Consider the following 52,251-nt stretch of genomic DNA (forward strand, 5'->3'; position numbering starts at 1 on the left):
ACCTGGCCGACAGCGACCGGCTCGGCCTGTTCGTGGTGGCCACGCTGGCCCGGCGGCACGGGATCAACGTGCTGCTGCGCCGCTCGCCGTTCGGCGGCACCGTCGCCATCGTGCTGGTGCCGCGCTCGTCGGTGACCGAGCAGTCCGCGCTGGAGGCCGCCGGGGGTGACGGCCGGGCCGCGCTGCCCAGCCGCACCAGGCGCAAGGCGCTCGCGGTCGTGAGCTCCGGCAGCCACGCCGGGCTGCCCAGGAGGGTACGCCAGGCCAACCTGGTGCCACAGCTCAAGGAGGCGCCGCCGGAGACCGGGCCGGAGCAGCCGGCGGAACGCTCTCCCGACGAGGTACGCGACCTGTTCTCCGCCTTCCAGCGGGGGACCCAACGCGCCAGAGAAGAAGCCTCTGAGGAGGGGCCAGTGAATGAGGGGGATGCATGAGTGCGCCGACCACCAACGCCGGTGAGCTGAACTGGCTGCTGGACGATCTGACCGCGCGGGTCGCCGCCGTGCGGCAGGCGGTCATCCTGTCGACCGACGGCCTGGCCGTGGGTCACTCCAAGGGGCTGACCCGCGAGGACGCCGAGCACCTGTCGGCCGTGGCGGCCGGGTTCCAGAGCCTGGCCCGCGGTACCGGGCGGCATTTCGGCGGCGGCGACGTGCGCCAGACCATCGTGGAGATGGAGTCGGCGTTCCTGTTCGTGACCGCGGCCGGCCAGGGCACCTGCCTGGCCGTGATCGCCGACGCGAACGTGGACGTCGGCCAGATCGCCTACGAGATGGCGATGCTGGTCAAGCGGGTGGGCCAGCACATCACCACCAACCCGCGCGCTGGAGCGTCATGAGCGATAGCCCGCAGTGGTTCGATGAGGAGGCGGGACCGGTCGTCCGGCCTTATGCTCTCATTCGCGGTCGCACACGCTCCTCGGGAGACGCGTTCGACCTCGTGGCCACCGTGCGCGCCATCGGCGATCCCTCCGGCGCGCTCGGGCCCGAACAGCAGCTCATCCTGCGGGCAGCCCGTGAACCGATCTCGGTGGCCGACCTGGCCGTCGAGCTCGACCTGCCCGTCGGCGTCATCCGGGTCCTACTCGGTGACATGCGTGACCACGGCCTCATCTCGGTGACGTCGCCCTCCGCCGGAGGGTCGCGGTCGAATGAGCGCATTCTCAAGGAAGTGATCAATGGACTCCGTGCTCTCTGAGGACCCCGTCGCGCTCAAGATCCTGATCGCGGGTGGGTTCGGCGTCGGCAAGACCACCTTGGTCGGGTCGATCAGCGAGATCAAGCCACTGCGCACGGAGGAGGTGCTGTCCGACCGCGGGATCGGCGTCGACGACCTCGACGGGGTGGAGGCCAAGACGACCACCACCGTGGCGATGGACTTCGGCCGCATCACGATCCGCGAAGGGCTGGTCGTCTACCTGTTCGGCACCCCCGGGCAGGAGCGGTTCTGGTTCATGTGGGACGAGCTGTCCTACGGCGCGCTGGGCGCGGTCGTGATCGCCGACACCCGGCGGCTGACCGACTGCTTCCCGTCGGTCGACTACTTCGAGCAGCGCGGCACGCCCTTCGTGGTGGCCGTCAACTGCTTCGACGGCGCGGAGCAGCACAGCGTGGACGACGTGCGCATCGCGCTCGACCTGGACGACGACGTCCCGGTCATGCTCTGCGACGTGCGGCGCCGGACCTCGGCCAAGGAGGTCATGATCACCCTGGTCGAGCACAGCCTCAGAACGCTCGCCTCGGCGAACTGAGGCGCAGAGGTCAGAGGGCGCGCAGGCCGTTGATCACCTCGCGGAGCAGGCTCTCCGACGGGGTGGCGGCCCGGTCCCTGGGCGGGCGCACCGTCACCAGGCCGTGCTCCAGCAGGTCCCCCAGGAGCACCCGCACGACGCCGACGGGCAGGCCGAGATCCGAGGCGACCTCGGCGACCGGCCGTTGCCGCGCCGCCACGCAGGCGAGCAGCCGCCGGTGCTGGGCGCCCAGCTCGGCCTTCGAGGGGGCGGGCAGCCCCGTCGAGACGACGATCGCCAGCAGGTCGACCTCCGAGGAGGCGGACCTGGTGCGACCGCGCGCCACCGCGTACGGCCGCACGACGGGTCCGGCCTCCTCGTCAACCCACTCGTGCTCGCGGCTCACGATTGAGATCCCCCATCCTGGTCGCTTTCCTGCCGTCCGCGTTGCCAGCCGGACTGGAGCGAGGAGAGCAGGGCCCTGGCCTCCTCGGGCGAGCGCTCCTCGGGTGAGCGCTCCTCGGCCGGCGGTGCGGGGGGTGGCGCCTGCTTCAGCCGCTGCGGCAGACCCGTCTGCCGTTCCCGTTGCGGCAGGCCGGCGCCGCGTTCGCGCTGCGTGCCCTGCTCGTGCTGAACCCCGTGCTCGTGCTGAACCCCGTGCTCGTGCTGAACCCTGTGCTCGTACTCGTGCCCGGGCTGCGTGCCCTGCTCGTTCAGCAGGGCGTGCTCGTGCTGCGGGTAGCGCTCGCGCGGCCCGGTGCGCTCGCGGCGGGGCAGGCCCGTGCTGCGCTCGCGGCGCGGCAGGTGCCGCGCCGGCTCGCCGTCCTGCGGCGGCGCCTGATGCAGCGCCGACGTCCCGTTACGGCCGGTCGCGCCGCCGCCGGCGCTCCCGTTCGCGCTGCCGTTCGCGCTCCCGTTCGCGCTGCCGTTCGCGCTCCCGTTCGCGCTGCCGTTCGCGCTCCCGTTCGTGCTGCCGTTCGCGGCGCGTCTGCTGGTACGGATCCGCCGCGGCAGCTGCCCCGGCCCCGTGGCCTCCGAGGTGTCCGGCCGGATGACCGACACGGACACGGACTCGAGCTCCACCGGCGGCGCGATGGGCTCCACCAGCGTGGCGGGCACCAGCACGATGGCCGTGGTGCCGCCGTACGGGGAGGGCTTGAGCGTCACCTTGACGCCGTGCCTGGCCGCGAGCATGCCGACCACCGCGAAGCCCAGCCGCTCGGTCTGCGAGGGGTCGAACTCCGGCGGGCTGCTCAGGCGCTCGTTGATGGCCCTGCGCGTGGCCTCGTCCAGGCCCAGGCCGCGGTCCTCGATCTCGACCGCGAAGCCCCTGCCGACCATCTCGCCGTGCACCGCGACCTCGTTGCTGGGCGAGGAGAAGGCGGTGGCGTTCTCGATCAGCTCGGCGAACAGGTGCATGAGGTCGGCCACCGCCGCGCCGGACACGCCCGCCTCGGGCATCGGGTAGACGCGTACCCGGGTGTACTCCTCCACCTGGGCGGCGGCGCCGCTGAGCACGTCCTCCATCGGGATGACGCCGCGCCACCTGCGGCCCGCCGAGCCGCCCGAGAGCAGCACGAGGCCCTCGGCGTGGCGGCGCATGCGGGTGGTCAGGTGGTCGAGCTTGAACAGCCGCTCCAGCGCCTCGGGCTCCTCGGTCTGGTGCTGCATCTCGTCCAGCAGCCTGAGCTGGCGCTGGAGCAGCGACTGGCTGCGCCTGGCCAGGTTGCGCAGCGCCTCGGAGACGCCCTCGCGCAGCCTGGCCTGCTCGACGGCCGCGTCCACGGCCGTGCTCTGCACGCTGTCGAACGCCGCCGCCAGGTCGCTGACCTCGCTGGTCGACTTGGCGCTCACCGTGATGGGCGGCGCCTCGGAGGCGATGTCCACCGGCTCGCCCTTGCGCAGCTTGGCCACGACGTCGGGCAGCCTGATCTCCGCCAGGTCCAGCGCGGTGCGCCGCAGCGCCCCCAGCTCCCGGGTGAGCCGGCGGCCGATCCTGATCGAGATGACGATCGAGACGACGACGGCGAGCAGGCCGAGCGCGCCGGCCACCGCGGCCCGCACCACGATGGCCACGCCCGCGGGCTCCATCCTGGCCAGCAGCTTGTCGCCGGTGCGCCAGATCGCCTCGCGGTACTCCTTCTGCACCTGGTCGGCGATGCCCCGCCAGAGGTCCAGGTCCAGCGGCCGGCCGCTGATGGTGGCCTCCAGGAGGTTCTCCATCGTCATGTAGCGGGGCGAGTAGTACAGCTTCTCGAACGGGGCCCGCAGCTCGGTGTCGAGGTTGGCCAGCGCCTTGGGGAACAGGTGCGTACGGGTGCCGTCTATGCCGGCCAGCAGGTGCACGTCGTGCATGCTCGCCCGGCCGTTGGAGGCGATGATCAGGGCGTGCTCGCGGGCCAGCAGCTCGCGCACCTCGTCGGCCGCGATCAGGCCCTGGGCCTGCAGCGCCAGCTCCAGGTCGGTGCTCATGGTCAGCCGGGAGTACAGCAGGTGGATCTCGTCGGAGATCTTCGCGTACTCGGTGACGAGGCCGCCGGGCGTGAGCTGGCGGTTGTCCACCTTGCGCCGGATGTCGGGAAGCCGGTCGATCGTCTCGAAGACCGTCTGGAGCTGGGCCTTCATGTCCTCGGTGAGCGCGGACTGGGTGTCCTCGGACATCGCCTGCCTGCGCAGGCCGGCGTTGTTGGCGTCCACCTTGGCGCGCGCCTTGGCCAGCGCGTCGGCGTCGCCGCCCGTGCCCGCCAGGCGTTCGGCCGAGGCCAGGCGTTCGGTCTGCAGGTTGCCGACCAGGCCGTCGGCGTTGTTGATGACGTTCGTCCAGATGGTCTCGACCTTGAGCAGGCTGAGGGCCTCCCCCGACGTGGTGCTCGCGGCGAAGCCCCAGAGCGCGATCAGGGAGATCAAGGGGATGACGAGCAGCGTCGAGATCTTGAATCTGATGGATCTGCCCGATGCCATGACACCTGCTCCCGGATAGAAGATCGCGGGAGAGAATAGCACCGAAACCTATGGTTTTAAGATCGACTAGCGATAAATCTGTGATATGTCGGGAAATTTGCGGCCTTGTGCGGTGCGGGTACGGCGCTCGCGGCGTTCCGGCGCCACGCCACCCGTACCAGCCAGGCGGCCAGCACCGCCAGCAGCGCCACCTCCGCGCCCAGCAGCAACCGCTCGACGAGCCCGATCATCACCCGCTCGCCCGGCAGCGCCACGTAGGTGATGGCCAGCACGCCGAAACCGCCCGCCAGGGTCACCCACTCCACCACCCGCGCCACCGGCTTCCAGGAGGCGTCCGCGGCCAGCCGGGGCACCATCAGCGCGCCGGCGGCCGGCAGGCTCACGAAGGCGGCGATGGAGACGTACCGGTGGATCTGGGCCGCCAGGTCGAGGTCCTGGCCGATGGGCGTGGTCGGGACCACGGCGGCCACCACCAGCGCTCCCGACCACGCCATCAGCAACCACTGGGGGGCGCCCTTGATCGGGGCCCCCACGGACCGCAGGCCCGCCAGCAGCGCCAGCGACCCGATCCCGAGCACCGCCATCGCCACCTCCGTGACGCCCCCGCGGTCGGACACGGCGTACTCGCTGATGGTGACGTTCAGGGGGTCGAGGTAGGGGTCGGGGCCGAACTGGCCGGCCACGACGGCGACCACCGAGAACAGGATCGAGGCGCAGGCGATCCAGGGGTAGAGCCTCTTGGCTGCGGTCATGGGTCCACTCTCGCGGCCGGGGCCCGGGCCTCGCATCCGGATCCTTCCCTGGCCCGACCCTGACCCCACCCCTGACCCCGGGGACGGGAACCCGGAGCGGGCAGGGCCGCCCCGCGGGGGTGCCGGGCGGGGCGGCGGGAGCGGTCAGTCGAGGATGTGGCCCGTGGCGCGGGCGTAGCGCTCGCGGATCCGCGGGATCGCCTCCCCCTCGTACGTGGCCGTGTCGCCCGAGCGCCAGTCGGGCGAGGTCAGCAGCGTGGCCGCCTGGTGGGCGGCGCCGTCGGCGACGTACTCGGCGGGCGGCGGCACCGTGATCGGGACGCCGAAGATGGTCGGCGCGATCCGGCGTACCGCCTCCGAGCGGGCCGCGCCGCCGATCAGCAGCACCCGCTCCGGCCGCATCGCCAGCGCGTCGAGCGCGTCGGCCAGGCCGCACAGCATGCCCTCGATGGCCGCGCGGGCCAGGTGGGCGGGGGTCGAGGTGGCGAGGGTGAGCCCGTGGACGGAGCCGGTGGCGGTGGGCCGGTTGGGGGTGCGCTCACCCTCCAGGTACGGCACCAGCACGAGCCCGTCGGCCCCCGGAGGCGCCTGGAGCGCGAGCGCGCTGAGCTCGTCGAGCGAGACGCCGCCGATGCGGGCGGCGGCGTCCATGACGCGGGCGGCGTTGAGCGTGGCCACCAGCGGCAGGAAGCGCCCGGTCGCGTCGGCGAAGCCGGCGACCGCGCCGGTCGGGTCGGCGCTGGGCGTCTCCGTGACCGCGAACACCGTGCCGGACGTGCCCAGCGACACCACGACGTCGCCCGGCCGGGCGCCCACGCCGAGCGCGGCGGCCATGTTGTCGCCGGTGCCCGGCGCGATCAGCACCGGGCCGGCCCCGCCCGCGACGGCCGCGCCTACCTCGTCGGCCGGCCCCAGCACCCTGGGCAGCAGCGGGACGGCGCCGAAGGCGGCCTTGAGCAGGTCGGTACGGTAGGCGCCGGTCGCGGGCGACCAGTATCCGGTGCCCGAGGCGTCACCCCGGTCGGTGGCCAGGTGGGACAGCGGCGGCAGCGGCGCGTCGGCCCAGCCCGCCACGGAGAACGGCACGCCGGAGGCCAGCGCCCCCGACAGCCGCCAGGTGAGCCAGTCGTGCGGCAGGCAGACGGCGGCCGTGCGGCGGGCGTTGTCCGGCTCGTTCTCGGCCAGCCAGCGCAGCTTGGTCACCGTGAACGAGGCGACCGGCACCAGGCCCACGGCCTCGGCCCACGCCCGCGGCCCGCCCAGCTCGGCGATCAGGTCGGTGGCGGCCTGAGCGGAGCGGGTGTCGTTCCACAGCAGGGCGTCGCGCACGACGTTTCCGGACTCGTCGAGACAGACCATGCCGTGCTGCTGCCCGCCGACGCTGATGGCGGCCACGCCGTCCAGCCCGCCGGCCTCCTCGATGGCCCGCAGTAACGCGGTCCACCAGTGGGAGGGGTGCACCTCGGTGCCCGCCGGATGCGCGGCGCGGCCCTGGCGTACCAGCTCTCCCGTCTCAGCGTCTCGAATGACGACCTTGCAACTCTGCGTGGAGGAATCGACCCCAGCGACCAGCGTCACCCACGAACTCCTAACAAGTGCTCCAGCGCAAGCTGGTTCAGATGGGAGAAATGGTATCCGCGCCGCGCAGCCGGCTCAGGATCGCGCGCCTGCGGCCGGCCGGCCACCGATCGACGGTGAATCGATCGTCAGGGGTGGGCTCGGACATGACTCGATGCTCCCCTGGCGATCAGCTCTTCACAAGCGGTCGTTCACAGGCCCGAAGGATCGCGTCCCACGCTGATCTCCTCGGCGATCTTCCTGATCTCCGCCACCTCGAGGCCGGGAGCCTTGGGCAGGTGGCGCAGCAAAGCGTCCATCACCACGGGCACGGGCTGTCCGGCGAACCGGCCCGCGATCCCGTGAACAGCCCTGAACAGCGCCTCTTCGGTGTCGTGCATCGGCCTCTCCTCAGTCGGGTACCCGCAGGACACTACGGCCTGCGCACGACTCTTCGCGCGCTCCCGCTCCAGCGTGTTCCCGCCGGACCGGACGGGTCCCCGCCCGCCCTCCCGATGTAGTTGAACGCTCATATACTTCCTGCGGGACTCCTGCGGAAAGGGGCAGTCATGCCGGTGCAGCGGCTCAACCACGCGGTCCTCTACGTCCGGGACGTCGAGCGCAGCGTCGCCTTCTACCGGGAGGCCCTCGGCTTCGAGGTCGTCATGGGCATGCGGGGCGCCGCCTTCCTCCAGGCGCCCGGCTCCTCCAACGACCACGACCTCGGGCTGTTCCAGATCGGCGAGGACGCGGCCCCCTCCGGGGCCGGGCGCACCTCCGTCGGCCTCTACCACCTGGCGTGGGAGGTGGACACGCTGGCGGAGCTGGAGCGCATCCAGGCCACGCTGACCGAGCTGGGCGCGCTGGTCGGCGCCTCCGACCACAGCACCACCAAGGCGCTGTACGCGCGCGACCCCGACGGGCTGGAGTTCGAGGTGTCGTGGCTGGTGCCCGCCGCGCTGCTGACCGACGAGCTGCTCGCCGGGCGGAGCAGCATCCGCCCCCTCGACCTGGCCGCCGACAAGCAGCGGTACGGCGCCACGACCCGGGGCGGCGTGGGCGTCTCCATCCCCGCCTGACACGCGCCGGGCCCGTCCGCAGGACGGCGACCCCGCCCGCGCGTCTCCATCCCCGCCCGGCGCCCCCGCCCGGCGCCCCCGCCCGACGCCCCCGCCCGACGCCCCCGCCCGACGCGCCTGCCCGGCGCCCCCGCCCGGCGCGCCGCGGGCCCGTCCGAAATACCGCGACCCCGCCCGGAGTGCCGCGGGCTCATCTGAAGTACCGTGGGTGTGTCGGCCCTTCCTCCACGCCCGCACGGAGAACGGTCATGCCGAGTGATCCTGATCATGTCCTCGACGCCATCGACGGCGTCGTCGACGAGTGGGAGACGCTGAGCGCCGACGCGATGCGCTGGTCGCCTCCCGAGCACAAGAGTCCCGACATCGTGTCCGAGGTGAGCGAGATCTTCGGTCCGCTCGTCAACGCGTTCTCGCAGGCGCTGCGCCCGATCGGCGACGCCTTCGAGCGCGTGCTGCGCACCCTGGAGGAGGACGACGACGGCCCGCGCCCCACGTGACGAGGGCCCGTCCGGCTAGCCGGTGCGCCGGCGGCGGGTCCTGCGCGGGTAGGCCTTGGCCGTCTCGGCCAGCCGCACGGCGTGCTCGGCCTGCTTGCGCCAGTGCCCGTAGGCGTCGCCGCGCTGGGCCAGCCGGTCGAGCTCGCTCATGGTCGCCAGCGGGATGAACGCCGGCTCGGCGTCGCGCCACGGCGTGCCGGGCAGCGGCATGAACGTGTGGGTGTGGATGCGGGCCCCGAGGTCGGCCAGGTCGGCGGCGAGCCGGAGCGACTGCGCCTGGTCCTCCTCCGACTCCCCCGGCATGCCGAAGATGAAGTCGACGTTGGGCCGGAAGCCGTGCTCGACCGCGATCCTGACGGCGTCGCGCACGGGCGAGGTGTCGTGGCCGCGCCCGGAGGCGGCCAGCACCCGGTCGCTGCCGGACTGGGCGCCGATGATCAGGTTGTCGTTGGCGACGTAGCGCTTGAGCAGCCGCATCGCCTCGGGCGTGACGTGCTCGGGGCGCACCTCGGAGGGGAAGCTGCCGAAGAAGACCCGGCCGTGCGGCGGCAGCTCCTCCTTGACCCCGGCCAGCAGCTCCTCCACCGCGCCGAGGTCGGGGTCGGGCCCCGGCGAGCCGTACGAGAGCGAGGTCGGCGTGATGAAGCGCACGTCGCGCAGGCCCCTGGCGACCATGCCCCGCACGTGCTCGCGCACGCTCGCCACCGAGCGGTGCCGGAACTGCCCGCCGAACATGAACGGCGTCTGGCAGAAGCGGCACGTGTAGCGGCAGCCCCGGGTGATCTCGATCGGGCCGCTCCTGCCGACGAACGAGGGGAAGGCGTCGAGCGGGAGCTGCGGCGCCGGCCTGGTGCGCAGCGCGACGCCATCGGCGTCTTTGATCGCCAGTCCGGGCACGGTGGTGAGCGGCTCGTCCGCCCGCAGCGCGCGTACGAGGGCGATGATCGTGGACTCGCCCTCGCCGATGCCCGCCAGGTCCCAGCCCGCGTCGATGACCTGCTGCGGCTCGGCCGTGGCGTGCACGCCGCCCGCGATGTGCAGCCCGCGCCCGCCGCTCAGCTCTTTGACCACGGCCAGCTCGGCCGCCATCGCCTCGGCGTCGGGGGAGTAGAACGACCACAGGACCAGCACGCGGCCGGCCTCGGTGCCGAGGATGTGCGCGGCGGTCTCCTCCGGGGTGGTGCCCAGGCGCAGCTCGTGCTCGACCTGCGCGGTCTCCAGGGCGGCGAGCAGCGCGTGCACGCCGTACGTCACCGCCTTGCGATAGCGGACCACCACACACACTGCCTGCGCCACGTCCGGCAGCGTAGCTCAGGCCTCCGCCATGCGCACCGCGGCAGCTCAGGCCCCCGCCATGCGCATCGCGCGCAGCGGGCGGGTGAGCTTGGCCAGCTCGGCGAGCATGGCGTCGGCGCCGGCCGCCATCACGTCGCTGGGGCGCAGCGTGCCGTCCTCGCCCACGTGCTGCGGCACGAAGGGGATGATCACGCCTTCCAGCACCGGGACCATCTTCAGCGTGCTGACCACCTGGCGCAGCCGTTGAGTGCCGGCCACCTCGCCGGTGCGGGTCGAATACCACCTGACGGAGATGGGCCAGGAACTGCGGCCGGTGCTGGACGAGCTGGTGGCCTGGTCGCACAAGTGGATCCCGCTGCCGGAGAGCGAGACCGAAAGCGCTGTTACATTGAACCGGTGATCGGACTGGGCACCCTGATGCGGCACGTGCACGAGTTGATGGACGGCGCCGTCGCCGAGGTCTACGCCGAGCACGGCCTGCCCGACTACCGCCCCCGCTACTCGCCCGTCGTGCGCGCGCTGGTGGCGCGCGGGCCGCTGGCCATCCGCGACCTGGCCGGGGCGATCGGCGTGACCCACTCGGCGGCCAGCCAGACCGTGGTCCAGATGCGCCGCGACGGCTTCGTCTCGCTGGAGAAGGGCTCCGACGCCCGCCACCGGATCGTCCACCTCACCGACCGGGCCCGCGCCGCGCTCCCCCTGATCGAGGCCGAATGGGCGGCCTCGGAGCGAGCCCTGCGCGAGCTGGACGCGGAGCTGCCCGTGCCGCTGGAGCAGGTCATGACCGCCACGCTGGAGGCGCTGGAGCGCCGCTCCTTCCGCGCGCGCATGGGGGACGTCTCCGCGTAGAATCGCCGGCATGACCTGGCGACATTGATGCATAACCAGGGGCCGGCGCGGGGCGCGCGGGCCTCCGAGGCGACGAGCACTCGGAGTCCCCGTTCGTCCCCCCTGGAAGGTCCCATGCTTGTCATTTCGCTGTACGCCTACGCGTTCCTGGGCGAATTCATCCTGATCTATCCGGTGTACGCGCTGCTGTTCACCGACACCGGTCTCTCCGTCGCCGAGGTCTCCACCCTGTTCGTCATCTGGTCGGTGACGGGCATGGTGCTGGAGATCCCCTCGGGGGCCTGGGCCGACGCCGTCTCCCGGCGGCTGCTGCTCTGCCTCGGGCCGCTGCTGAGCGGCGCCGGCTTCGCCCTGTGGGTGCTGTTCCCCTCCCCCTGGGTGTTCGCGGCCGGCTTCGTGTTGTGGGGGGCGGGCGAGGCGCTGGTGTCCGGCGCGTACGAGGCGCTGGCGTACGAAGAGCTGGCGCGGCGCGGCCAGGCCCACCGCTACGCCGGCGTCATGGGCCGGGCCACCGCCCTCGGCCTGGCCGGCGCCGCCACGGCCGCCGGCCTGGCCTCTCCCGTCGTCGCGACCGGCGGCTACCTCCTCACGGGCCTGGCCAGCGTGGCGGCCTGCGTCGTGACCGCGGCCGTCGCGCTGACCCTGCCGGAGCACCGGCAGCGCGCCGCCGCCGGGGGCCGGGGCTACCTGGCGACGCTCGGGCAGGGCTTCGGGCTGGTCCGCGCGGACCGGGGCGTGCTGCGCGCGGTCCTGCTGGTCGCCTTCGTGACCGCGATCTGGGGCGCGCTGGAGGAGTACGCCCCCTACCTGGCGGCCGAGACCGGCGTGACCAGGGCCGCCGTCCCGCTGCTGATCCTCCTGGTCTGGGCCGGCGTCACGGCGGGCGGCCTGCTGGCGGAGCCGGCCGAGCGGCGCCTGCCGCCCCGCGCGTACGCGCTGCTGCTCGCGTCGGCCGTCCCGGTCATGGCCGCGGGAGCGCTCAGCGGCCATCCGGCCGGGTTCGTGCTGATCGCGCTGGCCCTGGGAGCGTTCCAGCTCGCCCAGGTGCTGGCCGACGCGCGGCTGCAGGACCGGATCACCGGCCCGGCCAGGGCCACCGTGACCTCGGTCGCGGGCCTGGGCACGAACGTCGTGACGCTGGGCGTCTACGGCGCGTACGGGGCGGCGTCGGCGCACATGTCGCACGGGGCGACCTTCGCGCTCCTGACGCTGCCGTACGCGCTGATCGCCCTGCTGATCGCCCTGCCGGCGGGCCGCGCGGCTCGGCGCACCACGGGACGCGTCCGGTAGCGGACGCGGCCCGGCACCCGGCGGGACGCGCCCGGTCACGGACGCACCCTGGCACCCGATGGAACGCGCCCGGTGACGGACGCGGCCCCGGCGGAGCGCACCCGTCAGTAGCGGGACGGGATGCGCTTGGGCAGCGGCGGCGGCTCGGGGACCGCCGGCGCCTCCTCCTCGGCCGGCTCCTCCCGCGCGGCGGCGGCGCGCCAGCGGGAGGGGAAGGCCGAGGCGGCCAGCAGCACGCACGCGGCCGGCAGCGCCCAGGTGCCGACCAGCCCGTCGTACGCCCGCGCGTACCCGGCCGGAACCAGCCCCGTCACCGCCGCCCACGGCGCGTACGCCAGCGCCGCCGCCGCCGCGAGGGCCAGCCCGGGCACCAGCGAGGCCAGCGGCGAGATCCGCGACCCCGCCAGGACGCCGGCCACGGCCATGGTGGCCGCGAGCACGGCCACCGCCAGCCACGCGGAGGCCGCCAGGCCGCTCGCGTAGTAGAGAAGACCCGCCGCGATCAGCGGGGTGGCCAGCAATCCTGTGCCGGCGCCGAGCAGATGACGAACACCATTGCGCACAGAGAACACCTCCAGCCACGGCACCCTAGCCGCCCCTCAGCCCCTTCGCCTTAAAGGCGGCGAATCCCGCACGCGGCACCAGGACCGGAAAGCCTCCATAACACCGAAATACTTTCAACTTGGTATCTAACAGGAGGCAAAGCAACCGTTAGCTTGACAGCACCCCCACCCGAGGAGTGCACATGTTGAGTAAACGCTGTGCGCTGGTAGGCGGCGCCATCCTCGCCGTCTGCCTGGCCACCCCGCTCAGCCCAGCAGCCGCCGAACCGGCGCCTCAAGCTGCGCCCCCCGCACCCCCCTCCATGATCGACGCGCTCGAGCGCGACCTCGGCCTCACCGAGGCCCAGGTCGTGACCCGGCTGGCCAACGAAGAGCGCGCCGCCGCCACCGAGTCGAGCCTCACCACCGCACTGGGCGGCTCGTTCGGCGGAGCCTGGCTGAACGACGACGCCTCCAAGCTCATGGTCGCCACCACCGACGCGGCGGCCACCAAGGCCATCGAGGCGCAGGGCGCCCAGCCCGTCGTGGTCCCGCGTTCGCTGGACCAGCTCAACGGCGTCATGCGGGCGCTCGACCAGGCACCCAGGAAGGTCACGGCCGGAGCCGCGCTCTGGTTCGTCGACGTGAAGACCAACACCGTCTCCGTGCAGGCCCCGACCGTCGAGGCCGCCGAGGCCCTCGTCGCCGCGGCGGGCGTGGACAGGAGCGCGGTGACCGTGGCGGCGACGGCCGAGCGGCCGACGCCGTTCATCAACATCATCGGCGGTACGGCCTACTACATCGGCTCCAGCCGGTGCAGCGTCGGCTTCTCCGTCACCAGGGGCAGCACTCCCGGCTTCGTCACCGCCGGGCACTGCGGCCGGGTCGGCGCCAGGACCACCAACCCGACGGGCACCTTCCAGGGCTCGTCGTTCCCGGGCAACGACTACGCCTGGGTCGCCGCCCCCGGCAACACCCCCACCCCGTACGTGCGCGGCTCCGGCGGCGCGAACGTGACCGTACGCGGCTCCACGCAGGCCTCCGTCGGCGCGTCCATCTGCCGCTCCGGCTCGACCACCGGCTGGCGCTGCGGCACCATCCAGCAGCACAACGCCACCGTCAGGTACGCCCAGGGCACCGTCACCGGCCTGACCCGCACCAGCGCGTGCGCCCAGCCCGGCGACTCCGGCGGCTCGTTCATCTCGGGCAGCCAGGCCCAGGGCATGACCTCCGGCGGCTCGGGCAACTGCTCGACCGGCGGCACGACGTACCACCAGCCGGTCAACGAGGCGCTGAGCGCCTACGGACTCACCCTCACCACAGGCTGACCCAGGCACCACCCGGCCGGGCCCGCACCACTCGGGACCGGCCGGCGCACCACCGGCCGGTCCATTAGCCCGGACCAGCCCTCGTACCACCGGCCGATCCCCTAGCCCGGACCGGCCCCCGCACCACCGGCCGATCCCCTAGCCCGGACCGGCCCGCGCTTCACCAGCTTTCCCCGGCGGCCGGCGATGAGTTTTCGCCGGCCGCCGGGTCTGTCGTGGGAAGGCACCTTCCAGCACCGACGACAGAGGAGCTCGCGATGAAGCGACCCGTTCTGGGCAGCCTGCTGCTGTCCAGCACCAACCCCGACCGGCTGCGCACCTGGTACGCCGCCGCGCTCGACCCCCAGGAGAACACCGACGTCAACGGGTACCGCGTGCTGAAGTTCGGGGAGTTCCACCTGTTCATCGACACGCGGGCGGACGTGGCGGACAAGAATCCGGAGCCCGGCAGGGTGATACTGAACTTCGACGTCGAGGACGCCCGCGCCGTGGCCGCCCGGATGGAGCGGGCCGGCGTGCGGTGGCTGGCCGAGCTGGAGGACCGCGACGGCAGCCTCTTCGCCACGGCGATCGACCCCGACGGCAACTACGTGCAGATCATCCAGCTCAGCGATGAGCACCGGGAGGGGATGTAGGGATGCTCGGCGGGACGAAGGCGTACAGCGGCTTCTCGGTGCACGACGTCGCGGCCGCGCGCGAGTTCTACGGCGAGACGCTGGGCCTGCGGGTCTCCGAGTCCGGCGGCATGCTCACGCTGCACCTCGGCGGCGGCGCCGACGTGCTGGTCTACCCGAAGGGCGAGGCCCACGTGCCGGCCACGTTCACGATCCTCAACTTCCCGGTCGCGGACATCGACCGGACGGTGGACGACCTGGCGGCGCGCGGGGTGCGCTTCGAGCACTACGAGGGCATGGGCCAGGACGACCGCGGCATCGCCCGCGACACCGGCGGCCCGCCCATCGCCTGGTTCACCGACCCCTCGGGCAACATCCTGTCGGTCCTGGAGGAGTAGCGGGGGCCGGCAGGCCGACGCGATCCGGCACGAGCGCGGCGACACTCAGCCGCGTGCCCAGGGCGGACAGCGGGCCGACCAGCGCTCCCATGGGCGCTGTTCGGCCTCCTCGCCGGGCCGTCGTCGCTCGGGTCGACCGCCGCCGCCAGACGGTGGCCGTCGACGCTGCGAGCATCGTGCTGGCGTACGTGGTGGCGTTCGCCCGCGCCTTCGCCCTGCTGAGCTGAACCGTCAGGACGGGGCTTCCCGACCTCGTGCCCGGCGGGCCGGCGCCGTGACCAGCCATCGGACGCCCCGGAAGAGGAGACGGGCCAGGATGAAGAGGATCCCCACCGCGAACAGGATCTGGCACATGACCAGGACCTCGCTCAGCACCGCGCTGTCGATGAGGGCGGCCAGGCCCTCCCGCACGTACGGCACGAGCAGCAGCCCCACCACGTAGCCGAGCAACGTCCATAACTCGCCGAGCCGGTCACCCATGCGCCAATCATAGGGCGCTCAGCCCTTGCCGCCGCTCCAGAAGCGGTAGCCGTGCTCCTCGACGAAGCCGGCGCGGCGCCACGTCCCGGAGGTCAGCGACGGCGGCCGTCCCGGTTCCAGCGCGCGGTCACGGCCCGCCCGCCGTATCAGCACGAACCCGGCGGCCAGCCCGGCGCAGAAGCTTGCGAACGCCACCCCGGACCCGACCGCGTGCGCCGTCCGCCCGAGACCGAGCGCCAGCCCGAGCAGGACGACGTTCCCGGTCATGTTCGCGGTGAACACCTGCCCGAGCGCCAGGTAGCTCAGCGCGTCGACGGCCCCCGCCGCGAGCGCCAGACCGAACACCGAGAGCCCCGCCATACGCATACCGTCGCCACTCTGCGCGACGATGACCCACCGCCACCCGCGAACACCCCGGAAGCCGCGGGTCCTACCTGCGGCGACGCGCCGCCGTGATCGCCATCACCACGAAGGCCAGCAGAAAGACGACCCCCAGGAAGAAGAGACCGAACCCGACCAGCAGGTTGAAGTTCCCCAGCTCACTGAGGACCGGCAGCGCCGGATTCACGTAGTACAGGACGATCCACAGAAACCCGATGACCCACGAGGCCACCATCGCGACGAGCGGCCACCACGCCGGCCGCGCCGCGACACGAGACGCTCCTTGACGACCCTGAAACTCCGGCACCGGCCTCGCCCCTCAGATAGCGTCCAGTGATCCCCGTATGCCCCGCATCCTCCCAGAACCTCAGGGAACGATCCAGCAAGAGATCACCTGACCTTCGCGCCGCGCAAGCCCACGCAACCCCCGGAGCACCTCCAGCAGATGCCCATCGGCCTCACGCGGCGCACGCAGAGTTCGTGTCCCGTCGCACATGAGCATCACAGCCGCTCGTGATACGACTGCGAAGAGGACACCGGAGGCGCACCCGGATGAGCGCCCGTGTCCGCCCCCGTGGAGGTGCACGTCATGAGCAGGGTTCCGGCCTGGGCCGGCCGGCTACGCGTGGAGCGGACCAGACGAAAGTGGTCGCAGCGGGACCTCGCCCTGCGGCTGGCTGCCGTGGCTGACCGGCCCATGCCCGAGCCCGAGAGCATGGTCCGCCGCATTCGCGATCACGAGAGCGGCAGGCACAAGCCCGACGACGAGTACGCCGAGCTGTACTGCCTCGTGTACGGGGAATCGCGCCCCAGAGATCCCCCATAAGAGCATCTTCCCGCGCTATCCCCGGTCGGGGTCGTCTGTCCATTCGCTGTCGAGGATGCTGAACAAGATGGAGTCTCGCCAGCCGTCGCGCAACTTGGTGGTGTGGCGGAGGTGGCCTTCCTTTGTCATCCCGAGTTTCTTCAGGATGGCTGCGGAGGCGACGTTTCGCGGATCGCAGGTGGCGTAGATGCGGTGCATTCCGAGTTGGTGAAAACCGACCCGCAGCAGCCGCCGACCGATGGCGGTACCCAGGCCGCGTCCCCAGAGGCGGGGGTGGGTGAGGTACTGGATCTCTCCTTGGGCGTGGTTGAGGCTGCGGATGTGGAACTCTCCCATTCCTACGAGCTCATCGTCATGGAGGGCTGCGTAAGCGAAACGTGTTTGTGGCTCTTCCCGCCATGCGGCCACGGCTTGTGCCACGAAGTTGCGCGTCTGGGCGAGAGAGTTGGGCCCCCATGCCTGATACCGGCAGACCTCGGGGAGGCTGGCCCAGGAGTGGACCGCGTCGACATCGGTGGGCTGGAGCTGCCGGAGTCGGACTTCGGGATGGCTCATGATCTGAATAATGCCGCGTGGTTGAGATGGCTAGGGTCCGTGGTGTCTCATCCTCGTCGCGGCCCGCAGCACGGGCGCGCGCGAGAACGGCCCCCTGGCCGCACGCGCAGCGTGCGGCCGAGCGCAGGGCCGCCCTTGACCACTATGAGAACAACTCGGCAAAGCAAGGGATACCGCTCTGGTCGGCTGGGCGCTCGCCAACCGGGCTTCCACCGCCCGCCTGGCCGGCCGGCGACCACGGGCCTCGGCCGATCACATCAAATGCCGCAGGAACGGACGCCGCCTCCCCGTACCCACCGAGACTCCTGACCTTCTGGACGCGCCCGCAAGACGCCTCAGCCGCCGGACGGCTCAAGGCTGGGGATGAGTGGGCCGGTCACAGTCTGATCCTCACAGCGCAGCCCTGCAGCGCGCCGATCCACAACCCACCCACAACGAAAGAGGCCCTCTCCCCGAGTTCGGCGAGAGGGCCTCCTGCCTGCGGAGGATCGGGGATTTGAACCCCGGATGGGCGGTAAACCCAAACCGCATTAGCAGTGCGGCGCCATAGACCTGACTAGGCGAATCCTCCTGGAGCCAGCGCGGCTCAGCACAGCGTACCGGCCTTCTGGCGAGGCGGCAAAGCGATTGCGTCCTCAGCCTTCGCCAAGTGTTATCAACAGCCTGTGGGTAACTGCCTGTGGATGAAGCCCGCCCAGAGTTCGGGCGGGCTTCGAGGCTGTGGATAACCCTGCGGGACAGGCCCCGCGGAAGGGTTCTGGGGAAGGATCCGCGGGGACGCCGAGTGGCCGGCGCAAGGGTCAGGCGGCCGGGTTGGCCTCGCCCTCGATCTCGATCTTGACCTTCTTGCCCACCAGCACGCCGCCCGTCTCCAGGGCCTGGTTCCAGGTGAGGCCGAACTCCTCGCGGTCGAACTCGGTGCTGATCGAGAAGCCCCAGACGGCCTGGCCCCACGGGTTGGTGCCGGCGCCGCCGTACTCGACCTTGAGCTCGACCTCCTTGGTGACGTCGCGGATGGTGAGGTCGCCGACGACGGTGAACTCGTCGCCCGAGTGGCCCACCACGCGGGTGCTCCTGAAGGTGATCTGCGGGTACTTGTCGGCGGCCAGGAAGTCGTCGCTGCGCAGGTGGCCGTCGCGGTCGGGGGCGCCGGTGTTGATCGTGTCGGCCTGGATCGAGACCTCGGCGCTCGACTCCAGCGGGTTCTCGGCGATGGTGACCGAGCCGCTGAAGGTGTCGAAGTGGCCGCGGACCTTGCTCACCATCATGTGCTTGACGACGAAGCCGATGCGGGTGTGGGCCGCGTCGAGGTTGTACGTGCCGGCGGCCGGGATGGTCAGGGACTCCCAGGTGCGAGTGCTCATCGGGTTCTCCTTGGAGGTTGGGTCGGTCAGATGCGTGCGGCAACAAATATCTACACGAGGAATATTCCGCGCGTCAACTATCGTCCGTTAGGGTATGAGCGTGATGAACTTTGACGATCCCCGCCTGACGGCCGTCGGCCTGCTGACCGAGGTTCACTCCGGGTTGATGAGCAGGTTGCAGCCGGCACTGAGCGGGTCGGGGTTGTCCGAGGTCGACTTCGAGACGGTCATCCGATTGGCACGTTCCCCCCGGCAGCGGTTGCGGATGAGCGACCTGGCCGCGCAGACCCAGTTGTCCACCAGCGGGGTGACCAGGGTCGTCGATCGCCTCGAACGCGAGGGGCTGGTGCGCCGCGAGGCGTGTGCCAGCGACCGCCGGGCCTCTTACGCGGTGCTCACCGACGCCGGGCGCGAGCGGCTGGCCTCGGTGCTGCCGCAGCACCTGAGCGACATCGAGGAGTGGTTCACGGGGCTGCTGTCCCCCGACGAGCTGGCGGCGTTCCTGGCCAGCCTGCGCAAGATCAGGGAGCTGGTACGCCCCTGCGCCACCGCCGGCGCCAGCGAGGAGCCCGCGGCCACCACGTCCCCATGATCCCCGCGAAGCACGTCACGAGATCGCCGCAAAGCACGTCACGAGACCCCCGCGAAGCATGTCACGAGACCCCCGTGAAGCACGTCACGAGGCGCTCAGGGCCGTCCGGAGCTTGGCCATCGCCCGTGACACCGTGCTCTTGACCGTCCCCACGCTGATCCCCAGCGTCCTGGCGATCTCCGGCTCCGTCATGTCCTCGTAGTACCGCAGCACGACCGCCGCCCGCATGCGCTCGGGCAGCTCCCGCAGCGCCTGTTCGAGGGCCTCGTGCACCTCGGAGGCCACCGGCTCGCAGGAGACCGGCTCCGGCAGCTCGTCCGACGGGTACTCCTCCAGCTTGCGCCGCCGCCACTGCGAGATGTTGATGTTCACCATGGCCCGCCGCACGTACCCGTCCAGCGCGCCCCGGTCCTCGATGCGCTCCCAGGCGAGGTACGTCTTGGCCAGCGCGCTCTGCAACAGGTCCTCCGCGTCCAGCGGATGCCCGGTGAGCTGGTGGGCCGCACGCAGCAGCGCGGGACCGCGCGCCCTGACGTACTCGCGGAACTCGTCTTCCCAGCCGGTGGTCTGCATCGTGGCCAGAATCGCAGGCTGATGCCCTTTTGTGCCTGAACCGCAATTCAGGTTTCGGCCCGCCGACGATAAAGGTCAGTCCAGGTCGGTGGTGGTTTGTACGCCGCCGTAGGTGAAGCCACTTCCCCAGGGATGCGTATTTTGCTCCGTTCTGGCCCAGTACGGTGTGAGCCGCCCTCAAGTCATGTGACCCTAGTACCCGAGTGAGGGAGGGGCGGATGGGACATCCGAGCGTTGAGCGCCGCCGGGTGCTCTCCGCGGCCGCGCTCGGCCGCGAGAAGGGCGTCCCCGGCCCCGACCCGGGCGGCGGCGAGCCCTTACGCGCGGTCGCCGGCGAGGTGCTGGACGTGAGTCCGCACCTGATCACCATCGAGACGCCCGGAGGCGCCGAGGAACGGCTGGTGATCGCGCCGTGGGCGACCGCCTGGCACGGCGCCGAGGTGGCCCCGGCCGACCTGCCCGCGGGCTCCATGGTGCTCATGCGCGCCCTGCGCGACGGCCGGGTCGTCGAGCGCATCTGGGCCGACACCACCCGCATCACCGGCACGATCCTGTCCATCGAGGGCCGCAAGGACCTGACGGTCGAGCTCGACTGCGGGCCGCACCGGGGCCACCGGACGATCGTCATCCCCTACCGCTCCTCGGGGCGCCTCCAGGTGCGCCATCCCAAGTTCGAGCCCGGCTACCTCTTCGACGCCATCGGCGTCCGGCGCGACGGCGCGAGCCTGGCCCTGCTGCCCGCGACCTCGCAGCCGCCCTACCCGGCGCGGTCGGTGCCGCCCCCGCCGCCGGCGTACGCGGGCCTGCAGTCCCGCATCGCGGGCACCGCCACCTGGTCGGACGCCTTCGACGAGGACGAGCGCGGCGCGGGCTACCCCATGCTGGAACGTTCTGACACCGGCTGCGCGCAGACGGGCGTGTCGTGCGCGGGTCTGCCGTACCTGGCGCTGGGGTCGTTGCTGCAGATCAGGAACGTGTGCACGGACCGCACCGCCAACGTGCCCGTGGTGGCCTGCGGATGCGTGGCGGGCCGGTTCTGCGACCGCTGCGTGGAGTGCGACACCTCGCCGCGCGGGCGGGTCGCGGAGCTGTCGCCGTCCTCCTACGTGGAGCTGGGCGGCGAGCTGGTCAAGGGATGCTTCAACGCGCAGCTCGGATTGGGGTGACGCTCGTGCTCGAATCGCAGCTCCCGCTCCTGATCGTCATGTTGGTCCTCGGCACGGCCGCGAAGGTGGCCACCGTGACCTCCGGCGGCGAGCCCGGATCGCTGTCCAGGCTGGGGCCCGCGGTGCTGGTGCCGGAGCGCTGGCAGGCCCCGGCGCTGCTGGTCTGCGCGGCCGGTGAGCTGGTGCTGGCCGCGGGGCTGCTGCTGACGACGCATCCGCTGTTCCGGTGGGGCACGGTCGGGTTCTTCGCGCTGTCCACGTACGTGCTGCTGGAGCTGCGCAGGCGGCGGCCCGACGCGGGCTGCGGCTGCTTCGGCGAGGTGAGCGCGGCGCCGGTCGGGCTGCGCTCGATCGGCAGGGCGGTGGCGCTGGCCGGGATGGCCGCGATGTCGGTGTGGGCGACCGTGCCCGGCTGGCAGGCGGCGGCCGCGCCCTCGTGGTGGACGGCGGCGGGGGTGGCGCTGCTGGCGATGCTGTCGCCGGAGATCGAGGAGCTGATCGACCGCGTACGTTACCGCGCCCCCTGCGAGCAGCGCCCCGGCCCCGCCGAGTCGGTCACCCTGTCGCGGCTCAGGTCGAGCGGCGCCTGGCGGGCCCACCGGGGCGCGCTGACCTCGCCCGAGCCGTATGACACCTGGCGCGAGCTGTGCTGGCGCTTCTTCGCCTTCCGCAACCACGACGATGACGACGTGGTCTTCGCCGTCTATCTGAGCGGCCGGCGCCCGGCGGTGCGGGTGGCCGTGGTCAGCTCGGAGGACAGCGACTCTCTGCCGGTCTATACGCCGGTATCGGCCTGACGCTATAGAGCCGTAGAGAGCGCTCGATAAAACTCTATTGGGCTGTCTAGCTTCCCCACTAGACAGCCCAATAGAGGTCTAGGGGCCCGGCTCACACGGGCTGAGCGCGCAGGAACTTCCCGAAGTGCGGCACCGTGAACGCGATCAGGCCGCGCTCGGCGCTGTAGATGAGCCCTTTCTTGATCAGACTGTCGCGGGCGGGCGAGAGGCTGGACGGCTTGCGCCCGAGGGCGTCGGCCACCTCAGCGGTCGGCACCGGCTCGTCGCCGATCTGCGCCATGGCGTGCATGTAGTCGCGCTCGGCCGGGGTGGCCCGCTCGTAGCGGCTGCCGAAGAACCCGACCGCCAGCTCCTCCTCGGCCTCCGGCGCGGAGACCTTGACGTCGTCGAGGGTGATCGGGCTGCGCGGCGCCAGGTCCCAGGCGACCTTGCCGTAGGCCTGCACGAAGTAGGGGTAGCCGTCGGCGGCCTCGTAGAGGGCGTCGAGCGCCTCCTGCGTGAACTCCACCTCCTCCTCGCGGGCCGGCAGGATCAGCGCGAGGTCGGCCGCCTCCCGGTCGAGCTTGTCGATGCGCGCGTAGCGGAAGAGCCGCTCGGAATAGCTCTTGCTGGCCGACAGCACGCTCGGCAGGTGCGGCAGCCCCGCCCCCACGACGATCAGCGGGCCGCCGGTCTGGGACAGCTCGTGACAGGCCGCGCAGAGCGCCGAGACGTCGGCGGCCTGCACGTCCTGCATCTCGTCGATGAACAGGGCGATGCCCACCGCCAGGTCGGTGGCCACGCTCGCCGCGTCGACGAACAGCTCGGTGAGGTCGATCTCCAGGTCGCCCGAGTCGGCGCGCCCGCGGCTGGCGGGCACCTCGATCCCGGGCGACCAGTGGGAGGTGCCCTTGGCCGCGGCCGGGTCGCGCATCGCGAACGCCTTGAGCACGCCGAGGAACTCCTCGATGCGCTCGGGCGCGCGGTGGCGCGGGGCCAGCTCGCGCACGGCCATGTGGAGGGCGGCGGCCACGGGCCGCCTGATCGACTGGTCGGGCCGGGCCTCGATCTTGCCCGTGCCCCACAGCCGCTGCATGGCCATGGACTTGAACGTGTTGAGCAGGACGGTCTTGCCCACTCCCCGCAGGCCGGTCACCACCATGCTGCGCTCGGGACGGCCGCGGGCCACCCGCTCCAGCACGACTTCGAACTGCTGCAGCTCGCGGTCGCGCCCGGCGAGCTCCGGCGGGCGCTGCCCGGCGCCGGGAGCGTAGGGGTTTCGCACAGGGTCCACGCTCTCGGACTTTATTGCCGGATATAGCGGCCGTCTTAGATTGGGGAAGAAAGTGCTACGGCGTGTCCGAGCAGGGGCGGGCGCGAGCACCGTCATCGGACACACCCCCTCTCACCAGGCCGAACCCCTGTTCGATTGCGGCACCTAAGACTGTAGCGCGGACTCGAACATCCATGCGATGGTTTCGAGTAAAGATCTTTGCAACAGGCCAGAGCCTCCGCCGCGTCGAGGAGATGTGGAGTTCGACGATTTCGTACGGGCGCGGGGCCCGGCCCTGCTCCGGTACGGCTACGTGCTCACCGGCAACGCCGACGACGCCGCCGATCTGGTCCAGGAGGCGCTGCTCAAGCTGAGCGACTCCTGGAAGCGGGTCCGCAACAAGGACAACCCGGAGGCGTACGTCCGCACGACCATGGCCAGGCAGCACATCAGCTGGTGGCGCAGGCGGCGCAGGGAGCACCTGACGAACGAGCTGCCCGAGGGCTCGTACACGGACGTGCACGCGTTCGGCGAGCTGTGGAAGGAGCTGGCCACGCTGCCGCGGCTGCCCGCGGTGGGCCCCGACGGCACGCACCGACTCCCGCTCACCGGCATGTCTGGCGTCTTCCCCTGGCCGGCGGCACGCCCGGCCGGATCGCCGCCACGGACGGCCTGCACCTGCTGCGGTGGCCGTGGGCGAGCGACGCGCTGGCCGGTCCCGACGTCGGCGACCGCAACCAGACGGTGCTGGTGGACCTCACCGTCATCACCTCCCAGGAGGTCGACAGCCGGCCTGGAGCGAAGGGCGTGCGCTGCGGCCCGCACTGGTGCCTTGGCCGCACCGCCAAGGGCAGTTTCCTGCAGCGGATCGACGGAAACGACCTGCGCGAGATCGACGGCGTCTTCGGCCATCCGAAGCCGCTGTCGATGGCGCCGCTGCTCAACCGCTTCGTACCGCTGAAGAACGGCGTCCACGACGTCGAGACCGGTTCGACGGCCACGATCGCCGCCCGGACACTGGCACTCGGCGCGGCGGGCGAGCCCAGCACGGTCCTGTACTGGCGCAAGGACGCAGGCACCTGGGAGGTGCTGAACTTGGCAGCCGTCCCGTCCGCCCAATAGCGTTCGGGGCCATGCGGACCTTCGCGAATGTTCAGGAGCTCAAGGCGGCCGTCGGCGAGAAGTTCGGCCCGACCGAGTGGCGCACCGTCACCCAGGACCAGGTCAACCTCTTCGCCGACGCCACCGACGACCACCAGTGGATCCACGTGGACGTGGAGCGGGCCAAGGAAGGGCCGTTCGGCGGCACGATCGCGCACGGCTACCTGACCCTGTCGCTGCTGCCGTCGTTCATGTTCGCCCTGGTCAAGGTCGAGGGCATCGCGATGGGCGTCAACTTCGGCCTGAACAAGGTGCGCTTCCCCAGGCCGGTCCCCGTCGGCTCGCGCGTGCGCGCCGTCGGCGAGCTCACCGACGTCAAGGGCACCCCCGCCGGCTACCTGTCCACGCTGAAGATGACGATCGAGATCGAGGGCGAGAGGCGCCCGGCCTGCGTCGCCGAGACCCTCAGCCTGTACGTGCCCGCCGAATAGGCGTGCAACAGCTGCTCCCGTAACGCGCTCCCTGGGTTCGTGGAGGATTTCGACGAGCTTCGGTGATGCTGCGCCCCCACGGCGCGCGCTGGCTGCTCGGCGACCGGTACGCGCTCTTCGGCGTCCACTCCGCGGGGCCCTCGCCGGTGTCGGTCGTGTACGACCTGGCCACCGGGACGGCGGCCGGCATCCATGAGAAACCGCCGGCGTGCGCGGCGGCGCCGTGGCGATGGGCGCCTCCTCATCCGCGCCGCCCACCACGGTCTACTGGGACGCCGGGCAGCGCTACTCCGAGAAGTGCGGGAAGGGCTCGTGCCGGACCGTGACGCGCGGGGGCGGCAAGGAGCTCACCATCCTGAACCTGACGGCCGTCACAGAATGGCCGTCACAGAATGATCGCCGCCAGGGCGGCCAGGGCGATGAGGCCGAGGTAGGCCAGCACGAGCCGGGTGTCCCGGAGGAAACACTTGCTCCGGGACAGCCCGGCCCGCCGCGCCTTCCAGTAGCCCGCGAAGCCGAGCGCCGCGAACCCCAGCACCGCCCACGGGCCGAGCAGCCAGGCCAGCAGCGCGACGGTCGCGTACACGCACAACCGGAGCGGATCGTACGGCTCCTTCGCGCCCCGGCCGTCCTGCGTCGGGGTGCCCGGCGTCGGCGGGTTCCCTGGGGTCGGCGGGGTGTCTTGGGTCACCTGGCCACCGCCGAGAGGCGCTGGCGGGAGAGCTGCGGCCAGGCCTGCACCGCGCAGAACGGGGCGCACTGGTCCTGCTCGGCCCGCGTGCCGACGTGCACGCAGCACTGGGTGAGCCGCTCCTCGATCATGGTCGAGAGGTCCATGAACGGTTTGACCGTGATGCGCACCACCCGCTCTCCGAGCATCCTGCGCAGCTTCCTGCGCCGGCCCGGCAGAGCGGAGGAGGCGAGGGTGAGCAGGGTGGAGACGCCGAGGTCGCAGTTCTCGCAGATGGTCCGCCACAGGTCGCCGACCTGCGGATGCGACAGCGACGACTGCTCCGACAGCAGGCCGAGCAGCGACTCCTGGACGGCCAGCCGCAGCTCGCGCGGGATCTCGCTGTCGGCGATGCGGTTGGAGACCAGGCCCAGGTGCTCCTTGAGCCGGTCGTGCCCGATCAGCCGGGTGAGGGAGCGCCACTGGCGGGCGTCGTCGCGGATGAGGTAGCCGACCGAGCAGCAGTGGGGGTGCGAGCAGGGCAGAGCGGTCAGGTCGCGCCAGGTGACCAGGCCGCCGGTCTGCGGGCCGAGGCGCTTGAGCACGCCGGTGTGGGTGAGGCGGTCCTGCGGGTCGATGGCGCCCGACCTGCCGGAGCCGAACTGGGGTTGCAGGGAGACGCCTCCGACGTACGGGGTGTCGAGCGCGAGGCGTACGACGTCGCCGATCTCGCCGTCGTTCACCCCGAGCGCGGCGGTCATGACGAGGGTGGTGAAGATCTCCCGCTCCGACAGCCGCGCGACGGCCTGCGCCTTGACCCGGGTCAGGTCGCCGCCCCGGTGGTGCCGGGAGGCCGCGGCCGAGACGCCGTCGTGCTGGAGATAGACCTCGACCCGCTCCCTGTGCTCGGTGAGCAGGTCGAGCAGGGCGTCGTCCCTGGCGATGAGCACGCCGTTGGTGTTGATCAGGATGCGGGTGATCGGGCGGGCGCTCAGCTCGGCGAGGAGGGTCTTCAGCTCGGGGTGGAGCGTGGGCTCGCCGCCGCTCAGCATGAGGACGTCCAGCCGGCCGTTCTCCCTGCGCAGGCGCTGGTCGACGTTGGCCAGCACGTCGGGGACCGGGACGAGGCCGGTCAGGTCGGGCGAGCTGTCGGCGAAGCAGGTGGGGCAGCGCAGGTTGCACGCTTCGGCGATGTCCTCGAGCAGGATGCAGGTGTGCTGGGTCTGGAGCTCCGGGAGGCCGCGCAGGTAGGCGGCGGGGATCGGGTCGAAGTTGCCGGGGGTGTCGGGCAGGTGCCGCTTGGTGGGAGCGGTCCACTCCTCCAGATAGCTCAGGATCTCCGGGTCCTCGTCGTACAGCGTGCGGATGAAGCCATGCTCGCGGCATCCGCGCTCCAGCCACACCCGGCCGTCGCGCTCGGCCAGGTAACCGCTCAGCCGCTCGACCCGGTCCAGGTCGCGGCCGTGGCAGTGCGGGCAGAACGCGTTGACGTACCTGAGGATGCGGTCGCCCCGCAGGCCCATCCCTGCACTCATGTCATGACCTTCCGTTCGAAAAGAGGTCGATAGTAGCCGCGGCGCCGGCCGTACTCGAGCCTGAGGGCGAGCAGCAGCAGCCCCGGCGCCAGGAACCACTGCGGCCTGGTCAGGTCGAGCCAGACCGTCTCGTTGGCCCTGGTGAACTCGACGAGGAAACGGAAGGCGGCATAGGCGGCGAGGTAGAGCGTGAACAGCTCGCCCGGCTGGGTGAGCCGCCGGCGCGCCCACATCATCGCGGCGAAGGCGGCGAGCTGGAAGATGATCTCGTAGACGTACGACGGGTGCATGGCCTGCCCGGTGAGGCAGCCGGGGCACTCCGGGGTCGTCGGCGGGGCGTGCACGCCCCACGGCAGGTCCGTGGGCCTGCCGGGCGCCTCCGTCAGATGGCAGCCGATCCGGCCCACCGCCATGCCGAGCGCCACGGCCGGGGCGAACAGGTCGCCCGTGCGCTCCTTGTAGCCGATGACCTTCTTGGCGACCAGGACGCCCGCGTACGCGCCGGTCAGGCCGCCGAGGATGCTGCGCGAGCCGTACAGCCACAGGTTCTCGGCGTCGAACGTCTCCAGCCAGCCCGCCAGCCGCATCCCGATCGCGCCGCCGACCAGGGCTCCGGCCACGGCCGTCAGCGACTGCTCGTTGAACGCGCCGCGCCTGCGCGCCTCCCGTACGAAGACGACGGCCGCCACCAGCACGCCGAGGCCGACGAAGATCTCGTGGTAGGGCGGCATGTCAGGTGTACAGGCTCGGGTTGATGCCGGTGCAGATGCCCGCCGACAGGATCGACCACAGCGCCCATCCGATCATCAGCCCCAGCCCGAGCCCTCTGGTCCAGGACCGGCGCACGAAGAACAACCAGATGCCGGCGCCGAGGCCGGCCAGCGCCAGCAGCACGGCACCGGTGATCAGGTAGGGGGTGGGGTCGCCCCGGCCGTCCATGGCGATGACGAAGGTGACGAAGCCGATCACGACGTTGATGACGCTGTAGATGGACATGCCGGCGAAGATCATCCCAATGAACACGCCGGTGGAGCCGGTGGAGCCGGCGGGTGGTGGGGGCGGCGGCGGCGGTGGCGCGCCGTACCCGCCCTGGCCATGCGGCGGCCCCCCACCATACGGACCCCCAGGCCCGTGAGGAGCCTGCCCGTACGGAGGTTGCCCGTACGGGGGCTGCCCCGGGGAAGGCCCCCCGTGCGGAGGCTGCCCGTGCGAGGGCTGCCCCTGGGGCGGTTGCCCGTACGGGGGCTGGCCCTGGGGAGGCTGCCCGTGCGGGGGCTGCCCGGATTCTTTGCCGGGCTCCCCGGGAGGCGGCGATGACGGTGGTGTTGTACTCATTGGCTTGGTCTACCCCCTAGTCGTGATCAGACTAGGCACCGTCGATCGGCATCCGATCAACACCCTCACCACCGCGACCGCCCACCCGCGCCGACCACGTGGCGCGCGCAGGGGAACGCCGGCGGCGCCGTACGCATCGGGCCCGTTCACGAGGCACAGCGCCGGAAAGTGGTGACGGCCATCGCGCGCTCCTCCGAATGGTGTGCAATCCAGGGTCGAAGGAGAACAGGCGATGGCCGCAGACAGAAGTCTGCCCCCTGAACCTTGACCATCGCAGCAGAACCCGACCAGGAACCCCTACTTGTCAGCTCCCCATCCACCTCACATCCGAGCACCCCTCAACTCTCCCGCCTTCAGCACCGCCCGCACCATCCACGCACAGCCCACACCCGGCCGATCCCCCGCACGGCACAGCCGAGGGACGGCACAGTGTGCGGACCGCCCACGCTCCCTCCCGCAGCGCCCCGACCCGACCGAAGCACCTCGGGAGTCCTACACGCCCTCGGAGTGGTAGTCCGAGTAATAGATCGCAGCCTGCACCCGGCTCTTCAACCCCAGCTTGCTCAGCACCCGGCTGACATGCGTCTTGGTCGTGGCCTCCGCCATGTCCAGCTCTCTGGCGATCTCGGCGTTGGAGAGCCCCCGCCCGATGCAGGCCAGCACCTCTCGCTCCCGAGGCGTCAGGCTCGCCGGATCGGCCCCCGCCTCCCGCCGTACGGGCAGCTGCTCGGCGAAGGCCGAGATGAGTTTCCGCGTGACCCCGGGCGAGATGAGCCCGTCGCCCCGGGCCACCACCCGGACCGCCTCGACCAGCGCCTCGGCGTCGGTGTTCTTCAGCAGGAACCCGGCCGCCCCGGCGCGCAGGGCGCCGAACACGTACTCGTCGATGTCGAACGTCGTCAGAATCAGCACATCGCAGACGCCCGCCAGTTGCCGGGTGGCGGAGATGCCGTCGAGCCGGGGCATGCGTACGTCCATCAACACCACATCGGGCCGCAACTCCCTGGCCATGGTCACGGCCTCCTCACCGTCACCGGCCTCGCCCACGACCTCGATGTCGTCCGCCCCGTCCAGAATCAGCACGATCCCGGCCCGGACCGCCGCGTGATCGTCAGCCACCAGCACCCTGATGGTCATCTTCCACCTCCACCAACTCGGTCACGGCCCCCACGAGCCCGCGACCGTCGTCCACCGACCGCCCAACGCCGCCGGCCAAACCTCACAGCCCCCTCCCCACCTCTCCCGCTCCCAGCCCCTGCCACTCCCCGGCTCTCCCGCTCCCAGCCCCTCCCAGCCCCTCCCGCTCCCAGCCCTTGCCCCTCCCCGGCCCTCCCGGTCGCCCACCCTCCCGGGACCGGCCAAGCCGGCCCTGAGCCGTATCCGCCTTCACAGCCCTCTCCCACCCGCTCAGCCTTGGGCGCCCCGCCCGCCCCGACCCTCGCCCTCGGCCGCGGGCAGAACCGCCAGCACCCGCCAGCACCCACGCTCGTCACCGCCGTTGGCCGCCTCCCCGCCCCACACCTCGCCGGCCTCGAAGAACCCGTCGACCAGCGAAGCCCGTTCGCGCATGCCCACCAGTCCCGCCCCGGCCCCGGGCAACCCGTCCCGCCGCCGCCCGCCGAGCGCGTTCTCGACGCTCAGCCGGACCTGCTCGCCCTCGTAGGCGACGGCCACGGAAACCGGCGATGCCCCGTGTTTGAGCGCGTTGGTCAGGGCCTCCTGCACGATGCGATATCCGGCGAGGTCGATGGGCGCGGGCAACTCGCGGGCCTCGCCGTCGACCCGCAGCTCGACAGTCATCCCGGCCCGCCTCGTCCGCTCGACCAGGGCCTCCACGTCGGCCAGCCGGGGCCGGGTGGCCTCGCCCTCGCCCTCGTCGCCTTCCTGCCGCAACAGCCCGATCATGGTCCGCATCTCGGCCATGCCCTTGACGCTGTTCTCCCGGACCGTCTCCATGATCTTCCGCACGGTCTCCGGGTCGAGGTCCTTCCTGGAGAGCGCCGCGGTGGACTGGATCGCGATGGCGCTGAAGTGGTTGGCGATCATGTCGTGCAGCTCGCGCGCCATGCGCGTACGTTCGGCGATGACGGACGCCTGCCGGTCGAGCTCGGCGAGATGGGCCACCTGCTCGGCCCGCGCCTTCTCGGCCGCGGCCCGATCCCGCTGCTCGCGCAGGACCAGCGCGGTGGTGACCGGGGTGATGAGCACCAGCCCGGCCTGGACCCCCATGACGGCCAGCATCCACCAGTTCTCGGCGAGGAAGCCGCCCAGGGCCCCCGCCACGACCGCCAGGACAGCCGTGACGCCCAGCAGTATCCGGGCGAACCGGACCGGCCCGTAGAGCGCCGCGGCGTACAGATTGTCGGTGAAGACCAGGACCGTGCCCAGCGAGGGGCCGACGAACCCGTCGATCGTGACCCCGACCACCCCCAACGCCAGGGAGACCAGCGGAGCCCGCTGCCGCACCAGCACCCCCGCGCAGGTGAAGGCCAGCGGCACGAGCAGCAGCCACTCGGAGTGGCCGCGATCGAGGTAGGACTTGCCCGCGATCAGCACCACGCCCATCGCGAAGGCCAGCCCGGCCCCCAGCACCACCCGCTTCATGCCCCCATCCCATCACCTCCCGCACCCCGCCACCTCCTGCGGAAGTCCGCCTGTGGATACACCCTTCGATGTATCCACAGCCCCCGCCGGGCCCTCTCCGACCGCATTCCGCCCATAGCGCCCCTCACCATGGCCTTCCGAGGAGAGAACCACCCTCAGCGGCGATACCCCTTACACCTCGCGGTAGATGAATCTCCACCCACCCCGCCAACCAGCGGCTTTGACAGCCGCACACCGGTTGCGACCATGTCCTCACAGAACGTGGGCCCGAGCCCGGATCCCACGCAACCGCGCGAAGGCAGGTAGGGGTACGTGGACATAGAGGCGGAGATTCGCAAGCTGAAGCTCCGTGTGGACGCCCTGGAAGCACGCAAACGCTCCGGCCGCACAGCAGTCACAGGCACAAGCACAGACACAGCCGCCAGCACTGGGACCAGCCCCGGCACCGGAATCGACCTCGGCACCGGCACCCGGATCGAGACTCGGACCGGAACCAGCACCGCCACCCAGACCGGAACCCGAACCGGGACCAGCACCGGAACGCGGGCGGCGGGAACCGGGACCCGGGCCGGAGCCGCGAGCGGAATCCGGATGAGGGCCCGCCGCCGGCGCATGCGCGTCCCGGCACAGAACTGCGCGGCCCTGGAGGACGTACAGGCCGAGATCACCACCACGGCGATGAACGTCACCGAGATGGCATCCCGGCTCAAGTCCCTGCACGTCGAGCTGACCCAGGACCTCTCGGCCCTGAACGACGAACTCGGTGGCTTCCGGACACACACGAACGACCACTTCACCAAGCTGCGCCGGCAGACCCAGGACCAGCACAACGCCCTCTACCGCAGGCTCACCGACCTGACCCTCCTCCTGGAGCACCTGCTCCAGAAGCCCACCCCATGAGACCGAGGGGAGCCCCACCCCCCAGGCTCCCCTCACCCCTCCCCTTTCCCCAGCTCAACCCACGACCCCCACCGCCCCCACCCCGCAACCGCCGCCCTCCGCCGGACCCGATCTCCCCGAGATCGCCGTTTCTGGTTCGAGGCACTCCTCAGAACCCGGTATGCTTGCTTACGCAGCGAGCGGCCGTAGCTCAATGGATAGAGCATCTGACTACGGATCAGAAGGTTAGGGGTTCGAGTCCTCTCGGCCGCGCTCCAAGCGAAGGGCCCGTCACCAGCGGAAACGGTGGGACGGGCCTTCGTCGTTTGCGGAGATCGTCCGATTTCTTCCGCGCCTTCGGGAACCACCTTGGGAGCCGCCGGACGAAGTCTCCCGAGGAGAGCGTCGCGTGGTGGGGATCCTGCGTGGACCCGAGCGCCCGATACAGCACGATCCGGTCGAGGTCGTCGATCGACAAGCAGGATGCAAGCCGAGGCGCGCGCAAGGTCGGCCGAGGAACGGCGCACCGTGCTCGTCGCATGTCCAGAACGATAGATCCACGCGGCCAGGTTGCGGACCTCGGATGGGAACCACCAGTACGGACGATTTCGAGTCAGCAAGAACCGACGCGAACAGGCAGGGCGGCGCTGACCGGTGCGGCCGTTGGGCCCTGACCGGCCGTCCGGGAGCTGGGCTATGCTCCCGCCACGTGGAAGAGAGGTTTCCGGCGCGGCCGGTGCGCGGTGTGGCGGTGCGGTGCTGGACGGCGGGCAACTGCGCTCCCGACTTCGCCTCTTTCACCCTGGACTTCGAGCCCCTTCCCGGCCCGCGTACCGGGTACGAGTTCGTCGCCGATCGGGACTACGGGCTGGACGAGTACGAGCTGGAGCTGCACGAGATGCTCGCGCCCATGATCGACCAGGGCGTGCGGCTCAACCTGACCGGCGAGCCCCGGCCCCGCTACGCCACGTTCATGGCCGACACGACGCCACGCGCGTTCTCGATCGACCGGCTCGACAATGCGGCGGACGGTCCTGCGATCGCGCTCCGCGTGGTCCTGGTCAGCGTCCGTTACCACCTGGTGGACTCCAGCGAGGGAATCCACCAGTACGCCGGCTGGCGCGCCGCGCACAAGGCCCGTTGCCTGCTCGCCGGGGTCCGGCCCGAGGCCGATGCCAGGGACCGCGCCTTGTGAGGCGTTGTCCGTCGCGCAAGAGGTCCGCGCCTGCGGTGGCTTCCTCGGTCAGGTGGGGGTCCTCCGGCGTTGTCGGTCAGGTGGGTGGGTCCTCCGGTGCTGTCGGTCAGGTGGCTGGGTCCTCCGGTGCTGTCGGTCAGGTGGGGTCGGGGGTCCAGGCGGGGTTGCGGCCGGCGAAGCCGAGGGCTCGGTCGAAGGGCGGGGCGTCCTCGGGGACCTCGACCACCGGGCCGAAGAGGCCTTCGCGGCCGGCTTCCTGGCCCGGTTGCGCGGACTCTCTGGTGAACGCGAGGACGGCTTCCGTGTCCTCCGGGGTGCAGGTGAACGGCTGGCCGGTCGCGCGGGCCAGGTCCCAGCCGTGCAGGACCAGCTCGTCCAGCGCCACGACGCCCAGTTGGTCCGCGGGCATCGTCACGCCGCCGGCCTCGGCCGTTCCCTCCCAGGCCTTCGGGTCGCGCCAGGACTCCACCAGTTCGTCGAGCCGCTGCGGAAGCAGCGTGCGCCACTGCGGGTCGAGTCGCTCGGCGCGCGCGCTCGGTCCCGTCGCGCCCTCGGGTGGGGTGATCTTGCGGGCCGCCCAGGTGAACGCCAGCGACAGGCCCATGAGGTGGTCGAGCAGTGCGGCGACCGAGGTGCCGTCGCATGGAGTCGGATCGTTCAGGCGGTCCTCGGTCACGCCGTCCAGCAGGCGTACCACCTCGCGGGCAGCGGAGCCGAGATCGATCGCGGGCATGGCGGGTCCTCTCTGTCGGTTCTCATTCGCCGTTGTTTCGCCGTTGTACTGTGCTGACCTCTCGGAGGCGGAGAAGTCATCGGTCGGCATCGTGCGGAAGTTCGCCGGGCCAGGGATCGCATGGTCTCGGGGTGCCGACGTGGTCCAAGGGGCCTGGGGTGGTCTCGGGGTCCCGGCGTGGTCTCGGAGCGCCGGCGTGGTTTCGGGGTCCCGGCCTGATCTCGGGGTTCCGCGTGATCTTCGAGTTCCCGTCGTCTCCGGGTGCCCGGTGCGGGCCGGGTCGTGTCTGGCGGAGGCGGTCGGGGTGGTTGTATGGTGATCGCGATGAATACCTCCTTCGGTAGATTGGGGGTCCCGTTCGCAAAAGGTGAGTGCTGATGAGCCTCCCTGTCGCGAACGAGGATTTCCGCCTTTCGCTCTGGCTGCACGTACGCGAGTTCGCCGTGCCGCCTTCCATGATCGAACGTGCCACCGCCCGTCGCTCCACCGGAGACTGGGCGGGAGCGTGTGCCGCGGCGCACGTCGACGTCGATCTCAACCTGCGCTCCGCGGCTGACGCCCACGGCCGTGAGTTCGCCGCCCGGCTCCGGGACGATCTCCGTCACCTGGCCCCTGACCTGCTGCGCTGGCACATGCCGCGAGTCGCGCCCGACGGGTTGTTGCGACCGGGGCTGACCGTCTCCCTGGCCCGGTACGAACCGGACGAGCACGGCTGCGGCAGCACCGTGCACCTGGTGGCCCGCACCCCGCCGAGCTGGGCGTCCGCCGGTCAGCGCATCAGCCTGGCGCTGTGGGACGGCACACGCTCCGGCCGGGAACGCACACGCCCCGGACGCGGCGCCCGGACTGGCGGTCGTAGCCGGTCCCCGGACGGTACGCGGTCCGCGGGCGGCTTGCCGTCCGGAGGCGTCATGCCGTCCGGGGTCGGTCTGCATCCGCATCCGCGGCCTCACCGTCGTTTCCGCCTTGATCTGCATCGGCACCTGTGGGACAGCCGCAGGGCCGGTGAGCTGCGGATTCGCTCGGGAGCCGACCTGCCGCCCGTCGATCCAGGGCTGAGCGCGCCGTGGGAACTGGACGTCCTGCGGGGGCGGGGGCCGGACGTGTCACCGGGGCTTGACGTGTCACCGCAGCTCGACGTGTTGCCGGAGCCTGGCTGGGCCGTGAGCCGGTGGGCGGCCGAGGCGGCGATCCTCCTCCGCGCGGAGGGGCGGACCGGCGGCGCGGTCGCCGTGCGGGTCGGCGGCCGGCGTCACCTGGTGTTGCTGCTGGACCCGGCGGACGGCGAGGTCACGGACGGCGGGCTCGCTGCCGGAGGCGCCGCAGGCGATCCTGGCTCCGGGATGGTGAGGTGCGGGGTGGTCACGGCTTCCGCGCCGGCCGGGTTGCCGGTGTTGCCTGATGCGGCCACCTGGGTGTTGCCCGATCTGGCGTTGTTGCGGGCCGGGCTGATCGAGGCCGATCGGCTGCATCCGCTCGTCGCGGCGGCGCTCGTACCGGGACATCCCGGGGCAGGTGCGCGTCCGAGCAGTGCCGGCGGGGCGGGGCCGTGGCTGGTCGAGTGCCGGGGCGCGCGGCATCGGATCGGGGTCGTGGACGGGGTGCTCGTACCGCTGGACCATGATCCGGACGAGATCCGGCGGGAGAAGCTGCTGGCCGCGCTGAGCGGCACCCCGCTGCCCTGTCTGCAGGTGATCGACGAGGCGCACCGCGATCCGGCGTGGCTCCTCGACGTACGGGCCCGCCTGGAGCACGGCGACACCGGCGGCGCGCTGGCCGCCGTGGAAGGGCTGCTCGGAGCCGATGCGTCGCTGCCCGGCGGCCCGCTGCGGGACGAGCTGGAGACAGCCTCGCAAAGACGAGTCGCCCACGGGCTGTTCCGCGCGGGCCTGGCCGGGCTCGGACCAGCCGCCCCAGCCGCACCTGCCGATCATCGCAAGCGCCACAAGCGCCGTTCCCGCCGATCTACGCCCCGCTGACCCACGCCGGCACCGCTCCGACCACATCGCTCGATGCCGCGCGGACCGGCGCGAGCGCCGTTCCCGCCGCTCGGCGCCCTGCTGATCGGCGCGCGCCGTTCCCGTTCACGTCACTGACTGCCTCGCTGACCGGCGGGTCTCAACCCGCGCCGGTCGCGCCGCGTGCCATACCGGCCCTACCAGACTTCGAAGGTGATCTGATGTCCATGTCCCAGGCCCGGCTCGACGTAGCCGCCGACCTGCTCGCCCTGCTCAACGACACGACCACGGAGCCCCGCATCGACCCGCAACTGGAGGCGCTGACCCTGGCCGTCGCGGCCGATCTGCCGGTGCTGCTGTGGGGAGAGCCGGGGATCGGCAAGACCGCGGCGCTGCAGCAGCTCGCCGTGGCGCTCGACCTGCCGCTGACCACGGTGATCGCCAGCGTGCACGAGCCGTCCGACTTCTCCGGCCTGCCGGTGATCGGGGACGATCCCGCCGTCCAGGGTGTTCCGATGGCGCCGCCGGACTGGGCGGTGCGCCTGGCCCGGGCGGGACGGGGGCTGCTGTTCCTGGACGAGTTGTCCACGGCGCCGCCCGCCGTACAGGCCGCGCTGCTCAGGCTCGTGCTGGAGCGGCGGGTCGGCGCCCTGCGGCTGCCCGCCGGAGTGCGGATCGTGGCGGCGGCCAACCCGCGGTCGTCCGCGGCGGACGGCTGGGAGCTGAGCCCGCCCCTGGCCAACCGGTTCGTGCATCTGCAGTGGGCTCATGACCACGACGTCGTGGTACGCGGCCTCGGCGGCACCTGGCCGCTGGCGTCGTTGCCCCGGCTCGATCCGGACCGGTTGCCGGAGGCGGTGGCGTTCGCCCGCCGTGCGGTGTGCGGCCTCCTGGCCACCCGGCCCGCGCTCGTCCACCGGCTGCCGGACAACGAAGCGCGCAGGGGCGGCCCGTGGCCGTCGCCCCGCAGCTGGGAGATGGCGCTGCGCCTGGTCGCCTTCGCCACGGCGGCGGGCACGTCGCGGGATGTGCTGTCCATGCTCGTACGGGGCACGGTGGGCGACGGTCCCGGGCTGGAGCTGCTGGCGAGCATGGACCGGATGGACCTGCCTGACCCCGAGACGCTGCTGGCCGACCCGGCGGCGGCGCGCCTGCCCGAGCGGGGCGACCTGCGGCAGGCCGTGCTCGACGGCGTGGTCGAGGCGGTCAGGAGGCGGCCGGAGCGGGCCCGGTGGGACGCGGCCTGGGCGGTGCTGGTCCGGGCCCTGGAGGACGGCGCCCCCGATCTGGTGGTCGTGCCCGCGTCCACGCTCGCCGCGCTGCGCCGCGCCGACTGGGACGTCCCGGCGGCCATCGAGCGGCTCGCCGGGGTGGTGTCCCTGGGCAGGCAGGCGGACAGGGCCGCCGCACGGGTCCGCGCGGCGGCGGGGGCCGGCCGATGACCCCGCGCACAGCGCCTCTCCACGAGCCGATGACCTCCCGCACGGCGCATCCGCCCTCTCCCCGGAACCCGCCGGTGACGACCCGGACAACGCGTCCCATCCCTCAGGAGAGCCCGCCCGTCACGTCCGCCCGGATGCTGGACGTCGGCAAGCTCTTCGCCGCGCGGCTGCAGGCCGCGCGGGCGCGCCCCTACCTGGCGACGGCGCTGTTCGCGCTGCACGCCGTGGAGTCCAGGCTGGTGCCGACGATGGCCGTGGACCGGCACTGGCGCTGTTACGTCTCACCCGCGTTCGTCGACCGTACTCCGGTGGAGGAGCTGGCGGGGGTGTGGGTGCACGAGGTCTCCCACCTGCTGCGCGACCATCACGGGCGCGGCGACCGGGTCGCGCTGGAGCGCGGGCTGACCGGCAGGGGCGACCGGCTGCGGATGAACATCGCCGCCGACCTGGAGATCAACGACGATGTGTACGGGGACGGCCTCCCCCGGCCCGAGGGCGCCGTCGAGCCTCGGACGCTGGGCTTGCCCGAGGGCGAGCTCATGGAGGACTACCTGCGCCAGTTCCGGCTCGGGCCGTACACGCAGGGGCTGGTCTGGCTTGACTGCGGCAGCGGGGCCGACGGCCTGGAGCGGGAGTGGGACCTCGGGCCGGAGGGCGCGAACGCGCTCAGCACCGAGGAGCGGGACGCGGTCCGGTTCCGGGTGGCGCAGGGCATCACGGCCCGGCCGGGCAGCGTGCCGAAGGGGTGGCGGCGCTGGGCGGAGGAGGCGTTCCATCCGCCCCAGCCGTGGCGGGAGCTGCTCGGCGCCGCGCTCCGCTCGGCGGCCTCCGGGGCGGGCGCGGGCGAGGACTACACCTACGGCCGCCCGTCGCGGCGCGCCACCGTCCTGCCCGGCGTCGTCCTGCCGGCCCTGCGGCGCAGGCCGCCACGGGTCGCCGTGGTGGTGGACACGTCAGGATCGGTCAGCGACGCCGAGCTGGGGAGCGCGCTGCTGGAGGTCGCCGCGATCGTCCGCGCGCTGGGCGGCCGGCGCGACCTGGTGAGCGTGTTGTCGTGTGACGCGGCGGCGCGGGTCGTGGGGCCGCTGTGCCGCGCCGAGGGCCTCACGCTGGTGGGCGGCGGTGGCACGGACCTGCGTACCGGCTTCGCCAAGGCGCTGCGGGCGACGCCCCGGCCGGACGTCGTCGTGGTCCTGACCGACGGGCAGACGCCCTGGCCGCGTGCGCGGCCGGCGTGCCGGACGGTGGTGGGCCTGTTCTCCCGGGCCCGGCCGGCCGCCAGGTCGTGGGACGAGAACGACCCCGACTATGTGCCGGGCAGGCCGCCCGAATGGGCCCGGGTGGTGACCATCGGCTGACCGAGGAGGTCGGCGCCCGGCGCCGCCCCGCGACTCATGACATCGCCGCCACACGCTCCTGGTCCTGGAGGAGGTCCACGACGGTGTCGATGTCGTTGGCGCTCACCGTCTGGTGGAGCCCCTTGTGGATCTCCTCGTCGTCGAGACGGACGCCGCGCCTGGTCGCGTAGAGGACGCCCTCGTCGCTGTAGAAGAAGGACCAGCCGGGGAAGGCCGTACGAAGAGTGTCGACGTCGTAGCCCAGAGTAGTCATGCGGTCACTCTAACGAGCCGTCCCCGGCTGGTCCAGCCGAACAATCGATCACAAATCCCGGTGAAGCGGCCACTCGGCAGCACAGTGAGATCGTTGCCAGAGATCACGGACAGTGCTCGCGGCGCCGACCCGAGCAGCTCTCCGGCGCCGGCCGCAAAGCTCACTATACGCATGAATCCGGCGACCAGGAGTGACGATCGAGCCATCTCCCGGACCGCCGCCCCCAGAGCGAGGGCTAGCCGAGGTGGACCTCCGCCAGCAGCTCGGCCGAGCGCAGCCACGCCTTCCTGTCGACCGCGGAGAACGCCACGATCAGCTCGTCGGCCCCGGTGTGCTCGGCGAAGCGGTCCACGTACGCCTTGACCTCGGCGCGGTCGCCGACGGCCGAGTACTTGGCCATCTGCACGATCTGCTGCCCGGCCGGCGAGTCGAGGATCATGTCGGCCTCCTCGGTGGTGAACGTGCGGCCCCGCCCGAGGAACCGGCTCACCCGCAGCCGCTTGGAGGCCAGGAACTGCTCCTGCGCCTCCTCGGTGGTCTCCGCCGCGATCACGTTGAGCGCCGCGATCACGTACGGGCGGTCGAGCTGCGCCGACGGCTTGAACTCCTGCCGGTAGACCGCGATGGCCTCCTCCAGCGCGGCGGGCGCGAAGTGCGAGGCGAACGCGTACGGCAGGCCGAGCGCGGCGGCGAGCTGGGCCCCGAACAGCGAGGAGCCGAGGATGTAGAGCGGCACGTTGGTGCCCTTGCCGGGCGTGGCGTGCACGCCGGGGATGCGGGTCTCGCCGGTCAGGTAGCCCTGCAGCTCCAGCACGTCCTGCGGGAACGAGTCGGCCGACGAGGGGGTGCGGCGCAGGGCCCGCATCGTCTGCTGGTCGCTGCCGGGGGCCCGGCCGAGGCCGAGGTCGATGCGGCCGGGGTGGAGCGTCTCCAGGGTGCCGAACTGCTCGGCGATGGTCAGCGGGGAGTGGTTGGGCAGCATGACGCCGCCGGCCCCGAGGCGGATCGTGCGCGTGTGGGCGGCGATGTGGGCGATGAGCACGCTGGTGGCCGAGGAGGCGATGCTGTCCATGTTGTGGTGCTCGGCGTACCAGATGCGCCGGTATCCCAGCTCTTCCGCCCGCTGGGCCAGTGCCACGCTGGCGGCGAAGCTGTCGCCCGCCGTCTCGCCCTCGCCGATGTGCGCCAGATCAAGGATGGACAGCGGCAGAGCCATGGGTACGCGCCTTTCGCAGAGTCAGTTCGAGACCTGGCACTGCACAACAGCGGCGAATGCCACGTTATTTCATGACCGGCTTCATGACCGGCTCATGACCGAGCCCCCGCGGGCGCGGCGCGGGGGCTCGGGACCCTCAGGACCGGGGTGGCGCGCCTTTCAGGACGCGGTGCAGGTGAGCGCGGACGGGGTGCTCTGGCCGGAGCCGCCGGCCAGGAAGCCGAACGTGGTGCTCGCGCCCACCGCCAGAGCGCCGTTCCAGCTCAGGTTCGTGACGCTGACCTGGCCGCCGGAGCCGGACAGGGTGCCGTTCCAGAGCTGCGAGATCGTCTGCCCGCTCGGGAGGGTCCAGCCGACCGTCCAGCCCCGCATCGCGGAGGAGCCGGTGTTCTTCACGGTGACCTCACCCTGGAAGCCACCCGTCCACTGGCTCGCCACCTTGTACGTGGCCGTGCAGCCGCCGCCGGGCCCCGTCGTGGGCGTCACGGTCGGGCTGACCGTCGGGCTGACGGTCGGGCTCACGGTAGGGCTCACCGTGGGCTGCGGGGCGGCCATGGCCAGGTCGTACGCGCGCTGCGGCACGAACTGCCCCGCCGCCGCGATGCACCCGTCCGCCTCGCCGGGCGGCTTGACCCACAGGTAGGCGTCGATCGCGGGGTCGCCCGTCTCCGTGGTGCTCCAGATGCCCGTCGCGCGGCCCGCGGGGTCGCACCACTCGCTGCCGGACGGGCCGTTGCCGTTGCGGCTGGTGTCGATGACCGCCTTCAGCCGGGACACGCCGGTCGCGGCGATGACGCTCTTGGCGTACGACACCAGCCCGGGCGTGGCCCGGTAGTTCGAGGTGTTGACCGCGATGCCGTCGGCGCTGTTGGCCACGTCGGCCCCGACCAGCCTGGAGGCGGCCTCCGAGGCGGACAGCCAGCCGTCGTGGCCGATGTCGAAGTACACCTTCACCTGCGGGGACGCCGCCTTGAGCTTCTTGCCGGCGTAGGCCATGGACGCCTTCACCTCGGCCTGCTCGGCGGAGTTCATGCAGTTGGTCATGATCGCCAGGGCGTCCGGTTCGAGGACGACGGAGGCGGGCCGGCCGGCGATCCCGGCCGCGATCTGGTCGATCCAGGCGCGGTAGGAGGCGTGGTCGGGCGCGCCGCCGGCGCTCGGGCCGCCGCAGTCGCGGTTCGGCATCGCGTACACGGCCATGATCGGGATCTTGCCGGCCGCGGCGGCGGCGCCGACGTACGCGTCCACCTGGCCGCGCACGGCCGAGGGGTTGTACGTGGCGAACCACCGGCCCTGCGGCACGGCGGCGATCCGGTCCCTGATCACGGCGGTACGGCTGTCGCCCGGGTTGGCGGCCACCCATTTGGCGGCGTTCGTCTGCGGATCCACGTAGAAAGCGGAGTCGGCGGCCTGCGCGGTGGAGGAGGAGAGGACGACCGCCCCCGCCACGGCCGTGGCGGCCGCGGTGAGGAGCACCGCCAACATGGGCCTTCTGCGAGACATGTAGATAACTCCGTCCGTCGGGTGGGAGCGCTCCCACAGGCACCCCGGATGCTAGGGAGCCGCCCGCCGCGGACAAAGACATCGGATCGGTCGACAGGCCCTCACCCCAGGTCGGGCCCGCTTTCATCGGTGAAACTTTCAGCCAGGCACGCCTCGAAGACCGCGGTCAGCCGGTCGACGTCGGCGGGCGTGGGCTCCGTGGGGCCGACCCGGCGGCGCATGGCCCCGATGCCCAGGAAGACGGCCGCGGCCATACGCGCGCGGCCTCGCGCGTCGGGCCCGGAGAGCTTGGCCTCCAGCGGGTCGATGACCGCCGTCAGCAGGCGCTCCCTGGCCACCTCGCGCACCTCGGGGTGGCTGGCCGAGCGTTCGAGCGTGCGCAGGATCGGGCTGTCCGGCGGATGGCGCATGCGCTCGGCCGCGTATTCGGCCAGCCGCCTGGGCAGCTCCTCCGGGGCGCTGTCGAACAGCACGCTGTAGCCGGGCTCTCCTTGCAGGACGGCGCCGAACAGGCCCGCCTTGGAGCCGAAATAGCGGCCGACCAGGGCGATGTTGGCCTCCGCCGCCGCCGCGATCATGCGTACGGTCACCTGCTCGTAGCCCTGCTCGCCGAAGAGGGCGCGCGCCGCTTGCAGGATCCGCTCCCGGGTGGCCTCACGGTCGCGTGGCCTGGCCTCAGTCACCTGGGGGTTCATGCCCGAACTCTACTGAACGCACACTCACTAGCCGCGCGGCTAGCAAAGCTTGTAAACAGGCGTATACTCAAAACGGATAAATGTGCAAGAAGGGGATGTGGTGCGCGTGGTAGCTCAGGCTCAGCCCGCATCCCCCGCGAGGCGGCACTACTCCCACCGCGAAATCCTCGAGGTCATGTCCGGGCTCATGCTCGCGATGCTCACGTCGATGATCTCGACCTCCGTGGTGGGCACCGCGCTGCCGACGATCGTGGGGGAACTAGGCGGTCAGGACCAGTACTCATGGGTCGCGAGCGCGACCATGCTGACGATGACGGTGTCGACCCCGCTGTGGGGCAAGCTGTCCGACCTGTTCGGGCGCAAGCTGCTCTTCCAGCTGGCGCTGGCGCTGTTCGTCGCGGCGTCGCTGGTCGCCGGGCTGTCGCAGAACATGGGGCAGCTCATCGCCGCGCGGGCCGTGCAGGGGCTGGGTGTGGGCGGCCTGTCGGCGTTGTCCCAGGTGATCCTGGGTGACATCGTCTCGCCCCGCGAACGCGGCCGCTACTCCGGCTACATGGGGGCCGTGTTCGGGATCTCGACGGTCGCGGGGCCGTTGCTGGGCGGGTTCATCGTGGACGCCGACTGGCTGGGCTGGCGCTGGTGCTTCTACGTGGTCGTGCCGTTCGCGCTGGTCTCCTTCGTGGTGATCCAGAAGGTGCTGAAGCTGCCGCGGGTCAAGCGCAGCACCTCGATCGACATCTGGGGCGCCACCACGATCACGGCCAGCGCGAGCGCGCTCATGCTGCTGCTGACCCTGGGCGGGAACGAGTTCGAGTGGAACTCGGTCTGGACGTACTTCCTGGCGGCCATCGCCCTGCTCTCGCTGGCCCTGGCGGTGTTGTCGGAGCGCACCGCGCGCAACCCGATCCTGCCGCCGCGGCTGTTCCGCAACCGCACGTTCGTGCTCACCAGCCTCGCCTCGCTCTTCGTCGGCATGGCGATGTTCGGCGCGATGATCTACCTGCCGCAGTACCTGCAGATCGTCAAGGGGCTCAGCCCGACCAACTCGGGCCTGATGACGCTGCCGATGGTGGCGGCGCTGTTCCTGGCCGGCGTGATCTCCGGGAAGATCGTCACCCAGACCGGCAAGTGGAAGATCTTCCCGGTCGCGGGCCTGCTCATCGTGGCCGTCGGGCTGTTCCTGCTCTCCCGGCTGCACGTGGACTCCAGCGAGTGGCTGATCGGGTTCGACGTGGCGGTGCTGGGCACCGGGCTGGGCCTGTCCATGCAGATGCTCATCCTGGCCGCGCAGAACGGCTCGGAGCCGCGTGACATGGCCTCGACCACGTCCGGCGTGTCGTTCTTCCGCTCGCTGGGCGGCGCCGTCGGCGTGGCCGCGTTCGGCGCGATCCTGACCACCCGGCTCAAGGACGAGATCGCCGAGATGCTGAAGGCCGCGCACATCTCGATGCCGGGCGGCGGCTCGGAGGTGCAGCTCGGCAGCCCGAGCGCCATCCAGCTGCTCCCGGCGCCGATCAAGAACATCGTGCTGGAGGCGTTCACGCGCGGCCTGGAGACCGTGTTCATGGTCGGCGTGCCCATCGCGCTGCTCGGCTTCGTCGCGGCGCTCTTCCTCAAGGAGCTGCCGCTGCGCGGGTCGGGCGGGCCGGCCGCGCCGGAGCCGAAGCCGCTCGGCAAGGACGACCTCGTCCTGGCCGGGCTGCTGCTGGAGCTGATCGCGCAGCGCATCGAGCGGGTGAACGGCGAGCGCTCCGCGCTGCTGACCGCCGTGGCCGACATGGCGCCGCGCGACGGCCGCTCCGAGCGCGAGCGGGCCAGGTCGGTCGCGCAGAGCGTGCTGCGGCCCACCTCGCGCGCCCTGATCGCGCAGGCCACGCCACTGCAGAAAGACCTCGTAACAGGAGGAATCTCGTCATGATTCGCACGTTTGTGGGCGCCGTCGCGGCCACCCTGGCCATGCTGGCCGGGTTGTGGCTGATGATCGCGCCCTTCGCCCTCGGCACGCAGCCGGAGGACGCCGACTGGACGAACGCCACCCAGTCGGAGTTCTTCTCCGGGCTGGCGGTGGCCGTCGTGGGGCTCGCGGGCGCGATCGCCTTCGCGCTGTCCATCTACGAGGAGCTGGTGACGCGCGGCCTGGTGGTGCCGAAACAGCGCGCCGCCGAGCCGGAGCCGGAGCCCGAGCCGGTGCCGGCCGCCGCGCCGCAGGCGTCCTCCGCGGACCTGGCCGGGCTGCTCGCGCCGCTGGTCGAGGCGCTGCGTGAAGACCTGAACACCGCCCGCCACAGCGGTGAGCACCGCCAGAACGGCAAGGCGCCCCTGGTCGGAGTGGAGGAGACCCGATGAAGGCCAAGATGGGCGTGTCCGCCCTCATCCTGTTGTTCGTGGCCGGCCTGTGGCTGGTCGCCGCGCCGTTCGCGGTCGGTTACCAGCCGCGGGGCGCCGAGTACGTGGACGCGACGGTCAACGACCTGTGGCTCGGCGGCGGGATCGCCGCGCTCTCGTTCGTCACCCTCGTGATCTACGCCGCCGACGCGCTGCGCGACCTGGCCCGGCGCGGCAAGCACGCGGACGTCTGACGCGAGTCGTGCCGTGTTCGGCAACGGTACGGACCCGCGCTGGTGGGAGCGGCAGCGGGACTCGCGGAGGGAGCCGGCGGCTGGCCGGCTCCCGTCGGGCCGGTTCGAGATCGGCAAGGACGGCGCCGGCCTGCTCGTCGTGGGGTTCGACGGTTCGGGCCCGAGCCGCAACGCGCTGGCGTACGCGGCCGGGCTCGCCCGCAGGGACAACGCGGCGCTGCTCGTCGCGTTCGTGGAGGCGCTGAACACCGCCTCGCTCTGGTTCTTCGCCGGGTCGCCGATCCTCCCCGACTCGGCCGCGGACCTGACCGACGACCTCCGGGACGAGCTGCGCGGGGCCGGGGTGCCGTGGCAGTTCGTCAGCGTGCGCGGTGACACGGCGCGGGAGCTGGAGGCGCTGGCCGGGTCGTACCGGGCGGACGCGATCGTGGTGGGGCGCTCGCGTTCGTCGTGGCGGCGCTCGGTGGCGACGACCCTGGCGAAACGGGCGCGCCGTACGGTGCTGATAGTCCCCTGACCTGGCCCGACGTCGCATATGGTGGCCAGATGAAACGTGTCGCCACCATGGCGCTCGTGGTGCTGGGGTCCGTTTCGTGCGGCGCGGGAGGGCCGGCCACCGCGCCCGCGCCGGAGGCTTCCGCGCACCACGACCAGCCGCTCTCGCCTTCGCCCTCACCGTCACTCACGTCCCCGTCCGCTCCCGCGACGGCGTCGGGCTCGCCCACCTCGACGGCGCCGCCCGCGTTCGCCTCGAAGGTCTCGCCCGTCTCCCGCGACCGCCTGCCGCACTCGTGGCGGCCCGGCTGCCCGGTGCACTACCGGGATCTGCGGCTGGTCACGCTGTCGTACTGGGGCTTCGACGGCAAGCCGCACACCGGGGAGTTGGTGGTGCGCAAGACGGTCACCGACGACATCGAGAAGGTCTTCGAGAAGCTGTACGACTGGCGCTGGCCGATCCGGCAGATGAAGCTGGTGGACGCGTACAAGGCCGACGACTTCGACTCGATCGACGCCGACAACACCTCGGCCTTCAACTGCCGCCGGGCCACCGGGTCGAGCAACTGGTCGAACCACGCATACGGGGAAGCAATAGACATCAATCCCCGCGAGAACCCATATGTCACCGCAAGTGGCAGCACGGCACACGAAAATGCCGAGAAGTTCACAGAACGCCCAATGAAGGGTAAAGGGGTCATCAACCCCGGCGACCGCGTCGTTAAGGCGTTCGCCCAGGTCGGCTGGGAGTGGGGCGGCTACTGGTCGGGAGCCAAGGACTACCAGCATTTCTCCAAGGGCGGAGGCTGAACCTTGCGCCTCCGGACCCGCCTATCAGCCCTTCGCCCGCTGATAGTCCAGCCAGGCGCGCCCGGCCCTGGCGGCGCCGGCTCGCGCCTCCCGCACCTCCTCGGGGCCGTACCGCGCCTTGTACTCGCGGAACAGGGTCCACGCCGCAGCCATCCCGGCCACGCCCGCGCGCGGGGCGTCGTACTGGCACGCTGGAAGCCCCTCACGACAGGAAGGGCTCGATGATGCGTATCGGCGTGACCGGCCACATGAACCTCACTCCCGAGACGGCCCGCCTCGTCTCCGACGCTCTACGCGCGCATCTCGCCTCACTGGACGGCGACCTCGTGGGGGTGTCCTGCATCGCTCGCGGGGCGGACAGCCTGTTCGCCGAGGCCGTGCTCGCGGCCGGCGGGGACTTGGAGGTCGTTCTACCGTCGAGGGACTACCGCCACGCCAAGGTGAAGCCGGACCATGCCGAGCAGTTCGACCGGCTCATGACTGCGGTGACCGTCCGGTTCATGGACTTCGACCACGCCAGCCGCGAGGCGTACGAGGCCGCGAACGAGGCCGTGCTGTCCTCGATCGACGAACTGGTGGCCGTGTGGGACGGCCGGCCCGGAACCGGGCGCGGCGGCACGGCCGAGGTGGTGGCCGAGGCCCAAGATCGCGGCCTGCCCGTGACCGTCATCTGGCCGGACGGGGCCGCGCGAGAGTAGACCGTTGCCGCCGGTCCCCAACCAATGGCAGAAAGGTGTTCTGCACATCAGAGGCTCCGTTTGCCGAATCTTTCCGAGGCAGGAAAGCCCAGTGGGGACGACCAGCATTTCTCCAAGGGTGGAGGCTGAGAGAATTCGCTCATGGCGGCCAAGGACGGCGACGGGTGGGCCGTGTGCTCACAAGGTCACAGGCACTGGGGGCTGCACGGCGCGTCGGGGCTTCTCGTCGTGCATCATGACGCGGCCGGTGTGCCGTACGTGCTGATGCAGAAGCGCTCCTGGTGGAGCCACCACGGCGGCACGTGGGGGTTGCCCGGCGGCGCCCGCGACAGTCACGAGGACGCGGTCACCACCGCGCTGCGCGAGGCCCGCGAGGAGGCGGCGCTGGCCGGCGACGAGCTGCGGGTGCAGGGCGTCTACCTCGACGACCACGGCGGGTGGGCGTTCGAGACCGTGATCGCCGAGTCGGCCGAGCTGATCGCGGCGGCGCCCGCCAACGGCGAGAGCTCCGAGCTGCGCTGGGTGCGGCTGCCCGAGATCACCGAACGCCGGCTGCACCCCGGCTTCGCCGCGACCTGGGGCGAGGTGCGGGAGGCGATCCGGCCCGAGACCGTCGTGCTCGACGTGGCCAACATCGTCGGCGCGCGGGCCGAGCACGGCTGGTGGCGCGACCGGCTGGGGGCGGCCAACCGGCTGCTGCGCGAGATCTCCGGGCTGCGGCCGGCCCATCCGGTGCTGACGCAGTGGTATCCGCGGATGGTGGCGGTCGTGGAGGGCGCGGCCAGGAGCGCGCAGGAGGTGCCCGGGATCCAGGTGGTGGCCGCCACGGGGAGCGGCGACGACGCGATCGTGGACGTCGTGCGCCAGGCCCGGCCGTGGGAGCGGGTCATCGTCGTCACCGCCGATCGGGCGCTGAAGGAGCGGGTCGGCGCGCTGGGCGCCGAGACCAGGGGCCCGAAGTGGCTGCTGTCACAACTCGGCGGCGCATAGGCGAACAGCCGGGCAGGCGGGTAGCCGGGCAGGCGGGCAGGCGGGCAGGCGGGCGGATGGTGGCGACAGGCCGTCAGCGGACGGACGGCAGCGGGCGGCGTGCGAGGGGCCGTCACGGGTCGCGGGTCAGAGCTCGGAGGGGATCACCCGGTCGAAGGCGGCCTTGAGCCCTGTCACGTCGAGCACGCGTTGCAGCACCCCATGGACGCCCACGATGCATAAGGAGCCGGCGTGCGCCGAGACCCTGCGCTGATGCTCCACCAGCACCCACAGGCCGCTGGAGTCGCAGAACTCGAGCTTCCCGGCGTCGATCACGATCTCCACCCGGCCCTCGCCGAACAGCCGGACCAGGCAGTCCTTCAGCAGTGGCGCCGTGAGCTTGTCGAGATCACCGGTGAGGCGCACCAGCGCGTCGCTGCCACCGCGCTGCACCTCGACGTTGAGATCCGCCACCTCCTGAACGTACACCCCTGTCACCACAGCCGCTATCGTGGTTTCCGCACAGGAGGGTTCGCATAGTGGACGAGTGCAGCCGCCTTGAAAGCGGCCAGGTCAGCGATGGCCTCGTGGGTTCGAATCCCACACCCTCCGCTCACTCGCGGATGCCCGCGAACCCGTCGCCCACGCAGGCGGCGAGCTGCAGGAAGGCCTCCCTGGTCGGCTCCTGGAGCCGGTCGAGGTCGATCTCCGCCCCCTCCTCCAGGTGGGGGTCATAGGGCACCCTGATCACGGCGCGGCACCGGGCGGCGAAATGGGCCTCCAGCTTCTTGATGTCCACCGCCGACTTCGACCGGGGCCGGACGCTGCACAGCACCACGGTCGCGTTCTTCACCAGATCCGCGTAGTGGTGGGCCTCCAGCCAGTCGAGCGTGGCCGAGGCCGCCCTGGCGCCGTCCACCGACGGTGAGCTCACCAGCACGATCTGGTCGGCCAGCCCGAGCACGCCGCCCATGGCGGAGTGCAGCAGGCCGGTGCCGCAGTCGGTGATGCAGATCGAGTAGAAGTTCTCCAGCACCTGGGAGACGGCCTGGTAGTCGGCGCCGCTGAACGCCTCCGAGACCGACGGGTCGCGGTCGGAGGCCAGCACCTCCAGGCGCGACGGGGCCTGCGAGGTGAACGCCCGGATGTCGACGTACCGCTTGACCTGGTCGCGCTCGTTGAGCAGGTCGCGCACGGTGGCCGAGGTCTCCAGGACGAGCTTGTCGGAGAGCGTGCCCCGGTCGGGGTTGGCGTCGACCGCGATCACCCGGTCGCCGCGCATCTGGGCCAGGGTGGCGCCGAGGCCGACCGTGGTGGTGGTCTTGCCCACGCCGCCCTTCAGGCTCAGCACGGCCACGCGGTGGTGCCCGGCGGTGACCGGGGTGCGCGCCCTGGTGACGAGCTCGCGGCGGCGGCGCACCTCGGGCGACTCGCCCGGCTTGATCCAGCCGCCGGACGCCTTGTAGACCAGGCGGCGCCAGCCCTTGGAGGGGGCGTTGCGCCGTCCGCGAAGCAGGGACTCCGGGTCGAGGCTGTCGGCGGTCGGCCGGCCGGTGATCGGCGGCCTGGGGGAAGAGGTGAACACGGGGATCGGGGCCGGGCGGCGGTGCGGCTGCGTGACCGGCGGGATCTCCCGCTCGGCGGGCCGCCACTCGGGCTGCTCGCTCCGCTGCTGCCGGTCGGTCTGGGGATGCCCGGCTTGTGGATTGCCGGTTTGGGGGTGCCCGGTCCGAGAGTGCGCGGCGGGAGGATGTCCCGTCGAGGGATGCCCCGTCGAGGGATGCCCCGTCGAGGGATGCCCCGTCGAGGGATGCCCCGTCGAGGGATGCCCCGTCGAGGGATGCCCCGTCGCGGAATGTCCGGTCGGGGGATGCCCGGTCTGGAGCTGGTCGGCTTGGGAGCGCTCCTGCCACGGCTCGGTCTGCTGCGGGCCCGACTCGCTCCACTGCTGCCGCTCGGTGTGCGACTCGCCCCATTGGGGACGCTCCGGCTCGCTCCACTGCGGGCGCTCCGCCTGTGACTCGCCCCACGCGAGTTCCGGCTGCGACTCGGTCCACGCGGGGTGCTGTTCCTGGCCGGGCGCGTCGGGATCGCCCCACTGCGGGCGCTCGCCCCTCGGCAGGGTCTGCGACGGCTCCGCCCACTGCGGCAGGTCGGTGCGCGGCAGGGTCTCGGGGGACTCCACCTGCCGGACGGGGTTCTCGCCCGCGATCTCCGCACGTACGAACTCCGCGCCGGCGGACTCTCCGACGGGCTCCTCGTGTGCGGGCTCCGTGCGGGCCGGCTCCTCGGCCCAGGCCGGTGGCTCGTTGCGCGGATGGGTGCCGGCCCAGGCGCCGCCCTCGGCCCTCTCGACCGGCTCCTCCGTACGGGACTCGACCTCGGCCTGCGCCTGCCCGCTCGCCTCGGCCTGCGCCTGCCCGGCCGGCTCGGCAACGGAGGCGTGGCCAGGATCGGTGTGGCCGGGCTCGGCGTGGCCGGGCTCGGTGCGGCCGGCCTCGACGGCTCCGGCGTGGTCAGGGGCGGCGGCTCCGGCGTGGTCGGGCGCGACCGTCTCACCGCGGAGAGCCCCGGTGGTGCCCGGCTCGTCCTGGTCGGCGTGGCCGGGACCGGCCGGACCCGGCGGATCGGCGTGGAAATGGCCGGCCGGGTCGGTGTGGCCGGAGGCGGTCGTCTCGGTGCGGGCGGTCTCGTCGGCGGGCCGCGCGGCCTCGGCGGCCAGCCGCTCCACCTCGCGTGACCAGTCGGCCGTCACCGTCTCGTCGGCGGGCGGCGGCCACGACGTCTCCTCCGCCCGCTGGCCCGGCCCTGGCCGGCCGGTCTCCTGCTCGGGCGGCGTGAACGGCAGCGCGTACGTGTCGGTGTCGTCGGGACGCGGCAGCGGCCGCAGCGGAGCGTGGAAGGGATCCTCCACGTCCGGCGCCGAGGCCCCGGACCGCTCCTGGAACCCGGCCCCGTCCAGCCACTCCCCGGCCTCGCTCTCCCGCTCGGGGACCTCCTCGGCGGCCTCGGGGCCGTACACGGAGTCGACGGCCGCGCGGAACAGCGGCGGCGTCGGAGTGTCACTCTGCTGGGACGCCAGCAGCCACGGGTCCTGGGGGTACGGCGAGGCGACCGGCTCGTCGGCGGAGACAGCCGAGGCGCTGACAGGGACGGGGGCTTCGTCCGTCTCCTTGATGGCGTCCAGCCAGGCCAGCTGCTCCTCGAGAGATTCTTCTCGATCGTGTCTTGCCACCGTGTTCCCCCTCGGGTGGGTCTAAAGGGGCAGCAAATACCTTGCAGATTATCGCCATGGCTCACGGTCCAGCCCGGCAACCCACAACTTCTTTGCCCGGCTACCGTGGTCCGCATGCGAGCCATTGAGATCGCCAGCCCAGGCGGACCCGAGGTCCTGGAGTGGCGCGAGGTGCCGGAGCCGCACGTCGGGCGCGGGGACGTGCTCATCGACGTCGCCGCCTCGGCGGTCAACCGAGCCGACGTCATGCAACGCCAGGGATTCTACGACCCGCCGGCCGGGGCGCCGCCGTACCCGGGGCTGGAGGTCTCGGGCGTGGTGGCCGAGGTGGGCGCGGACGTGGAGCAGTTCAAGCCGGGTGACGAGGTGTGCGCGCTGCTCGCCGGCGGGGGTTACGCCGAGCGCGTGGCCGTACCGTGGCAGCAGGTCATGCCCGTGCCGGAGAAGGTGTCGCTGCGCGAGGCCGCCGGGCTGCCGGAGGTGGCGTGCACGGTCTGGTCCAACGTGTTCATGGTCGGGCGGCTGCGCCGGGGCGAGACGCTGCTGGTGCACGGCGGGGCCAGCGGGATCGGCACGTTCGCGGTGCAACTGGCCAAGGCGCTCGGCTCGCGCGTGGCCGCCACCGTCGGCTCGGCCGCCAAGGCCGAGCGCGTCAGGGAGCTGGGCGCGGACGAGGTCATCAACTACCGCGAGGAGGACTTCGCGGACAGGGTGCAGGCCGACGTCATCCTCGACATCATGGGCGCGAAATACCTCGCGCCCAACGTCCGGGCGCTGCGCACCGGCGGCCGGCTGGTGGTCATCGGGATGCAGGGCGGCCGCAAGGGCGAGCTCGACCTGGGCGCGCTGCTCGCCAAGCGCGCCTCCGTGCACGGCACGACGCTGCGCGCCCGCCCGGTGGACGAGAAGGGCGTCATCGTACGCAGCGTCGTCGACAACGTCTGGCCCCTGGTCGGAGCCGGTGCCGTGGGGCCCGTGGTGCACGCGGAGGTGCCCATGTCCGACGCCGCGCAGGCTCACCGGATGCTGGATTCGGGGGAGCACGTCGGCAAGATCCTGCTAGTACGGTGAGTGTTATGAATGCTGAGGACAACAACACCCCCCACATCGTGGTGGTGGGCCCCGACTTCCAAGGTGGTCAGGGCGATAACGGCGAGGACGATCGATCGGTCACCAACCTGGTCGAGCAGCCTGCCAAGGTGATGCGCATCGGCAGCATGATCCGCCAGCTTCTCGAGGAGGTCCGCGCGGCTCCCCTCGACGAGGCCAGCCGCAAGCGGCTGAAGGAGATCCACGAGTCCTCCATCAAGGAGCTCGAGGACGGGCTCGCGCCGGAGCTGGTCGACGAGCTGGAGCGGCTCTCGCTCCCGTTCACCGACGACAACGGCACGCCGCCGAGCGACGCGGAGCTGCGCATCGCGCACGCCCAGCTCGTGGGCTGGCTCGAAGGGTTGTTCCACGGCATCCAGACCACGCTGTTCGCGCAGCAGATGGCCGCGCGCGCGCAGCTGGAGCAGATGCGCAGGGCGCTGCCCGGTGTGCCGCACGGCGACGAGACGCAGCGTCCGCCCGGCGGTTCCGGCCCTTACCTGTAGCGGCGCCGCCGGTGGAGGCCCCGT

General features: G+C 71.8%; 63 protein-coding genes, 3 tRNA genes and 2 pseudogenes (1 of these 68 running past the window's edge). 36 read left to right on the forward strand and 32 right to left on the reverse strand.

Features of this window, described 5'->3' with window-relative positions:
* The 4 genes in view from IO39_RS10260 to IO39_RS10275 are tightly spaced (each overlapping or abutting the next) and all read left to right on the forward strand, a layout consistent with a single transcriptional unit that may run on beyond the window.
* A protein-coding gene (locus IO39_RS10260) for a sensor histidine kinase (RefSeq protein WP_052422692.1) crosses the window boundary here: on the forward strand, positions 1-434 show its 3' portion. Its footprint begins 1,681 nt before the window's first position; only the last 434 of its 2,115 coding nucleotides appear in the window; the start codon falls outside the window, past its left edge; the stop codon is at positions 432-434.
* Entirely contained in the window at positions 431-838 is a 408-nt protein-coding gene (locus IO39_RS10265; protein ID WP_043619654.1) for a roadblock/LC7 domain-containing protein, read from the forward strand. Before IO39_RS10260 ends, IO39_RS10265 begins: the two co-directional genes overlap by 4 nt.
* Positions 835-1,197: a DUF742 domain-containing protein gene (locus IO39_RS10270; RefSeq protein WP_043619656.1), complete on the forward strand. Its 363-nt coding sequence runs from the start codon at positions 835-837 to the stop codon at positions 1,195-1,197. Before IO39_RS10265 ends, IO39_RS10270 begins: the two co-directional genes overlap by 4 nt.
* Positions 1,178-1,750 (forward strand): GTP-binding protein, encoded by a 573-nt coding sequence (locus IO39_RS10275; RefSeq protein WP_043619658.1) that lies wholly within the window; start codon positions 1,178-1,180, stop codon positions 1,748-1,750. The genes IO39_RS10270 and IO39_RS10275 overlap by 20 nt, the downstream gene beginning before the upstream one ends.
* A 10-nt stretch (positions 1,751-1,760) precedes the next feature.
* On the opposite strand, the gene IO39_RS10280 is transcribed toward IO39_RS10275, so the two are convergent.
* From IO39_RS10280 to IO39_RS10300, 5 genes are all read right to left on the reverse strand, one after another.
* Complete coding sequence (locus IO39_RS10280) at positions 1,761-2,135, reverse strand: DUF742 domain-containing protein (protein ID WP_052422693.1); 375 nt, start codon at positions 2,133-2,135, stop codon at positions 1,761-1,763.
* The gene (locus IO39_RS10285; RefSeq protein ID WP_052422694.1) at positions 2,132-4,690 is read right to left on the reverse strand and encodes a sensor histidine kinase; all 2,559 of its coding nucleotides are present in this window, start codon (positions 4,688-4,690) and stop codon (positions 2,132-2,134) included. Before IO39_RS10285 ends, IO39_RS10280 begins: the two co-directional genes overlap by 4 nt.
* A 56-nt stretch (positions 4,691-4,746) precedes the next feature.
* The gene (locus tag IO39_RS10290) at positions 4,747-5,442 is read right to left on the reverse strand and encodes a DUF998 domain-containing protein (protein ID WP_043619662.1); all 696 of its coding nucleotides are present in this window, start codon (positions 5,440-5,442) and stop codon (positions 4,747-4,749) included.
* 144 nt (positions 5,443-5,586) lie between these two features.
* Entirely contained in the window at positions 5,587-7,020 is a 1,434-nt protein-coding gene (locus IO39_RS10295; RefSeq protein ID WP_043619665.1) for a xylulokinase, read from the reverse strand.
* Positions 7,021-7,211: 191 nt separating this feature from the next.
* The gene (locus IO39_RS10300; protein WP_043619667.1) at positions 7,212-7,400 is read right to left on the reverse strand and encodes a hypothetical protein; all 189 of its coding nucleotides are present in this window, start codon (positions 7,398-7,400) and stop codon (positions 7,212-7,214) included.
* Positions 7,401-7,568: 168 nt separating this feature from the next.
* Here IO39_RS10300 and IO39_RS10305 point away from each other — a divergent pair, with 168 nt between their 5' ends.
* Positions 7,569-8,078: a VOC family protein gene (locus IO39_RS10305; protein ID WP_043619669.1), complete on the forward strand. Its 510-nt coding sequence runs from the start codon at positions 7,569-7,571 to the stop codon at positions 8,076-8,078.
* A gap of 248 nt (positions 8,079-8,326) precedes the next feature.
* A complete protein-coding gene (locus IO39_RS10310) occupies positions 8,327-8,575 on the forward strand; it encodes a hypothetical protein (RefSeq protein ID WP_043619672.1) in 249 nt (82 codons plus the stop codon).
* A gap of 15 nt (positions 8,576-8,590) precedes the next feature.
* Here IO39_RS10310 and IO39_RS10315 read toward each other — a convergent pair whose 3' ends face one another.
* Together IO39_RS10315 and IO39_RS56685 are read right to left on the reverse strand one after the other, a co-directional pair.
* Positions 8,591-9,871, reverse strand: a complete 1,281-nt coding sequence (locus IO39_RS10315; protein WP_245641896.1) for a TIGR04013 family B12-binding domain/radical SAM domain-containing protein — start codon at positions 9,869-9,871, stop codon at positions 8,591-8,593.
* Between the two features lie 45 nt (positions 9,872-9,916).
* Positions 9,917-10,129 carry a hypothetical protein gene (locus IO39_RS56685; RefSeq protein WP_211266968.1) on the reverse strand — a complete coding sequence of 71 codons (213 nt, stop codon included), beginning with the start codon at positions 10,127-10,129 and terminating at the stop codon, positions 9,917-9,919.
* Between the two features lie 7 nt (positions 10,130-10,136).
* On the opposite strand from IO39_RS56685, the gene IO39_RS56690 reads away from it, so the two are divergent.
* The 3 genes from IO39_RS56690 (at position 10,137) to IO39_RS10330 (ending at position 12,010) form a co-directional block, all read left to right on the forward strand.
* Positions 10,137-10,271, forward strand: a complete 135-nt coding sequence (locus IO39_RS56690) for a winged helix-turn-helix transcriptional regulator (protein WP_211266969.1) — start codon at positions 10,137-10,139, stop codon at positions 10,269-10,271.
* A complete protein-coding gene (locus IO39_RS10325; protein ID WP_211266970.1) occupies positions 10,268-10,720 on the forward strand; it encodes a MarR family winged helix-turn-helix transcriptional regulator in 453 nt (150 codons plus the stop codon). Before IO39_RS56690 ends, IO39_RS10325 begins: the two co-directional genes overlap by 4 nt.
* A 114-nt stretch (positions 10,721-10,834) precedes the next feature.
* A complete protein-coding gene (locus IO39_RS10330; protein WP_043619676.1) occupies positions 10,835-12,010 on the forward strand; it encodes an MFS transporter in 1,176 nt (391 codons plus the stop codon).
* 104 nt (positions 12,011-12,114) lie between these two features.
* On the opposite strand, the gene IO39_RS10335 is transcribed toward IO39_RS10330, so the two are convergent.
* Positions 12,115-12,573, reverse strand: a complete 459-nt coding sequence (locus IO39_RS10335; protein ID WP_157548144.1) for a hypothetical protein — start codon at positions 12,571-12,573, stop codon at positions 12,115-12,117.
* A 302-nt stretch (positions 12,574-12,875) separates the two neighbouring features.
* On the opposite strand from IO39_RS10335, the gene IO39_RS10340 reads away from it, so the two are divergent.
* The 4 genes from IO39_RS10340 (at position 12,876) to IO39_RS54280 (ending at position 15,119) form a co-directional block, all read left to right on the forward strand.
* Complete coding sequence (locus IO39_RS10340; RefSeq protein WP_245641897.1) at positions 12,876-13,880, forward strand: S1 family peptidase; 1,005 nt, start codon at positions 12,876-12,878, stop codon at positions 13,878-13,880.
* Between the two features lie 257 nt (positions 13,881-14,137).
* Complete coding sequence (locus tag IO39_RS10345; RefSeq protein WP_043619682.1) at positions 14,138-14,515, forward strand: VOC family protein; 378 nt, start codon at positions 14,138-14,140, stop codon at positions 14,513-14,515.
* Positions 14,516-14,517: 2 nt separating this feature from the next.
* Positions 14,518-14,892 (forward strand): VOC family protein, encoded by a 375-nt coding sequence (locus tag IO39_RS10350; protein WP_043619684.1) that lies wholly within the window; start codon positions 14,518-14,520, stop codon positions 14,890-14,892.
* Between the two features lie 89 nt (positions 14,893-14,981).
* On the forward strand, positions 14,982-15,119 hold the full coding sequence (locus IO39_RS54280; RefSeq protein WP_157548146.1) for a hypothetical protein: 138 nt from the start codon (positions 14,982-14,984) through the stop codon (positions 15,117-15,119).
* 4 nt (positions 15,120-15,123) lie between these two features.
* Here IO39_RS54280 and IO39_RS10355 read toward each other — a convergent pair whose 3' ends face one another.
* The 3 genes from IO39_RS10355 to IO39_RS50450 all read right to left on the reverse strand — a co-directional run bounded on the left by IO39_RS10355 (position 15,124) and on the right by IO39_RS50450 (position 16,060).
* Positions 15,124-15,372, reverse strand: coding sequence for a hypothetical protein (locus IO39_RS10355; RefSeq protein ID WP_043619686.1), 249 nt, complete (start codon positions 15,370-15,372; stop codon positions 15,124-15,126).
* Between the two features lie 18 nt (positions 15,373-15,390).
* Positions 15,391-15,732: a DUF1275 family protein gene (locus IO39_RS50445; RefSeq protein WP_052422696.1), complete on the reverse strand. Its 342-nt coding sequence runs from the start codon at positions 15,730-15,732 to the stop codon at positions 15,391-15,393.
* A gap of 70 nt (positions 15,733-15,802) precedes the next feature.
* Positions 15,803-16,060: a cell division protein CrgA gene (locus IO39_RS50450; protein ID WP_169789044.1), complete on the reverse strand. Its 258-nt coding sequence runs from the start codon at positions 16,058-16,060 to the stop codon at positions 15,803-15,805.
* 282 nt (positions 16,061-16,342) lie between these two features.
* Between IO39_RS50450 and IO39_RS10370 the strand changes: the two genes are divergently transcribed.
* Positions 16,343-16,579 (forward strand): helix-turn-helix domain-containing protein, encoded by a 237-nt coding sequence (locus IO39_RS10370; protein ID WP_157548148.1) that lies wholly within the window; start codon positions 16,343-16,345, stop codon positions 16,577-16,579.
* Positions 16,580-16,594: 15 nt separating this feature from the next.
* Here IO39_RS10370 and IO39_RS10375 read toward each other — a convergent pair whose 3' ends face one another.
* The 3 genes from IO39_RS10375 to IO39_RS10385 form a co-directional block, all read right to left on the reverse strand.
* On the reverse strand, positions 16,595-17,134 hold the full coding sequence (locus IO39_RS10375; protein WP_043619690.1) for a GNAT family N-acetyltransferase: 540 nt from the start codon (positions 17,132-17,134) through the stop codon (positions 16,595-16,597).
* Between the two features lie 481 nt (positions 17,135-17,615).
* Positions 17,616-17,705: transfer RNA gene (locus IO39_RS10380), tRNA-Ser, on the reverse strand.
* 229 nt (positions 17,706-17,934) lie between these two features.
* Positions 17,935-18,498 (reverse strand): YceI family protein, encoded by a 564-nt coding sequence (locus tag IO39_RS10385; RefSeq protein WP_043619691.1) that lies wholly within the window; start codon positions 18,496-18,498, stop codon positions 17,935-17,937.
* Between the two features lie 103 nt (positions 18,499-18,601).
* Between IO39_RS10385 and IO39_RS10390 the strand changes: the two genes are divergently transcribed.
* A complete protein-coding gene (locus tag IO39_RS10390; RefSeq protein ID WP_342671410.1) occupies positions 18,602-19,090 on the forward strand; it encodes a MarR family winged helix-turn-helix transcriptional regulator in 489 nt (162 codons plus the stop codon).
* Positions 19,091-19,174: 84 nt separating this feature from the next.
* On the opposite strand, the gene IO39_RS10395 is transcribed toward IO39_RS10390, so the two are convergent.
* Positions 19,175-19,663: a SigE family RNA polymerase sigma factor gene (locus tag IO39_RS10395; RefSeq protein ID WP_052422698.1), complete on the reverse strand. Its 489-nt coding sequence runs from the start codon at positions 19,661-19,663 to the stop codon at positions 19,175-19,177.
* A 218-nt stretch (positions 19,664-19,881) separates the two neighbouring features.
* Between IO39_RS10395 and IO39_RS10400 the strand changes: the two genes are divergently transcribed.
* On the forward strand, positions 19,882-20,829 hold the full coding sequence (locus IO39_RS10400; RefSeq protein WP_043619695.1) for a hypothetical protein: 948 nt from the start codon (positions 19,882-19,884) through the stop codon (positions 20,827-20,829).
* 5 nt (positions 20,830-20,834) lie between these two features.
* Entirely contained in the window at positions 20,835-21,626 is a 792-nt protein-coding gene (locus IO39_RS10405; RefSeq protein ID WP_245641898.1) for a MauE/DoxX family redox-associated membrane protein, read from the forward strand.
* 91 nt (positions 21,627-21,717) lie between these two features.
* Here the strand turns inward: IO39_RS10405 and IO39_RS10410 are convergent, their stop codons facing one another.
* Entirely contained in the window at positions 21,718-22,899 is a 1,182-nt protein-coding gene (locus tag IO39_RS10410) for an ATP-binding protein (RefSeq protein ID WP_043619699.1), read from the reverse strand.
* 178 nt (positions 22,900-23,077) lie between these two features.
* On the opposite strand from IO39_RS10410, the pseudogene IO39_RS57565 reads away from it, so the two are divergent.
* Positions 23,078-23,293, forward strand: a pseudogene (locus IO39_RS57565) (sigma factor); the annotation flags it as partial.
* On the opposite strand, the gene IO39_RS57570 reads toward IO39_RS57565, so the two are convergent.
* A complete protein-coding gene (locus IO39_RS57570) occupies positions 23,188-23,469 on the reverse strand; it encodes a hypothetical protein (RefSeq protein WP_245641909.1) in 282 nt (93 codons plus the stop codon). The pseudogene IO39_RS57565 and the gene IO39_RS57570 overlap by 106 nt on opposite strands.
* A gap of 153 nt (positions 23,470-23,622) precedes the next feature.
* Here IO39_RS57570 and IO39_RS57575 point away from each other — a divergent pair, with 153 nt between their 5' ends.
* Together IO39_RS57575 and IO39_RS10425 are read left to right on the forward strand one after the other, a co-directional pair.
* Positions 23,623-24,000 (forward strand): hypothetical protein, encoded by a 378-nt coding sequence (locus IO39_RS57575; protein WP_043619703.1) that lies wholly within the window; start codon positions 23,623-23,625, stop codon positions 23,998-24,000.
* An 11-nt stretch (positions 24,001-24,011) separates the two neighbouring features.
* Positions 24,012-24,470 carry a MaoC family dehydratase gene (locus IO39_RS10425; protein WP_043619705.1) on the forward strand — a complete coding sequence of 153 codons (459 nt, stop codon included), beginning with the start codon at positions 24,012-24,014 and terminating at the stop codon, positions 24,468-24,470.
* Positions 24,471-24,855: 385 nt separating this feature from the next.
* Here the strand turns inward: IO39_RS10425 and IO39_RS50455 are convergent, their stop codons facing one another.
* The 6 genes from IO39_RS50455 to IO39_RS10455 form a co-directional block, all read right to left on the reverse strand.
* Positions 24,856-25,161: a hypothetical protein gene (locus IO39_RS50455; protein ID WP_245641899.1), complete on the reverse strand. Its 306-nt coding sequence runs from the start codon at positions 25,159-25,161 to the stop codon at positions 24,856-24,858.
* Positions 25,158-26,675, reverse strand: coding sequence for a radical SAM protein (locus tag IO39_RS10435; RefSeq protein ID WP_043619707.1), 1,518 nt, complete (start codon positions 26,673-26,675; stop codon positions 25,158-25,160). The genes IO39_RS50455 and IO39_RS10435 overlap by 4 nt, the downstream gene beginning before the upstream one ends.
* Entirely contained in the window at positions 26,672-27,406 is a 735-nt protein-coding gene (locus IO39_RS10440; RefSeq protein WP_043619710.1) for a prolipoprotein diacylglyceryl transferase, read from the reverse strand. The genes IO39_RS10435 and IO39_RS10440 overlap by 4 nt, the downstream gene beginning before the upstream one ends.
* Before the next feature lies 1 nt (position 27,407).
* Entirely contained in the window at positions 27,408-27,671 is a 264-nt protein-coding gene (locus tag IO39_RS10445) for a hypothetical protein (RefSeq protein ID WP_157548150.1), read from the reverse strand.
* Between the two features lie 831 nt (positions 27,672-28,502).
* Positions 28,503-29,147, reverse strand: coding sequence for a response regulator (locus tag IO39_RS10450; protein ID WP_043619712.1), 645 nt, complete (start codon positions 29,145-29,147; stop codon positions 28,503-28,505).
* A gap of 270 nt (positions 29,148-29,417) precedes the next feature.
* A complete protein-coding gene (locus IO39_RS10455) occupies positions 29,418-30,614 on the reverse strand; it encodes a sensor histidine kinase (protein WP_063765244.1) in 1,197 nt (398 codons plus the stop codon).
* Between the two features lie 591 nt (positions 30,615-31,205).
* Between IO39_RS10455 and IO39_RS10460 the strand changes: the two genes are divergently transcribed.
* The 3 genes from IO39_RS10460 to IO39_RS10470 all read left to right on the forward strand — a co-directional run bounded on the left by IO39_RS10460 (position 31,206) and on the right by IO39_RS10470 (position 32,688).
* On the forward strand, positions 31,206-31,514 hold the full coding sequence (locus IO39_RS10460) for a hypothetical protein (RefSeq protein WP_157548152.1): 309 nt from the start codon (positions 31,206-31,208) through the stop codon (positions 31,512-31,514).
* 179 nt (positions 31,515-31,693) lie between these two features.
* Positions 31,694-31,766 (forward strand) — tRNA-Arg (locus IO39_RS10465).
* Between the two features lie 436 nt (positions 31,767-32,202).
* Positions 32,203-32,688, forward strand: coding sequence for a hypothetical protein (locus IO39_RS10470; protein WP_157548154.1), 486 nt, complete (start codon positions 32,203-32,205; stop codon positions 32,686-32,688).
* Between the two features lie 136 nt (positions 32,689-32,824).
* Here the strand turns inward: IO39_RS10470 and IO39_RS10475 are convergent, their stop codons facing one another.
* Positions 32,825-33,421: a TIGR03086 family metal-binding protein gene (locus IO39_RS10475; protein WP_043619716.1), complete on the reverse strand. Its 597-nt coding sequence runs from the start codon at positions 33,419-33,421 to the stop codon at positions 32,825-32,827.
* 377 nt (positions 33,422-33,798) lie between these two features.
* On the opposite strand from IO39_RS10475, the gene IO39_RS10480 reads away from it, so the two are divergent.
* From IO39_RS10480 to IO39_RS10490, 3 genes are all read left to right on the forward strand, one after another.
* Positions 33,799-35,400 carry a hypothetical protein gene (locus IO39_RS10480; RefSeq protein ID WP_043619718.1) on the forward strand — a complete coding sequence of 534 codons (1,602 nt, stop codon included), beginning with the start codon at positions 33,799-33,801 and terminating at the stop codon, positions 35,398-35,400.
* Positions 35,401-35,600: 200 nt separating this feature from the next.
* Positions 35,601-36,821 (forward strand): AAA family ATPase, encoded by a 1,221-nt coding sequence (locus IO39_RS10485; RefSeq protein WP_043619721.1) that lies wholly within the window; start codon positions 35,601-35,603, stop codon positions 36,819-36,821.
* Between the two features lie 134 nt (positions 36,822-36,955).
* Positions 36,956-38,179, forward strand: a complete 1,224-nt coding sequence (locus IO39_RS10490; RefSeq protein ID WP_043619725.1) for a vWA domain-containing protein — start codon at positions 36,956-36,958, stop codon at positions 38,177-38,179.
* A gap of 34 nt (positions 38,180-38,213) precedes the next feature.
* On the opposite strand, the gene IO39_RS10495 is transcribed toward IO39_RS10490, so the two are convergent.
* The 4 genes from IO39_RS10495 to IO39_RS10510 all read right to left on the reverse strand — a co-directional run bounded on the left by IO39_RS10495 (position 38,214) and on the right by IO39_RS10510 (position 41,846).
* Positions 38,214-38,432, reverse strand: coding sequence for a hypothetical protein (locus IO39_RS10495; protein ID WP_043619726.1), 219 nt, complete (start codon positions 38,430-38,432; stop codon positions 38,214-38,216).
* A gap of 235 nt (positions 38,433-38,667) precedes the next feature.
* The gene (locus tag IO39_RS10500) at positions 38,668-39,648 is read right to left on the reverse strand and encodes an LLM class flavin-dependent oxidoreductase (RefSeq protein ID WP_043619729.1); all 981 of its coding nucleotides are present in this window, start codon (positions 39,646-39,648) and stop codon (positions 38,668-38,670) included.
* A gap of 159 nt (positions 39,649-39,807) precedes the next feature.
* Complete coding sequence (locus IO39_RS10505; RefSeq protein ID WP_043619731.1) at positions 39,808-41,133, reverse strand: glycoside hydrolase family 6 protein; 1,326 nt, start codon at positions 41,131-41,133, stop codon at positions 39,808-39,810.
* Positions 41,134-41,252: 119 nt separating this feature from the next.
* The gene (locus IO39_RS10510; RefSeq protein WP_043619732.1) at positions 41,253-41,846 is read right to left on the reverse strand and encodes a TetR/AcrR family transcriptional regulator; all 594 of its coding nucleotides are present in this window, start codon (positions 41,844-41,846) and stop codon (positions 41,253-41,255) included.
* 97 nt (positions 41,847-41,943) lie between these two features.
* On the opposite strand from IO39_RS10510, the gene IO39_RS10515 reads away from it, so the two are divergent.
* From IO39_RS10515 to IO39_RS10535, 5 genes are read left to right on the forward strand one after another with little or no spacing between them, the layout of a single operon-like run.
* The gene (locus tag IO39_RS10515; protein ID WP_281200069.1) at positions 41,944-43,764 is read left to right on the forward strand and encodes an MDR family MFS transporter; all 1,821 of its coding nucleotides are present in this window, start codon (positions 41,944-41,946) and stop codon (positions 43,762-43,764) included.
* Positions 43,761-44,192, forward strand: coding sequence for an SPW repeat protein (locus IO39_RS10520; protein ID WP_157548158.1), 432 nt, complete (start codon positions 43,761-43,763; stop codon positions 44,190-44,192). Before IO39_RS10515 ends, IO39_RS10520 begins: the two co-directional genes overlap by 4 nt.
* Positions 44,189-44,425 (forward strand): hypothetical protein, encoded by a 237-nt coding sequence (locus tag IO39_RS10525; protein WP_043619736.1) that lies wholly within the window; start codon positions 44,189-44,191, stop codon positions 44,423-44,425. The genes IO39_RS10520 and IO39_RS10525 overlap by 4 nt, the downstream gene beginning before the upstream one ends.
* 13 nt (positions 44,426-44,438) lie before the next feature.
* Positions 44,439-44,942, forward strand: coding sequence for a universal stress protein (locus IO39_RS10530; protein ID WP_052422701.1), 504 nt, complete (start codon positions 44,439-44,441; stop codon positions 44,940-44,942).
* 29 nt (positions 44,943-44,971) lie between these two features.
* Complete coding sequence (locus IO39_RS10535; protein ID WP_245641900.1) at positions 44,972-45,730, forward strand: M15 family metallopeptidase; 759 nt, start codon at positions 44,972-44,974, stop codon at positions 45,728-45,730.
* Between the two features lie 24 nt (positions 45,731-45,754).
* Here IO39_RS10535 and IO39_RS58835 read toward each other — a convergent pair whose 3' ends face one another.
* A complete protein-coding gene (locus IO39_RS58835) occupies positions 45,755-45,883 on the reverse strand; it encodes a hypothetical protein (protein ID WP_281200070.1) in 129 nt (42 codons plus the stop codon).
* Between the two features lie 68 nt (positions 45,884-45,951).
* Between IO39_RS58835 and IO39_RS10540 the strand changes: the two genes are divergently transcribed.
* Positions 45,952-46,428, forward strand: a complete 477-nt coding sequence (locus tag IO39_RS10540) for a hypothetical protein (protein WP_043619741.1) — start codon at positions 45,952-45,954, stop codon at positions 46,426-46,428.
* Positions 46,429-46,569: 141 nt separating this feature from the next.
* Positions 46,570-47,418 carry an NUDIX domain-containing protein gene (locus tag IO39_RS10545; RefSeq protein WP_043619743.1) on the forward strand — a complete coding sequence of 283 codons (849 nt, stop codon included), beginning with the start codon at positions 46,570-46,572 and terminating at the stop codon, positions 47,416-47,418.
* A gap of 126 nt (positions 47,419-47,544) precedes the next feature.
* Here IO39_RS10545 and IO39_RS10550 read toward each other — a convergent pair whose 3' ends face one another.
* Entirely contained in the window at positions 47,545-47,898 is a 354-nt protein-coding gene (locus IO39_RS10550; protein WP_063765245.1) for an STAS domain-containing protein, read from the reverse strand.
* Positions 47,899-47,922: 24 nt separating this feature from the next.
* Here IO39_RS10550 and IO39_RS10555 point away from each other — a divergent pair.
* Positions 47,923-48,009 (forward strand) — tRNA-Ser (locus IO39_RS10555).
* A gap of 1 nt (position 48,010) precedes the next feature.
* Here IO39_RS10555 and IO39_RS59625 read toward each other — a convergent pair.
* On the reverse strand, positions 48,011-48,982 hold the full coding sequence (locus tag IO39_RS59625; RefSeq protein ID WP_369332888.1) for a MinD/ParA family ATP-binding protein: 972 nt from the start codon (positions 48,980-48,982) through the stop codon (positions 48,011-48,013).
* Positions 48,983-49,193: 211 nt separating this feature from the next.
* Positions 49,194-49,373 (reverse strand): annotated as a pseudogene (locus IO39_RS59630) (hypothetical protein); the annotation flags it as partial.
* 1,373 nt (positions 49,374-50,746) lie between these two features.
* Between IO39_RS59630 and IO39_RS10565 the strand changes: the two are divergent.
* Together IO39_RS10565 and IO39_RS10570 are read left to right on the forward strand one after the other, a co-directional pair.
* A complete protein-coding gene (locus IO39_RS10565; protein WP_043619745.1) occupies positions 50,747-51,703 on the forward strand; it encodes an NAD(P)H-quinone oxidoreductase in 957 nt (318 codons plus the stop codon).
* A 5-nt stretch (positions 51,704-51,708) separates the two neighbouring features.
* The gene (locus IO39_RS10570) at positions 51,709-52,227 is read left to right on the forward strand and encodes a bacterial proteasome activator family protein (RefSeq protein WP_043619747.1); all 519 of its coding nucleotides are present in this window, start codon (positions 51,709-51,711) and stop codon (positions 52,225-52,227) included.
* Positions 52,228-52,251 lie beyond the last annotated feature (24 nt).

It is taken from the genome of Nonomuraea candida (assembly GCF_000725485.1).
In the GTDB taxonomy this organism is placed as follows: Bacteria; Actinomycetota; Actinomycetes; order Streptosporangiales; family Streptosporangiaceae; genus Nonomuraea; species Nonomuraea candida.

Excerpts from the sequence above, each read along its gene's own strand:
- IO39_RS10265 (WP_043619654.1), top strand. The coding sequence starts at position 431 with ATGAGTGCGCCGACCACCAACGCCGGTGAGCTGAACTGGCTGCTGGAC.
- IO39_RS10270 (WP_043619656.1), top strand. The coding sequence starts at position 835 with ATGAGCGATAGCCCGCAGTGGTTCGATGAGGAGGCGGGACCGGTCGTC.
- IO39_RS10275 (WP_043619658.1), top strand. The coding sequence starts at position 1,178 with ATGGACTCCGTGCTCTCTGAGGACCCCGTCGCGCTCAAGATCCTGATC.
- IO39_RS10285 (WP_052422694.1), bottom strand. The coding sequence starts at position 4,690 with ATGGCATCGGGCAGATCCATCAGATTCAAGATCTCGACGCTGCTCGTC.
- IO39_RS10290 (WP_043619662.1), bottom strand. The coding sequence starts at position 5,442 with ATGACCGCAGCCAAGAGGCTCTACCCCTGGATCGCCTGCGCCTCGATC.
- IO39_RS10300 (WP_043619667.1), bottom strand. The coding sequence starts at position 7,400 with ATGCACGACACCGAAGAGGCGCTGTTCAGGGCTGTTCACGGGATCGCG.
- IO39_RS10305 (WP_043619669.1), top strand. The coding sequence starts at position 7,569 with ATGCCGGTGCAGCGGCTCAACCACGCGGTCCTCTACGTCCGGGACGTC.
- IO39_RS10310 (WP_043619672.1), top strand. The coding sequence starts at position 8,327 with ATGCCGAGTGATCCTGATCATGTCCTCGACGCCATCGACGGCGTCGTC.
- IO39_RS10330 (WP_043619676.1), top strand. The coding sequence starts at position 10,835 with ATGCTTGTCATTTCGCTGTACGCCTACGCGTTCCTGGGCGAATTCATC.
- IO39_RS10340 (WP_245641897.1), top strand. The coding sequence starts at position 12,876 with ATGATCGACGCGCTCGAGCGCGACCTCGGCCTCACCGAGGCCCAGGTC.
- IO39_RS10345 (WP_043619682.1), top strand. The coding sequence starts at position 14,138 with ATGAAGCGACCCGTTCTGGGCAGCCTGCTGCTGTCCAGCACCAACCCC.
- IO39_RS10350 (WP_043619684.1), top strand. The coding sequence starts at position 14,518 with ATGCTCGGCGGGACGAAGGCGTACAGCGGCTTCTCGGTGCACGACGTC.
- IO39_RS54280 (WP_157548146.1), top strand. The coding sequence starts at position 14,982 with ATGGGCGCTGTTCGGCCTCCTCGCCGGGCCGTCGTCGCTCGGGTCGAC.
- IO39_RS10355 (WP_043619686.1), bottom strand. The coding sequence starts at position 15,372 with ATGGGTGACCGGCTCGGCGAGTTATGGACGTTGCTCGGCTACGTGGTG.
- IO39_RS50445 (WP_052422696.1), bottom strand. The coding sequence starts at position 15,732 with ATGGCGGGGCTCTCGGTGTTCGGTCTGGCGCTCGCGGCGGGGGCCGTC.
- IO39_RS10370 (WP_157548148.1), top strand. The coding sequence starts at position 16,343 with ATGAGCAGGGTTCCGGCCTGGGCCGGCCGGCTACGCGTGGAGCGGACC.
- IO39_RS10375 (WP_043619690.1), bottom strand. The coding sequence starts at position 17,134 with ATGAGCCATCCCGAAGTCCGACTCCGGCAGCTCCAGCCCACCGATGTC.
- IO39_RS10385 (WP_043619691.1), bottom strand. The coding sequence starts at position 18,498 with ATGAGCACTCGCACCTGGGAGTCCCTGACCATCCCGGCCGCCGGCACG.
- IO39_RS10390 (WP_342671410.1), top strand. The coding sequence starts at position 18,602 with ATGAACTTTGACGATCCCCGCCTGACGGCCGTCGGCCTGCTGACCGAG.
- IO39_RS10395 (WP_052422698.1), bottom strand. The coding sequence starts at position 19,663 with ATGCAGACCACCGGCTGGGAAGACGAGTTCCGCGAGTACGTCAGGGCG.
- IO39_RS10400 (WP_043619695.1), top strand. The coding sequence starts at position 19,882 with ATGGGACATCCGAGCGTTGAGCGCCGCCGGGTGCTCTCCGCGGCCGCG.
- IO39_RS10425 (WP_043619705.1), top strand. The coding sequence starts at position 24,012 with ATGCGGACCTTCGCGAATGTTCAGGAGCTCAAGGCGGCCGTCGGCGAG.
- IO39_RS10435 (WP_043619707.1), bottom strand. The coding sequence starts at position 26,675 with ATGAGTGCAGGGATGGGCCTGCGGGGCGACCGCATCCTCAGGTACGTC.
- IO39_RS10440 (WP_043619710.1), bottom strand. The coding sequence starts at position 27,406 with ATGCCGCCCTACCACGAGATCTTCGTCGGCCTCGGCGTGCTGGTGGCG.
- IO39_RS10445 (WP_157548150.1), bottom strand. The coding sequence starts at position 27,671 with ATGTCCATCTACAGCGTCATCAACGTCGTGATCGGCTTCGTCACCTTC.
- IO39_RS10450 (WP_043619712.1), bottom strand. The coding sequence starts at position 29,147 with ATGACCATCAGGGTGCTGGTGGCTGACGATCACGCGGCGGTCCGGGCC.
- IO39_RS10455 (WP_063765244.1), bottom strand. The coding sequence starts at position 30,614 with ATGAAGCGGGTGGTGCTGGGGGCCGGGCTGGCCTTCGCGATGGGCGTG.
- IO39_RS10460 (WP_157548152.1), top strand. The coding sequence starts at position 31,206 with ATGAGGGCCCGCCGCCGGCGCATGCGCGTCCCGGCACAGAACTGCGCG.
- IO39_RS10475 (WP_043619716.1), bottom strand. The coding sequence starts at position 33,421 with ATGCCCGCGATCGATCTCGGCTCCGCTGCCCGCGAGGTGGTACGCCTG.
- IO39_RS10480 (WP_043619718.1), top strand. The coding sequence starts at position 33,799 with ATGAGCCTCCCTGTCGCGAACGAGGATTTCCGCCTTTCGCTCTGGCTG.
- IO39_RS10485 (WP_043619721.1), top strand. The coding sequence starts at position 35,601 with ATGTCCATGTCCCAGGCCCGGCTCGACGTAGCCGCCGACCTGCTCGCC.
- IO39_RS10490 (WP_043619725.1), top strand. The coding sequence starts at position 36,956 with ATGCTGGACGTCGGCAAGCTCTTCGCCGCGCGGCTGCAGGCCGCGCGG.
- IO39_RS10495 (WP_043619726.1), bottom strand. The coding sequence starts at position 38,432 with ATGACTACTCTGGGCTACGACGTCGACACTCTTCGTACGGCCTTCCCC.
- IO39_RS10500 (WP_043619729.1), bottom strand. The coding sequence starts at position 39,648 with ATGGCTCTGCCGCTGTCCATCCTTGATCTGGCGCACATCGGCGAGGGC.
- IO39_RS10505 (WP_043619731.1), bottom strand. The coding sequence starts at position 41,133 with ATGTTGGCGGTGCTCCTCACCGCGGCCGCCACGGCCGTGGCGGGGGCG.
- IO39_RS10510 (WP_043619732.1), bottom strand. The coding sequence starts at position 41,846 with ATGAACCCCCAGGTGACTGAGGCCAGGCCACGCGACCGTGAGGCCACC.
- IO39_RS10520 (WP_157548158.1), top strand. The coding sequence starts at position 43,761 with ATGATTCGCACGTTTGTGGGCGCCGTCGCGGCCACCCTGGCCATGCTG.
- IO39_RS10525 (WP_043619736.1), top strand. The coding sequence starts at position 44,189 with ATGAAGGCCAAGATGGGCGTGTCCGCCCTCATCCTGTTGTTCGTGGCC.
- IO39_RS10535 (WP_245641900.1), top strand. The coding sequence starts at position 44,972 with ATGAAACGTGTCGCCACCATGGCGCTCGTGGTGCTGGGGTCCGTTTCG.
- IO39_RS58835 (WP_281200070.1), bottom strand. The coding sequence starts at position 45,883 with ATGGCTGCGGCGTGGACCCTGTTCCGCGAGTACAAGGCGCGGTACGGC.
- IO39_RS10540 (WP_043619741.1), top strand. The coding sequence starts at position 45,952 with ATGATGCGTATCGGCGTGACCGGCCACATGAACCTCACTCCCGAGACG.
- IO39_RS10545 (WP_043619743.1), top strand. The coding sequence starts at position 46,570 with ATGGCGGCCAAGGACGGCGACGGGTGGGCCGTGTGCTCACAAGGTCAC.
- IO39_RS10565 (WP_043619745.1), top strand. The coding sequence starts at position 50,747 with ATGCGAGCCATTGAGATCGCCAGCCCAGGCGGACCCGAGGTCCTGGAG.
- IO39_RS10570 (WP_043619747.1), top strand. The coding sequence starts at position 51,709 with ATGAATGCTGAGGACAACAACACCCCCCACATCGTGGTGGTGGGCCCC.